The organism is Humibacter sp., assembly GCF_051954055.1.
Classification (GTDB): Bacteria; Actinomycetota; Actinomycetes; order Actinomycetales; family Microbacteriaceae; genus Humibacter.
The window spans coordinates 1-40,416 of record NZ_JBQCIE010000128.1; the positions used below are offsets into that span (position 1 = coordinate 1).

Annotated in this window: 39 protein-coding genes; 10 read left to right on the forward strand and 29 right to left on the reverse strand. The window is 67.9% G+C overall.

All coding sequences use genetic code 11. The annotated features are described in order from the left end of the window. From ACTHNC_RS17020 to ACTHNC_RS17040, 5 genes are all read left to right on the forward strand, one after another. A partial coding sequence (locus ACTHNC_RS17020; protein ID WP_440295812.1) for a TMEM175 family protein occupies positions 1–496 on the forward strand: 496 nt, incomplete at its 5' end. A 71-nt stretch (positions 497–567) separates the two neighbouring features. After that, positions 568–1,239, forward strand: a complete 672-nt coding sequence (locus ACTHNC_RS17025) for a UdgX family uracil-DNA binding protein (RefSeq protein ID WP_440295813.1) — start codon at positions 568–570, stop codon at positions 1,237–1,239. A 20-nt stretch (positions 1,240–1,259) separates the two neighbouring features. After that, a complete protein-coding gene (locus ACTHNC_RS17030) occupies positions 1,260–2,123 on the forward strand; it encodes a LysR substrate-binding domain-containing protein (RefSeq protein WP_440295814.1) in 864 nt (287 codons plus the stop codon). A 139-nt stretch (positions 2,124–2,262) separates the two neighbouring features. Continuing rightward, a complete protein-coding gene (locus ACTHNC_RS17035; protein WP_440295815.1) occupies positions 2,263–2,976 on the forward strand; it encodes an alkaline phosphatase family protein in 714 nt (237 codons plus the stop codon). A 158-nt stretch (positions 2,977–3,134) separates the two neighbouring features. Next, positions 3,135–3,980: an EamA family transporter gene (locus ACTHNC_RS17040; protein ID WP_440295816.1), complete on the forward strand. Its 846-nt coding sequence runs from the start codon at positions 3,135–3,137 to the stop codon at positions 3,978–3,980. Positions 3,981–3,995: 15 nt separating this feature from the next. On the opposite strand, the gene ACTHNC_RS17045 is transcribed toward ACTHNC_RS17040, so the two are convergent. Then, a complete protein-coding gene (locus tag ACTHNC_RS17045) occupies positions 3,996–4,265 on the reverse strand; it encodes a hypothetical protein (protein ID WP_440295817.1) in 270 nt (89 codons plus the stop codon). A gap of 267 nt (positions 4,266–4,532) precedes the next feature. Between ACTHNC_RS17045 and ACTHNC_RS17050 the strand changes: the two genes are divergently transcribed. Further along, positions 4,533–5,762, forward strand: coding sequence for an MFS transporter (locus ACTHNC_RS17050; RefSeq protein WP_440295818.1), 1,230 nt, complete (start codon positions 4,533–4,535; stop codon positions 5,760–5,762). Here ACTHNC_RS17050 and ACTHNC_RS17055 read toward each other — a convergent pair. The 10 genes from ACTHNC_RS17055 to ACTHNC_RS17100 all read right to left on the reverse strand — a co-directional run bounded on the left by ACTHNC_RS17055 (position 5,750) and on the right by ACTHNC_RS17100 (position 15,813). Then, positions 5,750–6,727 (reverse strand): NAD-dependent epimerase/dehydratase family protein, encoded by a 978-nt coding sequence (locus ACTHNC_RS17055; protein WP_440295819.1) that lies wholly within the window; start codon positions 6,725–6,727, stop codon positions 5,750–5,752. The two genes, ACTHNC_RS17050 and ACTHNC_RS17055, sit on opposite strands and share 13 nt — an antisense overlap. Continuing rightward, on the reverse strand, positions 6,727–7,623 hold the full coding sequence (locus tag ACTHNC_RS17060) for a sugar phosphate isomerase/epimerase family protein (protein WP_440295820.1): 897 nt from the start codon (positions 7,621–7,623) through the stop codon (positions 6,727–6,729). Before ACTHNC_RS17060 ends, ACTHNC_RS17055 begins: the two co-directional genes overlap by 1 nt. Next, positions 7,620–8,021 carry a C-glycoside deglycosidase beta subunit domain-containing protein gene (locus tag ACTHNC_RS17065; protein ID WP_440295821.1) on the reverse strand — a complete coding sequence of 134 codons (402 nt, stop codon included), beginning with the start codon at positions 8,019–8,021 and terminating at the stop codon, positions 7,620–7,622. Before ACTHNC_RS17065 ends, ACTHNC_RS17060 begins: the two co-directional genes overlap by 4 nt. Positions 8,022–8,049: 28 nt before the next feature. Further along, complete coding sequence (locus tag ACTHNC_RS17070) at positions 8,050–9,513, reverse strand: MDR family MFS transporter (protein WP_440295822.1); 1,464 nt, start codon at positions 9,511–9,513, stop codon at positions 8,050–8,052. 144 nt (positions 9,514–9,657) lie between these two features. Continuing rightward, positions 9,658–10,635: a fumarylacetoacetate hydrolase family protein gene (locus tag ACTHNC_RS17075; protein WP_440295823.1), complete on the reverse strand. Its 978-nt coding sequence runs from the start codon at positions 10,633–10,635 to the stop codon at positions 9,658–9,660. Beyond that, positions 10,632–11,666, reverse strand: a complete 1,035-nt coding sequence (locus tag ACTHNC_RS17080; protein ID WP_440295824.1) for an amidohydrolase family protein — start codon at positions 11,664–11,666, stop codon at positions 10,632–10,634. Before ACTHNC_RS17080 ends, ACTHNC_RS17075 begins: the two co-directional genes overlap by 4 nt. Then, positions 11,663–12,799: an FAD-dependent monooxygenase gene (locus ACTHNC_RS17085; RefSeq protein WP_440295825.1), complete on the reverse strand. Its 1,137-nt coding sequence runs from the start codon at positions 12,797–12,799 to the stop codon at positions 11,663–11,665. Before ACTHNC_RS17085 ends, ACTHNC_RS17080 begins: the two co-directional genes overlap by 4 nt. A 34-nt stretch (positions 12,800–12,833) precedes the next feature. Beyond that, positions 12,834–13,826, reverse strand: a complete 993-nt coding sequence (locus ACTHNC_RS17090) for a cyclase family protein (protein ID WP_440295826.1) — start codon at positions 13,824–13,826, stop codon at positions 12,834–12,836. Beyond that, positions 13,823–14,794: a fumarylacetoacetate hydrolase family protein gene (locus ACTHNC_RS17095; protein ID WP_440295827.1), complete on the reverse strand. Its 972-nt coding sequence runs from the start codon at positions 14,792–14,794 to the stop codon at positions 13,823–13,825. Before ACTHNC_RS17095 ends, ACTHNC_RS17090 begins: the two co-directional genes overlap by 4 nt. Further along, on the reverse strand, positions 14,794–15,813 hold the full coding sequence (locus ACTHNC_RS17100) for a VOC family protein (protein WP_440295828.1): 1,020 nt from the start codon (positions 15,811–15,813) through the stop codon (positions 14,794–14,796). The genes ACTHNC_RS17095 and ACTHNC_RS17100 overlap by 1 nt, the downstream gene beginning before the upstream one ends. A gap of 216 nt (positions 15,814–16,029) precedes the next feature. Between ACTHNC_RS17100 and ACTHNC_RS17105 the strand changes: the two genes are divergently transcribed. Further along, positions 16,030–17,295: an ROK family protein gene (locus tag ACTHNC_RS17105; protein WP_440295829.1), complete on the forward strand. Its 1,266-nt coding sequence runs from the start codon at positions 16,030–16,032 to the stop codon at positions 17,293–17,295. A gap of 30 nt (positions 17,296–17,325) precedes the next feature. On the opposite strand, the gene ACTHNC_RS17110 is transcribed toward ACTHNC_RS17105, so the two are convergent. The 15 genes from ACTHNC_RS17110 to ACTHNC_RS17180 all read right to left on the reverse strand — a co-directional run bounded on the left by ACTHNC_RS17110 (position 17,326) and on the right by ACTHNC_RS17180 (position 34,519). Further along, positions 17,326–17,742 carry a C-glycoside deglycosidase beta subunit domain-containing protein gene (locus ACTHNC_RS17110; protein WP_440295830.1) on the reverse strand — a complete coding sequence of 139 codons (417 nt, stop codon included), beginning with the start codon at positions 17,740–17,742 and terminating at the stop codon, positions 17,326–17,328. Positions 17,743–17,750: 8 nt separating this feature from the next. Beyond that, complete coding sequence (locus ACTHNC_RS17115) at positions 17,751–18,533, reverse strand: nuclear transport factor 2 family protein (RefSeq protein ID WP_440295831.1); 783 nt, start codon at positions 18,531–18,533, stop codon at positions 17,751–17,753. Further along, positions 18,526–19,581, reverse strand: a complete 1,056-nt coding sequence (locus ACTHNC_RS17120) for a sugar phosphate isomerase/epimerase family protein (RefSeq protein WP_440295832.1) — start codon at positions 19,579–19,581, stop codon at positions 18,526–18,528. Before ACTHNC_RS17120 ends, ACTHNC_RS17115 begins: the two co-directional genes overlap by 8 nt. A gap of 11 nt (positions 19,582–19,592) precedes the next feature. Then, on the reverse strand, positions 19,593–20,879 hold the full coding sequence (locus tag ACTHNC_RS17125) for an ABC transporter substrate-binding protein (protein ID WP_440295833.1): 1,287 nt from the start codon (positions 20,877–20,879) through the stop codon (positions 19,593–19,595). Positions 20,880–20,883: 4 nt separating this feature from the next. Next, entirely contained in the window at positions 20,884–22,008 is a 1,125-nt protein-coding gene (locus tag ACTHNC_RS17130; RefSeq protein WP_440295834.1) for a sugar phosphate isomerase/epimerase family protein, read from the reverse strand. After that, entirely contained in the window at positions 22,005–22,418 is a 414-nt protein-coding gene (locus ACTHNC_RS17135) for a C-glycoside deglycosidase beta subunit domain-containing protein (protein ID WP_440295835.1), read from the reverse strand. The genes ACTHNC_RS17130 and ACTHNC_RS17135 overlap by 4 nt, the downstream gene beginning before the upstream one ends. Further along, positions 22,415–24,010, reverse strand: a complete 1,596-nt coding sequence (locus ACTHNC_RS17140) for a GMC oxidoreductase (RefSeq protein ID WP_440295836.1) — start codon at positions 24,008–24,010, stop codon at positions 22,415–22,417. The genes ACTHNC_RS17135 and ACTHNC_RS17140 overlap by 4 nt, the downstream gene beginning before the upstream one ends. Continuing rightward, positions 24,007–24,834, reverse strand: coding sequence for a TIM barrel protein (locus ACTHNC_RS17145; RefSeq protein WP_440295837.1), 828 nt, complete (start codon positions 24,832–24,834; stop codon positions 24,007–24,009). Before ACTHNC_RS17145 ends, ACTHNC_RS17140 begins: the two co-directional genes overlap by 4 nt. Before the next feature lie 14 nt (positions 24,835–24,848). Continuing rightward, the gene (locus ACTHNC_RS17150; RefSeq protein ID WP_440295838.1) at positions 24,849–25,040 is read right to left on the reverse strand and encodes a nuclear transport factor 2 family protein; all 192 of its coding nucleotides are present in this window, start codon (positions 25,038–25,040) and stop codon (positions 24,849–24,851) included. Beyond that, the gene (locus ACTHNC_RS17155; RefSeq protein ID WP_440295839.1) at positions 25,037–27,661 is read right to left on the reverse strand and encodes a glycosylhydrolase-like jelly roll fold domain-containing protein; all 2,625 of its coding nucleotides are present in this window, start codon (positions 27,659–27,661) and stop codon (positions 25,037–25,039) included. Before ACTHNC_RS17155 ends, ACTHNC_RS17150 begins: the two co-directional genes overlap by 4 nt. After that, on the reverse strand, positions 27,658–29,835 hold the full coding sequence (locus ACTHNC_RS17160) for a glycoside hydrolase family 3 N-terminal domain-containing protein (protein WP_440295840.1): 2,178 nt from the start codon (positions 29,833–29,835) through the stop codon (positions 27,658–27,660). Before ACTHNC_RS17160 ends, ACTHNC_RS17155 begins: the two co-directional genes overlap by 4 nt. After that, on the reverse strand, positions 29,832–31,355 hold the full coding sequence (locus tag ACTHNC_RS17165) for a family 43 glycosylhydrolase (protein ID WP_440295841.1): 1,524 nt from the start codon (positions 31,353–31,355) through the stop codon (positions 29,832–29,834). The genes ACTHNC_RS17160 and ACTHNC_RS17165 overlap by 4 nt, the downstream gene beginning before the upstream one ends. A 6-nt stretch (positions 31,356–31,361) precedes the next feature. After that, positions 31,362–32,204 carry a carbohydrate ABC transporter permease gene (locus tag ACTHNC_RS17170; protein ID WP_440295842.1) on the reverse strand — a complete coding sequence of 281 codons (843 nt, stop codon included), beginning with the start codon at positions 32,202–32,204 and terminating at the stop codon, positions 31,362–31,364. Between the two features lie 4 nt (positions 32,205–32,208). Further along, complete coding sequence (locus tag ACTHNC_RS17175; RefSeq protein ID WP_440295843.1) at positions 32,209–33,156, reverse strand: carbohydrate ABC transporter permease; 948 nt, start codon at positions 33,154–33,156, stop codon at positions 32,209–32,211. Positions 33,157–33,220: 64 nt separating this feature from the next. Further along, complete coding sequence (locus ACTHNC_RS17180) at positions 33,221–34,519, reverse strand: ABC transporter substrate-binding protein (RefSeq protein WP_440295844.1); 1,299 nt, start codon at positions 34,517–34,519, stop codon at positions 33,221–33,223. Between the two features lie 262 nt (positions 34,520–34,781). On the opposite strand from ACTHNC_RS17180, the gene ACTHNC_RS17185 reads away from it, so the two are divergent. Further along, positions 34,782–35,714 (forward strand): LysR family transcriptional regulator, encoded by a 933-nt coding sequence (locus ACTHNC_RS17185; RefSeq protein WP_440295845.1) that lies wholly within the window; start codon positions 34,782–34,784, stop codon positions 35,712–35,714. On the opposite strand, the gene ACTHNC_RS17190 is transcribed toward ACTHNC_RS17185, so the two are convergent. Genes ACTHNC_RS17190 through ACTHNC_RS17200 form a run of 3 tightly spaced genes read right to left on the reverse strand, consistent with a single transcriptional unit; the run spans position 35,711 to position 38,655 of the window. Next, positions 35,711–37,231, reverse strand: a complete 1,521-nt coding sequence (locus ACTHNC_RS17190) for a GMC oxidoreductase (RefSeq protein WP_440295846.1) — start codon at positions 37,229–37,231, stop codon at positions 35,711–35,713. The genes ACTHNC_RS17185 and ACTHNC_RS17190 overlap by 4 nt on opposite strands. Then, on the reverse strand, positions 37,228–38,220 hold the full coding sequence (locus ACTHNC_RS17195; protein ID WP_440295847.1) for a sugar phosphate isomerase/epimerase family protein: 993 nt from the start codon (positions 38,218–38,220) through the stop codon (positions 37,228–37,230). Before ACTHNC_RS17195 ends, ACTHNC_RS17190 begins: the two co-directional genes overlap by 4 nt. Then, a complete protein-coding gene (locus tag ACTHNC_RS17200) occupies positions 38,221–38,655 on the reverse strand; it encodes a C-glycoside deglycosidase beta subunit domain-containing protein (protein ID WP_440295848.1) in 435 nt (144 codons plus the stop codon). 171 nt (positions 38,656–38,826) lie between these two features. On the opposite strand from ACTHNC_RS17200, the gene ACTHNC_RS17205 reads away from it, so the two are divergent. Together ACTHNC_RS17205 and ACTHNC_RS17210 are read left to right on the forward strand one after the other, a co-directional pair. Next, entirely contained in the window at positions 38,827–40,053 is a 1,227-nt protein-coding gene (locus ACTHNC_RS17205) for an FAD-dependent oxidoreductase (RefSeq protein WP_440295849.1), read from the forward strand. A 16-nt stretch (positions 40,054–40,069) separates the two neighbouring features. Then, on the forward strand, positions 40,070–40,416 hold a 347-nt coding region (locus ACTHNC_RS17210), incomplete at its 3' end, for a TetR/AcrR family transcriptional regulator (RefSeq protein WP_440295850.1).

Below are 40,416 nucleotides of genomic sequence, written 5' to 3' on the forward strand. Positions count from 1 at the left end.
GTCCCTGTTCGACACGTCCGGGCTCGGGCTGCTCACCTACCTGCTGAGCTTCATCTACATCGGGATCTACTGGAACAACCACCATCACCTGTTCCAGTTGCGTCCTCGGGTGGACGGCCGGGTGCTCTGGGCCAACCTGCACCTGCTGTTCTGGCTCTCGCTCTTCCCGTTCACGACGGGCTGGCTGACGAAGACGGAGGTCGCCACCGCACCGACCGTGATCTACGGTGTCAACCTGCTCGCCGCAGCCGTGGCGTACAGCATCCTTCAGTCGGCGATCGCGCGGCGGCCGGGCGGCGGCCGCGTTCGGGAGGCGATCGGGCGCGACGTGAAGGGCTGGATCTCCCCCGTGCTGTACGCGGTGGGCATCGGGCTGAGCTTCGTCGTCCCGTGGCTTGGGCTGGTGCCGTACGTGGGGGTGGCGGTGATCTGGCTCATCCCGGACCGCCGCATCGAGCGCTACCTCGCGGCGCATCCGGGCGACGACGAGGACTGAGGGCGCTAGCCTCCGGGGCCGGTCGGCGCAAGCACTCGCGGAAGCGGCTCGACGCGTGGTGGCGTTGCCGCATGCCCACCGACCCCGCACCACGTTCGCCGGCCGGCGATCCGGAGCGTCCGGGCGCCGAGCACTGGGTACCGGCGCGCCACACGCTAGCGGCGCTCCGTCGTGCAGCGCCGGACTGCCGCGGGTGCGAGCTGTGGCGGGACGCGCGGCACGTCGTGTTCTCACAGGGTCGGGCATCCGCCGCGATGATGCTGATCGGCGAGCAACCAGGTGATCACGAGGACACCACGGGCGAGCCGTTCGTCGGTCCGGCCGGAAGGCTGCTGGACGAGGCGCTGGATGCCGCGCACATCGATCGGGAGAGCACATACCTCACGAACGCGGTCAAGCACTTCAGGCATCACGTGTCGGGCAAGCGGCGCATCCACGACAAGCCTGAGGTGGGCAACATCGTCGCGTGCCACCCGTGGCTCGAGGCGGAGTTGGAAGTGGTGCACCCGCAGGTGGTGGTCTGTCTCGGCGCAACTGCCGTGCGCGCGGTGCTGGGGCGGTCGATCCCCATCACGCGTTCCCGCGGTCAGCGTTTCGACGGCCCGGATGCCGCGCCCGACGCCGCCGTGTTCGTCACGACGCATCCCTCGGCCGTGCTCCGACTGCGTGGGAAGGATGCCTTCGACGAGGCGTTCGACCGGTTCGTCGCCGATCTCGAGACGGCCGCGTCCGCTGTCGGCTGATGGATGCATAGGATCTGCCTATGCGCCTGAGTCAGCTGAGATCGTTCGACGCCGTGGCGGCGGCTGGAGGCTTCACGGCCGCCGCGCGGTCGCTGGGAGTGCGGCAGCCGACGGTGTCCGAGCAGGTCTCGGCGCTCGAAGCGGAGTACGGTGTCGCCCTCGTCGACCGCAGGGACGGCAAGGTGGCGATCACTCCGCTGGGAGAGTGCCTTCACGAGATCAGCGGTCCGCTCTTCGCGCTCGAGGCCGAGGCGCGCCGCCTGCTGCAGTCCGCGCACCGGCTCGACGGTGTCGAGCTGCGCCTTGCCGCGGATGCTCCGGTGCACGCCGTTCCGCTCATCGCTCGGCTGCGCGGACAAGTGCCAGAGGCGCACGTGCGGCTGGGTTCCGGCAACGCCGCCGAGCTGCTGCAGCGGCTCAGAACGGGTGCCGAGGACGTGATCATCGCCGCGGGCATCCCCGATGCGGACGACCTTGCCTCCGTCGTGGTAGACCGGCAGTCGCTCGTCGCCGTCGTGCACGTGGACAACCCTCTCGCGCAGCAGAAGTCGGTCGGACTGCGTCGGCTTCTGAACGAACAGCTCGTTCTCCGCGAGAAGGGCAGCGCCAGCCGTGCGGCACTCGAGGAGGCAGCGGCATCCGTTCGCGACGAGCCGCTGGATGCCACGCTCGTCGTTGACACCAGGGAGGGCGCGCTCGCCGCGGTCGCGGCAGGGCTCGGGGTAGCGGTCATCGCGGAGAACGAGCTGCTGGACGATCCGCGGCTCGTGATGGTGGACATCCGTGATCCCTCGATCCCGATCGAGGAGCGGATGATCTGCCGCGCCTCCGAGCGGGACACCGCGATCTGCGCGGCGTTGTTCGATCTCGTTCCGGGTCGCTGACGAGCGTCGGCCGTCGTCAAGCCATAGGCGATGCCGATGTGCTCATCGGCGCGTGATCGCATCCGGTGCACGACCGGAACGCGTAGCGTCGTCACCCGTCGGGCTCGATCGAGACGCCCGGACGCGGAAGGAGCGGCGGATGGTCGAGGTGCGACGGCGGCACGTGCTGGTGGTCGCATGGGACGGCGTGCGCGACGACGAGCTCCGTCTCGCGCAGACGCCCTGGCTCGACAGCATTGCCGCACGAGGCTTCTTGGCGACCGCGCCCGTGCACGAGAAGAACCCGACCATTTCGGGACCGGTCTGGTCGACCGTCGCGACCGGCGTCTACCGCGACCGGCACGGCGTCGACGACAACGATCTCAGCACGCACGGGTTCGAGCGGTACCCCGACTTCCTCGCCAGGGTTCGGGATGCCCACCCCTGGGCGACGACGTTCGCCGCAGCGGGCTGGGCGCCGCTGGTGACCGAGGCGAGCGGTGGCCCGGTGTTCCGGCCCTCCGGCTACCGGCCGAGCTTCCCGCCGGGCGCCGAGGACGGCGAGCCGGATGCCGTGGCGCTGATCGACGAGGCGGTCGCGGCCAGGACCGCCCGCGAGCTGCTCGCCCGAGACCACTCTGTCGTGTTCTCGTACTTCGTTCTGCCCGACATGGTCGGCCACCACGAGGGCGTGACGCCCAGGTACCGGAGGGCGATCGAGACGTGCGACGACCAGCTCGGCGTTCTCCTGGCGGCCATCGCCGGCCGTCCGGATCGAGATCAGGAGGACTGGACGGTGATCGTGCTGACGGACCACGGGCACCGGGACGCAGGACACCATGGCGGGGACAGCGTCGAGGAGCGCAATGCGTGAATCGCGGCGGCCGGCCCCGGCATCCTTCCCACCGATGACGCGGTCGCGGACCACGCGGATGTCGCACCGCACGTCCTGCAGGTGTTCGGCATCCCCGCGCCGCCCGAGTTCGAGGGGGTCCCCTTCGGTCGGCGCATCGCAGCGGGGGTGCCGGTGCTGTGAACGGCGTCGTCCTTGCCGCGGTGTTGGGCTCGGCCGTCATGCACGGCGCCTGGAACGCCATCGCGAAGGCCATCCCCGACCGGTTGGTGTCCTCGGCGCTGATCGGTCTCGTCTACCTGATCGGTGGCGCGATCGGATGCCTGTTCCTCCCGCTTCCCGCGGCGGACGCCTGGCCGTTCCTGCTCGCCTCGGCGTCGGTGCAGACGCTCTACCTGATCCTCCTCACCGCCGCGTACGCGAAGACGGAGTTCGGCCGCGCCTACCCGCTGACCAGAGGGATCGCCGTGCTGGGCGTCACCGTGATCGCCGTCGCGTTCCTCGGGGAGCGGCTGTCGGGCATCCAGCTGGCGGGCGTCGCGGTCGTGGCGGGAGCGCTGCTCACGCTCGCCGTCGTCGGGATCGGGCGCACGAGCATCCACGGAGTGCTGCTCGCCGTCGCCGTGGGTGCGACGATCACCGCGTACTCGATCCTCGACGGTGTCGGGGTTCGCGTCTCGGGCGACCCGCTCGGCTACGCGTCGTGGCTCTTCCTGTTGCAGGGCCTCGCGCTGCCCGTCACGTGTTTCGCGCTGTCGCGGGACAAGCGTTCGTTCCTGCCCGTCATCCGCCGCAACGCCGTGCGCGGCGGGATCGGAGGCGTGCTCTCGCTCGTGGCCTACACGATCGTGGTGTGGGCGCAATCGGTCGCACCGCTCGCCCTCGTCTCGGCGTTGCGCGAGACCAGCGTGCTGGCTGCCGGGCTCATCGGCCTGCTCTTCTTCGGCGAACGCTTCAGCCGATGGCGCACGGTGGCGACGGCATGCGCGGTGGTCGGCATCGTGGCGATCCGCGTCGGGACCTGAGCGTCGTCCTCGCGCTCAGAGGTCTTCCGGCGCCAGGTCCCCCTGCCCCTCGTCGCCGAGCTCTGCCTCGAACGGATCCTCCCCCTGCGACTCCGGTTGCGCCTCGTCGGGAATCCCGAATCCGGCCGCCTCCAGTTCCTCCTGCTCCTCGGCCTCGATGTCCTCCTCGGGCACCGGGTCGGGCTCCCCGATGTCCTCGGGCGGCCGCGGCTCGGTGTCGGCGGCGGGGATCGCCGCGCCCCCGACGTCGTCCGGTTCGATGTGGATGCCCTCGTCGCTGTCCATCGCAGACTCCTCGCGTCTCCTGCACCACGGCCGGTCGACCGCGGTCCGACACACGATAGGCCGAGGTACGGATGCACCGGAGCGGATTGACAGCGGTGCTCACGACGTTCGCTCGTCACCGGCAGATCACACATCAGGCAGACGGATGCGCCACATAACCAGCATCGTCTTCACTGATTGCTCGGCAACCGTTGTCATGGAGGAACGGCGCAGCACGCCGTCGCGACTCCGTGCGGCGCCGCGGTCATGGACTCGATGGAGAGACACATGTCGAATACGACAACTGCTGGAACCCGACGTGCCGGAGTCTGGCAAGCGATTCTGCTGCTCGCAGGCAGTTGCATGCCGGTGCTGGGTTCCGTGCTCATCACACCGGTGCTCCCCCAACTGTCCGAACACTTCGCCGAGGAGTCCGGAGCGGTGGTGCTCGTTCCGATGATCGTTGCGATACCGGCGCTCATGATCGCGTTGTTCGCACCGTTCGCAGGCCAGATCGTCGACCGGCTGGGCCGCAAGAAGCTACTGATCGGTTCTCTCGTCGTCTACGCCTTCGTCGGCACGGCACCCGTCTGGCTGACCGGCCTGACGGAGATCCTCGTCAGCCGCGTGCTGGTCGGATTGTGCGAGGGCGCGATCATGACCGTCTGCACCACGCTGATCGTCGACTACTTCCACGAGGAGAAGCGGCGTAACCGGTACCTCGGCCTGCAGACTGTGACCACGACGGTTGCGGCCACGGTCTTCATTGCGGTCGGCGGGGCATTGGGCGCCGGCGGTTGGCACGTGCCGTTCTGGGTATACCTCGCAGGCGTCGTCATCGCGGTACCGATGCTGTTCTCATTGTGGGAGCCCAGCGGTTCCGATCCCACTGACACCCACGTCGACGCGGGACAGCCTGCTCGCGTGCCATGGCGACGCATCCTCGTCCGACTGTTCGTGACACTGTTCGGCGGATTCACGTTCTACGTGCTCATCATAGAGGTCAGCTATCTCGTCGTGGATACCGGCATCTCCGCAGCGAACACGGGGGCTATCGGCGGCGTCGCGGCGGTGGCATCGCTCGCGACGGCGGCCGGAGGCCTGCTGTTCGCGCGACTGACGAAGGTGCGCCCGGCTCGGCTTCTTCCGGTCGCGTTCGGGCTGCAGTCCGTCGGGATGATGGTCATCGGTGTGCTTCCGGTGCTCCCGGCCGTCATCGTCGGTGCGATCATCTCGTCCCTCGGTTCCGGACTCCTGCTACCGTCACTGCTGACGTGGGTCGTCACGACGGCGAACTTCGAAGAGCGAGGCCGAGTGACCGGCTGGTGGACCGCGTCGTTCTACCTCGGCCAGTTCCTTACCCCGATTCTCATGGGGGCGATCGGTGCGGCTTTCGGTGGCCTCGCTGCCGCGGTCGGGATCGTGGGCGGCTGTGCAGCGGTTGTCGCGATCGCGGTGCTTCTCACCGGGCGCCGACAGACCGGTCTCAACCACCCGACGGCTGCTCAGGACGCGTGACCAGGAGTTGACTCCAGCGCGCGCTCGATGAGCCTCCCGATCGATCCGTCGTGCACGAACCCGAGTCCGTCGGCCAGCTCCGTCGACAGTTCCGGCTGGGCGGCGAACTGCGCCGTAAGGTCTGAATCGGGCTCGAACCTCACGCGGCCCCGGCTCTGCGGGAGCATCTCCGCAAGCGCACGAACGAGGTCACCGAGCTGCACCCGAAGGGCCGGGATCGTGAACGCCCGACGACGACCGAGAGCGCCCGCATCGAGAAGCACGCCGTGCACGATGGCGTCGATGCAGGCCGGTACCGAAAGCAGCCAGCTCGTTCCAGATTCCGGCGCGGGGACGACGAAGTCGTCGCCCGCCGCGCATGCCGTGAACAACGTGCTGAGAAAGGCGGAGCGCAGGCGGATGTCTGCATCGGGCCGGGCGACGATGCCCGGCAGCCGCAGCGCCAGACCGTCGATCCAGCCCCTTGCGCTGAACTGGCCGATCACCGCCTCGATCATGAGCTTCTGGGCGCCATACGTCATGACGGGCTCAGGCCGCGTGTCGTCGTCGATCCGTTCCGGCAGGGGCGGCCCGAACACGGCGATCGAACTCGCGTAGACGACCCGGGGCACGCCCGGCGCATCCCTCAGTGCCTCGAGCAGGTTCAGCGTGGCATCCACGTTCACGCGCCGCGCGAGCGCGTGGTCCCGTTCCGCCGCACCGCCGAGCACACCGGCCAGGTGCGCCACCGCATCCGGATGCTCCGCGATGGCCGCCGCCAGCACCTCAGGCTCGCAGAGGTCGCCCTCGACGACGTTCACGCGAGGATCGGCGGCGAGCGCGCCGTGCGGGTCGGCGACCGAGACGTCGGCGACGGTGAAGCGTGTGGTGGCGAACCGCTCGTCCGCGAGCATCCGTCGCACGAGGCGCTCGCCGACGAAGCCGGCGGCACCCGTGATCAGCACGCTGTGCGGAACACGGGCCATCACTCGGCGACGATCGACCGGATCAGCGCGTGCTGCCGGCGTAGCTGGTCCGCCGCCCGGTAGAGCTCGTGGTGGCCCTCGTACTCGCTGGAGAGCCAGCCGGAGTACCCGGCGTCGAGCACGACGTCGATGATCTCCCGCCACGGGATGTAGCGATCGACGAGGTCGTCGTCCACCTCGTAGAACTTGGCCTGGAAGTACACGGTGTGCTCCATCACCTCGGCCAGATCGGAGACCGGCACGAGCGGAACCTCCGGCGGTCGCCCGGCGCCGTCGCCCATGCGGAACGACGCGCTTCCACCGCGTCGCGGATACGGCTTGGTCTCGAACACCCCCGTGTCGATCAGGAGCCCGAAGTTCTCGCTGCCGGTGCGCTCCTTGAACTCGAGGTACTCCTCCACGACGGCGGAGCGGATGACGGTGGGCCAGTGGATCTCGGGGCAGATCACGATCCCGAGATCGGCGGCCAGCTGCAGATTCCGCTCCACGGCGCCCTGCCAGATCGGATCGACCCGGAGGTCCTCTGAGATCACGCCGATCTTCGGCCGCAGGAACGAGAAGCCCAGGAGTCCGGCCAGCCTCAGATCGAGCTCGAGCTGGGCGGCTCCCTCGTCCTCCGTCATGCCGCGGCCTGGGAACCGGCGTGTGTCGATCCACGAACCGTACAGCGTGGGCGTGAGGCCGAGGCGCTCGTTCCTCGCGCACCAGGCGTCGATCCACTCGGCGGACGGGTTCGGGTAGTCCTCGATGTGCCCCTCCCCGAGGATCTCGAGTCCGGTCGCGCCAAGGTCGGCGACGTCTTCGATGCAGTCCTCGACGGTCATCGTGACGCCGAGGTCCTCCGTGTAGCTGTACAGCGATACGCCGAGGCCGAAGGGCAGGTCGTTCGTGCTCACTTGACGATCACCGCCTTCCGTGTCGCGGTCCAGATGGATGGTTGCAGTTCTTCGGGGATGTACGACATGCGCACGCGCAGCACGAACGTGACGTCGTGGATGCCTCGCGCGAGGCCACCGGGACGAGGCACGGTCAGCACCGCGGCGCGGTCCTTCGGCCATCGGGCGTCGGTGGATGCCTGCAGTTCGGCGAACGAGTACTCCCCCGTCGGCAGGCTCCACCGGATGTCTTCCCCGTCGAACTCCTCACCGTCGACGATCACCGTCGGCTTGTCGAGCAGGTTCGCCCACATCCCCCGGTAGTACGGGCTGCGCACCCGGAGCTGGAATCCGGTGGGGTCATCGGACGGTCCGACATTGCGGAACCCCGCAGCTTGGATGAGTGGTTCTTCGAGCATGATGACGTTCCTTCTCTTTCAGGCTCTTTCACGCGGTGACGGACTCGGCGGCTGGCACGACGTCGGAGGAGTCCGAAAGCCGTCCCCGCGGCATCAGGACCGAGGCGACGACGCCGATGAGGTAGGTGACGGCGAGGAAACCGAAGACGGGCGCGAACACATCGCGGTAGATCTGGGCGATGCGTTCCTGGAGCGCGGGATCCGCCGCGTGCACGACCTGCGGAGTGAGCGTGGCCGCATTCAAACCTACGGGAAGCAATGCGGCGACGCCGGCCGCGATGACGCCGCCGATGACCGCGGTCGCCAGCGTCGACCCGATCTGCCTCACGAGGTTGACCGTCGAGGTGACCGCGCCCGTCTCCCCGGCGGGCGCTGCGCTCTGCACCACCGCCACGATGAGGCTCATGAAAGCCCCCGTTCCGAGACCAACGACGGCCATCACCGCCATCGGCACCCAGAGCGGGAGGCCGACCGGGAGCGCGGCCATCGTGGCGAGACCCGCGGCTCCCAGTGCCGTGCCCACGATGGGGAACGGCCGGTAGTGGCCGGTGCGACTGGCCAGCCAGCCCGTGCCGAGATTGCTGACCAGCATGCCGAAAACGGTGGCGATCGGGACGAGTCCCGACACCGTCGCGCTCGTTCGGTACGCCATCTGGAAGTAGGTCGGCAGGTACGCCGTGATCGAGAACAGGCCGACGCCGACGATCGCGGAGATGGCGATTCCGATTCCGATCGTGCGGTTCGCGAAGTGTCTGAGATCGACGAGAGGCTCCGCGACCCGCAGCTCGACGACGAAGAACGCCGCCAGCGCGAGCACCGCGAGAGCGAGCATCCAGAGGTCCATGACGCCCTGCCCTGGAGCTGCCGCCAGCAGAACGAGGGCGACGAGGCCCACGGTGAGCGTGATCGTGCCTGCGATGTCGAAACGCGCACGGCCGCCGCCGGCGATACGTGGCACGGCGAAGGATGCCAGTGCCAGTGCGACCAGTCCGACGGGCAGGTTCACCCAGAACACCCAGGGCCAGCCCCAGTAGTCCGTGATGAGCCCGCCGAGCAGCGGGCCGATCAGGATGGCGACAGGGAACGCGGCACCGATGACAGCGAGGTATTTCGGTCGCTGTCGCGGAGTCGTGGCGTGCGCGATGATCGTCTGCGACATGAGCTGCAGGCCGGCCGAGCTCATCCCCTGCACCACCCTGGACGCGATCAGCCACCAGATGCTGTTCGCGAACCCGCATGCCGCGGACGCCAGCATGAACACCACAAGCGACGACAGGAACACCGGCCTGGGGCCGATCATGTCGCCGAGCTTGCCGAGCACGGGCAGCAGCACGGTGCTGGCGAGGGTGTAGCCGACGACGATCCAGCTCATGTGCTCGAGCGCGCCCAGCTGGCCGGCGACGGTCGCGAGGGCGGTGGTCACCACGGTGTTGTCGAGCGCGCCGAGGAAGGAGACGGTCAGCAGCGCGATGACGAGAAGACGGAGTCTCACGGCAGAAAGCGGCATACGCGTAAGTGCCCGATCGATCGGGCCGTCGACGCGACGGTCTGTGTCCGCATTGCTACTTCGCGATACGGAACGGGCGAGCTGCCCCAACGTCATGTTGATTCTAGGCGTTCTTTAGGTGGAAAGCAACTAAAGTGCTCGCCTGACGCGGGTGCGGATACGTGCCCTCGGCACGTCGGGCGCTGTCACCGGCTGCCCGACGCGGGAGGTGAGTTCACCGATGCCCTGCACGCTCATGCTGACCACGTCGCCGGGTCGAAGCGGCGGCGGGGTCAGCTCACCGCGGCGGCCCCAGAGCTCGCCGAGGCATCCGCCGTTGCCCACCGTTCCGGAGCCCAGCACGTCGCCGGGGACGACCCGCGAGTTGCGGGAGGCGTAGGCGATGAGCTCGGCGAACGGCCATCCCATGTTCGAGACCAGGTCTTCCCCGATGAGCTCGTCGTTGACGCGCACCTCGGCGCGCACCGCCAGGAATCCGTCGTCGTCGAGAGAGGGCCCCAGCTCGTCCGCCGTGACGATCCAAGGACCGAGACTCGTGCCGAAGTCCTTGCCCTTCGCCGGTCCCAGCCGCACCTTCATCTCCCTGGACTGCAGGTCACGCGCCGACCAGTCGTTCATGATCGTGTAGCCGAAGATGTGGTCCGCAGCCGCGGCTGAGTCGAGGTTCACGCCGTCGGAGCCCTCCACCGCGCCGACCACGACGGCGACCTCGAGCTCGAAGTCGAGCCGCTCGGTGACCGGAGGGGCTACCGGCTCCCCCGGTCCCAGCACCGTGTGCGGGTTCGTGAAGTAGAACGTCGGCGCCTCGTACCACTCGGGAACGACCTCGCTCTTGCCGTCGACCGAGGCGCTGACGCCCTCGACGTGCTCCTCGAACGCGACGAAGTCGCGGATGGCCGCGGGCTTCAGGGGGGCCAGCAGCTGCACCGTATCGAGCTCTGCACCCCGGGCATCCTTCGCCGTCTCGTGCAGCCGGGACGCGAACCCCAGCCCGCGCTCGAGCACCTCGCGCACAGTGAGCTCGTCGGGGAATGGCACAACGCTCTCTCCGATCACGAACCCCTCGCCGATCGCTCCGGGCTTCTCACGCCACCGAGCGATCCTCATGCGCTCACCCGTTCGTTCAGGAGCTGTGCTGCGTTGCCCGCGAGGATGTCGTGCTCGACGGGCTCGGACAGCGCCGCGCCTCGCACGAAACCGACCGGATCCTCCGTTCCCATGTCGAACGGGAAGTCGCTGCCGAGCAGCACCTGGGATGCCCCGGCGACGGCGATGAGGTGACGCAGTACGTCGGCGTCGTGCACGACGGTGTCGAACCACAGCCGTCGCAGGTAGCTCGACGGCTCGTCAAGGCACACGTGGGCGTCCGGCCGTTTGCGCCACGCGTGATCGCTGCGCCCGATCGAGGTGGGCAGATAGCCGCCGCCGTGCGCGGCGACCACCTTGAGCCGGGGATGCCGGTCGAGCACGCCGGAGAAGATGAGGTGCGACAGCGCGACGGCGTTCTCCACCGGCTGGCCCACCGTGTTCGAGAGGTAGTAGCGGTCGAGCCGGGCGTCCAGACTGCAGCCGAACGGGTGCAGGAAGACGACGACCCCGAGCTCTTCGGCGCGCGACCAGAACGGCTCGAGTCGTTCGTCGGAGAGTTCGACGTCACCGGCGAACGACGAGATCTCCACTCCCGCGAGGCCTCGCCCTAGCACGGCGTCGTCAAGGCACTCGGCGATGCGGGATGGATGCTGCAACGGGACGAGCCCGAGCCCGATGAGGCGATCGGGAGCCTGCGAGACATGCTCGGCGACGAGCCGGTTCGCCTCGCACGCGATCCAGACGGCGAGCTGCTCGCCCGCCCACGGGTAGATGTGGCTAGGCGAGGGGCTCACCCACTGCCGGTCCACGCCCTGCTCGTCCATCGACGCCAGCCGCACGTTCACGTCGGTCAGCCGTGGAATGCGGGCGCCCACCATCGGTCCGGACACGGCAAGGCTCGCGGCGCCGTTCCTGGTCAGCTCCAACGCAGCCGCCTCGCGCGCCCCATCGGGGTCGCGGGATTCGACCTCTGCCTGCAGCGACGGCAGCAGCACGTGCGCGTGCACGTCGGTGACCGGCTGAGCCGCGCTCGTGTTCTGCGCGCTCATGCCGGTTCCGCCATCTTCTGCGCGATGCCGAAGATCAGACCACCGGCGTCGGCCTCCCGGTCCCCGTCGATCTGCCACTGACCCAGCTGCACGGATGCCTCGACCACGGCTTGCGCGCGTGGCAGGCGGCGGGCGTGGAAGTCGTCCCACAACCGCTGGTCGAGAACCGCTCGCTCCTCGAGCAGCTCGGTCAGCACGAGCGCATCCTCGAGGCCCTGCGCCGCCCCCTGGGCGATGGTCGGCGGGCAGGAGTGCGCGGCGTCGCCGATGATGACCGCTCGTCCCCGGTTCCACGGCGCGTCGACGAGGTGCTGCGTGAACCACGTGTAGTTGACGTGCGCTCCGTCGGCCAGGTCTCGGCGGATCGACTCCCACGGTCCCTGATAGGCGAGCGACTCCTCGAGCATGATGCGCACGGCGTCCTCGTCGTCCACCCCGAACCGGTCCTGCGCCTTCTCGACCAGGAACGCGTACATCGTGTCCTCCCCTGTCGGCGTGTAGCCGGCGATGTACACCGGACCGCCGTAGTAGAGCTCGCTGCGCTCGACCTCCGCCGGCCGCGAGACGAACGAGCGCCAGATGCCCATCCCCGTCGGCTGCGGAGCGGTGTCGATTCCGATGAGACCTCGCACGGACGAGTTCAGCCCGTCCGCACCGATCAGCAGATCGAACTCGCCGGCGGGCTCCCCGTTCACCTGCACCTCGACGGCATCCTCGTCCCGCGTGACGACGCCGGTGACCTCAGAGCCCCAGTGCACGACGGCGCCGGCGCTTTCGGCAGCGCGCAGCAGGATGCGTGCGAGGTCCGGCCGGTACATGCCCATACCGGCGGGATAGTCCGGCCCGCCCGTCTTCACGTCGGGCAGCTGCGCCACGATCGGAGCGCCGGGTCCGGGGGCACGCAGGTTGAGCCCCTCGAACGGATAGCCCGCCGAGCGCACCTCGTCCCAGACGCCCAGCGCGTCGAACACGCGCAGCGCGTTGCCCTGCAGCGTGATCCCGGAGCCGAGTGCGCTCAGCTCCGGCTTGGACTCGAAGACGTCGACCCGCACGCCCGCCTTCGCGAGTCGGATGGCGGCGGCCAGGCCGGAGATGCCGGCGCCGGCTATCGCGACCTTCTGCACTGCTGTCATGGACGGAACCTCTCTGTTCTTCGGTCTGCTTTTCTTACAGGATCGCCACCGGATTGACCGGCGAGCCGACCGCGCCCGTCACGGGCAATGGCGGCGCCGACAGCAGGAACTCGTAAACCCCCGACTCAGCGCAGGCTGACGCGAGCTCCTCGAGGTCCCACATCTCGCCGATGGTGAGCCCGATGTTCGGGATGCTCACCTGATGGAGCGGCTGGAAGGCGGGCACGTCGAACTCGTTCGGTCGCACCTCGAATCCCCATGTGTCGGTGGCGATCGCCGCCACCTCGGTGCGGTGGATCCACCCCGCCGTCGTCAGCGACAGTCCGGGCGCGGCGCCGCCCGCGTAGTCGCCCCAGCCGTCCCGCCTCGCCCTGGCGAGCTGCCCGGTGCGCACGAGCACGATGTCTCCGCGTTCGACGGTGACGCCCTGCGCGTCCGCCGCGCCCACCAGGTCGGCGGTGGTGATGGCGTAGCCGTCGGCCAACTCTCCGGTATCGGGCTGGAGGAAGCGGCCGACGTCGAGCAGCACTCCCCGGGCGACGACGGCGGATGCCGCGTGCTCGATGCCCGTGACCAGGTCGCCGTCGCTCGTGACGACGTCCCCGGCCCTGCGACCGTTCCACGCGTTGCCGTGGTCGAAGATGTGTCCGAGCCCGTCCCACTGCGTCGAGCACTGGAGCGGCATGGCGATCACGTCGTCGGCACCGCCGATGCCGTGCGGAAATCCCTGGGTTCCGCGCTCGGCGTCGGTTCCGGTGTCGAGCATGGTGTGCACGGGGTTCGTGCGACGGCGCCATCCCTTCTGCGGGCCGTTCATGTCGAACGACTGCGCCAGCGAGACCACCTGGCCGGTGCGCACGAGCTTTGCCGCCGCAACGCGCTTCCGCTCGTCGATGAAGTTCAGCGTGCCGAGCCTGTCGTCCTCGCCCCAGCGTCCCCAGTTGCGGTACGCCGCGGCACGTCTGGCGATCTCGCCCTCCGGGTCGCTGCGGTCCAGGCCGTGCGGGTCCTCGCTCGGCTCGCTCATCGTGTCCCCTCCGCGATACAACGCACCACCTGGGTGCCGAGGCCTTGGATGCTGCCGGTCATGACGTCACCGTCGCGCAGGAATCGCTTCCAGTGCTGGCCGTTCCCCGCCGGGCTGCCGGTGAGCAGCAGGTCTCCCGGCAGGAGCGGCATCGTCTGGGACGCACCCGAGATGAGCGCGGGGATGTCGAACAGCAGATCGCTGGTCGAAGCATCCTGCATCACCTGCCCGTTCAGCTCGAGCCGCACATTCGCGTCCGTGGCATCGACGAACGGCGCGGGAACGAGGAACGGCCCGGTGGGCAGGAAGCCCGGCGCGTTCTTGGCGCGGTACCAGTCCGTTCCGATCTCCTTCATGTCCTTGCGGAACACGAGGTCGCGCGTCGTGATGTCGTTGCAGATCGTGTAGCCGGCGACATGGTCGAGCGCACTCTCCCGCGACACCCGGAACGCCGGCGCGCCGATCACGACGGCCAGCTCCAGCTCCCAGTCGTGCACCTCGCTGTAGGAGGGCAGAACCAGCTCCTCGTCGTCGCCCACCACGCACGCGGGAAGGCCGATGAAGAAGTACGGCTCGCCGTGCGCGGCGCGTTCGTCCATCATCCTGGCCGCGAACTCGCGCGCCTCCTCGGGTGTTCGCTCGGTGTTCTGCGTCAGTCCGGCGGCCACCAGCTCGATCACGTGCTGCCGGTAGTTCGCGCCGGTCTGCAGCACCTGACGCGGCTCTACAGGGGCGGTCAGCGTCGCCTCCGACAGCGGTGACCATGGGCCGTCCTGGTTCGCGAGCGCTCCGAGGCGGTCCCAGTCCGGTTCAGCGAGGAACGCATTCAGGTCGGGGGCGCCGAGCTCGTCGGGGCCAAGTGGCCGGATGCGATCGCCCGCGACGAGTCCGAGGGTCACACGGTCGCCGTCCCGGTACCTGGCCAGCGCGAACGGTGCGTCGAAGCGTCGCGTGTAGCCGGATGTCATCAGCCGCGCCCCTGCTCCGCGTACGGGTTGAGCAGTGCGTCGCGGATCTCGTCCGGCACGCCTTCCTCGGTGGCACTGGGGCCGTCGGCGGGCGGGAAGGACTCGGTCATCGACATCGGCATGGCGCCGTTGCGGTAGAAGTTGTTCGAGCCCTGCGACGGACGCCAGGTGTTCGGCTCCCAGTCCGGGACGTAGTTGCGGTAGCCGCCGGTGTTGAGCTCGATGCGAAGCGAGGACGGCTCACGGTAGTAGAGGAAGTTCTGCTCGCCGATGCCGTGGATCGACGGCCCGTACTCGATCGGCACACCGTGCTCCATCAGGGTGTCCGCGGCGATCAGCAGCTCCTCGCGGGTGTCCACCCAGAACGCGTAGTGGTTCACGCGTCCCGCGCGGGTGGATCCGTCGAGCACGACGCCGAGGTCGTGCGACTTCTCGTTCGTGGTGAGCACGGAGAAGATCGAGATCGGCGCCTCGTCGAGCACGGTGCGGGCCATGATGCGGAAGCCGAGAACGTCGTTGTACCACTGCGCGAAGGCATCCACGTCGCTGCAGGCGATCGTCACGTGGTCGAGCTGCCGCGGCGCGCCGGCCACGGTGCTGCGCTTCTCCGGGCGGTCGGGGTAGATGGATGCCTCGGCCTGTGCCGCCTGGTGCCTGGTGACGTCCCAGTGCAGCGTCATGCTGTGGCCCCACGGTCCCGTGAAGGTGTAGGCCCGGCCGATCTTGTAGACGTCGTCTCGCCAGGAGCCCTGGATGCCGGCGGCCTCGATGCGAGCCACGGCCTCCTCGAGCGCCGCTGGACTCGACGTGCGCCACGCCATCGTCTTGAGCGACGGCTCGTTCCCGGGAACCACGACGACGGAGTAGGCGTAATAGTCGCCCCAGCAGCGCAGGTACGCGCGACCATCGACGCGGGCGACGACGGTCAGGCCGACCTGCTCTTCGTAGAACTTCACCGACGCGTCCACGTCGGGCGACGTGATGGCGACGTAGGAGAGGTGGGAGAGGAGGTTGGTCATCTTCGATCCTTTCAAGGGGAGCACTTCACTGCTCCGGAACCAGGATCGGTGGCGCAAAGGGCATCGGGGAAGCGCATATCTCCTATCCTCCGAATCAGGATCGTTTATGCCGGATGCGACGAGCATTCGCCCTAATGCTGCCTATCCCGCATCGGAATCGACAATAGTTGTGCGAGTTAACGCAGGAGACCTCCGACACTTGTGTCAGAATCGAGCATGGCCAGCGAATCGGTTCTGCGCTTCTCCGCGCAGACGGACGAAGTCACCAGCCTGCTGCGCATCGTGAACCTGGTCCGTACCGGCGAAGCCGTCACCAGGCCCGAGATCGGACGCCTGACCGGACTGGGGCGCGGTGTCGTGACCCAGCGAGTGGATGCGGCCATCGAGATGGGATTCATCGCCGACGGCGACTTCGGGCCGTCGTCGGGCGGCCGTGCACCACGCACCCTCCGGTTCCGGTCGGAGCGAGGCATCCTCGCGGTCTGCGCCCTCGGCGCCCTGCACATCCGGGTCGGGCTGGCGACGCTCGACGGCGAGATCCTGGCGGAGGCGCACCGCGAGTGGGACATCGCACGCGGCCCCGCGAAGACGCTCGACACGGCGCTCGGCATGCTCGACAAGCTGCTGTCCAAGCAGTCCGGCGCCGACGTCTGGGCGGTGTCGGTCGGCATCCCGGGGCCCGTCGACTTCGAGACCGGTTCCCCGGTCGCCCCGCCGATCATGCCCGGGTGGAACGGGTTCGACGTGCGGAACCGGTTCGAGCAGCACTTCGAGGCGCCGGTGTGGGTGGACAACGACGTGAATCTGCTCGCCCTCACGGAGCGCAGCCACCGCCGCGACGACGCCGTCGACCTCATCTACTGCAAGGTCGGCAGCGGGATCGGCGCGGGCCTTCTGTCGCGCGGCCGCATCCACCGCGGTGCCAACGGGGCTGCAGGCGACATCGGCCACGTGCGCGTTCACGACTCCGTCACCCCCTGCCGCTGCGGCAAGGTGGGGTGCCTCGAAGCGGAGGCATCCGGCTGGGCCCTGGTACGGGACGCGTACAAGGCCATCGACGACGGCACCGCCAGCACTCTGGGTGCGCACGTGGAGAAGGGCGATGCCATCACGCCCGATGCGATCTCGGTCGCAGCCATGGACGGCGACGCCCTGGCGATCGCGCTCGTGCAACGGTCCGCTCGGCTCATGGGCGAAGCCATCGCCGGGCTCGTGAACATGTTCAATCCCGGCGTGATCGTCGTCGGCGGCGCGATGGCGGGAGCGGGCGAGATCTTCCTCGCGGGCATCCGGCAGCGGGTCTACGAGCTGTCGCTTCCGCTGGCAACACGCGACCTGGCGATCGTGCAGTCCGTCGGTGACGAGAAAGAGCCCCTGCGCGGCGGCGCGGAGCTCGCGATCGAGCAGCTCTTCGACGTCACCTTCCCGCGCTGGTTCGCCGCCGGCCGACCGACCATCGACGGTGTGAAGGCGGCCGCCTGAGCGCAGTGGACGGCCGCCTTCACGCCAGCGTCAGCTCAGTACGAGCTCGCGTTCGACGGGCACGCGGTTGGTGACGTAACGGCCGGGTCCGCCGTCCGTCCCCGGCATGATCTGCATGTAGAGCAGTCGCATGGTGAGCACCACTTCGACCGTGATCTTCGCGCCGGGTTCGGGCACGTCGTCGAGCAGGATGACGACATCCGGCCGGTCAGCGACGAACCAGAGCGTGTCCCACTGCTCCGGCAGCTCGTCGACGCGATAGGAGCGGCCGTTCAGCTCGAACCGCAACCGCTCCCGTGGCACCTCCTCGCCGTTCAGCACGACGTCGACGCCGTCGACGGCCGAGAGCCAGAGGCTGCGGTACCAGGGGATCTGCACCGAGACGGCGAGGCCGTCCGGGCGGCGATGCACGTCCTTCTCGGAGAAGAGCGAGTTGTGAGTGGCCATGATGCTCCTTACGCGAATGTGTCGGTGAACGTGCCGTGCGGCGCCGGCGGAACGGGCTCGAGCTTCTGCACGGTCCTTGGACTGTATGGATGGCTCGTGCTCGGCACCGGCTCGTCGGCCGGCGGCATGAAGACGGGCTTGCCGTCGTCGCCGAAGTACATGAGGTCGAGGTCGAACGCACCCTGGTTCTTCAGACCGAAGCTGACCCAGTTCTCCTCGAAGGGTGCGCGGGCCAGTTCGTAGCAGCGGAACTTCCAGATCTTCCACTCGCCGTCCTGGCGCAGGAAGTCGATCGCGTACTTGCACCAGACCCAGTGCGCCCAGACCTTCTTGCCGAGGACTTCCTCAGGCGAATACATGTCGGGGAATGCCTCGGCCACCTGCGGGTCCGTCAGGCCCGACTCGGTACCGGCCATGATCCACACGCCCTTGGCGGTCTCGCCGTCGCCGGCGATCTCGATCACGGGCGTCGTCGTGGTGTGCAGGATGAGCTTGCCCACGGGAGACGGACGGCCCTGGTGGTATCGCACCACGCTCTCCCAGGTGGTGTACTGGCCGGCGTTCGTGTAGCGCGCCCGGATTCCGGGTGTCCCCGGCTTCACCCACAGCGGGATGATCTGCTCGTCCTGGAACGCATTGTGCAGGTACATGTAGCGGTTGAAAAGATTCTCGACCTCTCCCCTGTCCGCGGCACGGCGCGCCAGCGCGGTGGCTGCTGCGACTTCCTCCCGCAGCCGGACCACCTCGGCGACGAGGCCGGCCACGGACCGCTCTTCGACGGTGTCAGACACGAGCCGCCTCCTTCTCCGCAACGCTCTCCTCGATGGCGTGCCTCATCAGCGCGTGCTGCTTCTTCACCAGGTCGATCGGGTCGGCTTCGCCGAGGTCGGAGAACGCGTGCCCCTCCCACTCGCTCGAGAGGAACCCGCGGTATCCGCCCTGCACGAACTGGCGCACGATGCGAGGGATGTCCATCGCCGGCTCCTGCCCGTCGTCGTCGAGTCCAAAGAACTTCGCGTGCACGTGGAAGATCTGCGGCATGATGTCCAGCCACTCCTCCGGCGGCACCAGCCCGTGCATGTTGAACGCGAGCCGGGTGAACGGGCCGAACCGCACCGGGTCCACTCCCTCGCCGCGCAGATAGTCCTCGAACTTCTGGTTGCGCACGTGCATCGGAGTCGGCTCGTGCCAGATCTCGTCCATCACGGGGAAGTGCTTCTCGTCCAGACCCATCTTCGCCAGCTGCAACAGTAGGGTCGGCGAGAGGCTGTGCATCGTCGACGAGAAGTCAGCTGTGAACCCGAGACGGTCGCTGCCGAGCTCCTCGTACATCTCCCGGATGCCGAGCACCTTCTCATCGTTCGGGCCCTGCGGTGCGTGGATCTCATAGCCCAGCTTCTGGTCGTACTGCTCCGCCAGCGGCAACAGGCTGCGCAGCAGCTCCTTGCCCGCCGAGCGGATCACCACCCGCCTGAACCCGAGCGTGTGCGCGGTCTTCAACTGACGAGCGAGGAAGTCGTGCTCCTCCTCCGGTGTCATGTCCCGGTCCTTGCGGCGCCCCATGTCGAGGTTCGTTCCCACGGCGCTGGGCTCCAGCTCGTAGCGCTCGAGGGTGTCGAACCAGAGCTTCACGAACGCGTCATCCACATCCGGGTAGGTGCGCAGCAGCTGCGCGATGTTGAACTCGACGCCCGGACCGATCCCGTTCTCCGCCACCGACGCGATGAGCGTCTCCGGCGTGTACAGACCCGCCGCGAACTCGCTCGTCATCGAATACAGCGTCGTGCCCAGCCGGATGCCCGTGCCCGCGATGCCGTTCTCTTCTGCTGTCTCTTCCATCTCTTCCTCTCTCAACCCCAGTCGGAGTCCATCTGCTTGAGAACCTGCTCCACCGTCATCTGGCCGGTGAGGATGCCCTGCACGCCGCTGCCGAGATCGGCGTAGACCTTGGCGTTCGTCCAGTCGGTCGACGGCAGTCCGCGGACGGTTCCGGACGTGATGAGCTGCTTCACCGGATCGAACTGCGGCCGAAGCGTCGTCGACTCGTCGGCCGTCACGGGAATCGTGCCCACCGCCTGCGAATACGCCTCCTGCCCCTGCTTGGAGAGGATGTACGCCAGGAAGCTCTCGGCGAGTTTCGGGCTCTTCGTCTTCGCGCTCGCTGAGACGCTCTGATCCGCGCTGACCGACAGGTACGTCCTCGTCCCTGCCGGCGCCGCGATGGGCAGGATCACGAGCTTCACGTGCCCACCCGCGGCATCCATGATCTCCTTCGCCGCGTTGCTCGGCGCGAAGAAGCCGAGGATGCTGCCCTGGGCTGCGCCGTTGGTGAGTGCGTCGAAGCCGGCACTCTGGGCGCCGTCTTGGAAGCATCCGGCATCGAACATCTTCTTCACGTAGGTGAGCGCCTGGACCCACCCCTTGGTGCCGGCGAACGTGACCTTGCCTGCCGCGCGTTCTGCGTTCCAGTTCTTGTCCGGCCCGTAGACGGTCGATGCCGCGATCCCCGTCGTGAGGAAGGCGTTGTTCGCGGGAACCGATCCAGCGAGACCGTAGAGCGTCTTGCCGTGGGCGCGCGCCACGGCGCACTGCGCGATGACGTGGTCGAGGCTCGTCGAGGCGTCGATGTCGACCCCGATCGACTTCGCCAGTTGGTCGTTGTAGATGACGCCGTTCGCGTTGCTGCCGAGAGGAACCCCGTATGCCTTGCCGTTGTACACCCACAGTTCCTTCTGCGACGCGGGCAGGGCGGAGACGATCGCGGGATCGGTCAGTGGAAGCAACTGGCCGGCCTTCGCGAACGGGATGATCGAGTACGACTGGCCGGTCCCTCCCTCGGACTGGAACGTGTCAGGGGCGTTGCCGCCCTGCACGCGCGTCGCGATGGCGCCGGGATAGCTCTCCGCTGGAAGGTTCACCGGCGTGACGGTGACCCCCTTGTGCTTCTTCTCGAATCCCGTCGCGAGACTCGTGTAGGCCACCTTGTCCTGGTTGTTCGTCGCTCCGAACGCGAACGAGATGCTCTGCGGTTCTTTCCCGCTCGCGGGGGTGCTCGAGCAGCCGGCGAGAAGCAGGCCTCCTGCCGTGAGCGGCACAGCGAGCATGGCCGTCCGTCTCCAGAAGGTGCGATGACGCACGAGTTCACCTCCCGCTTTCGCTGTAGGAGACTGCGGGCAGCCACGCCGCCAGCTGTATGCGGGCATCCGCCCCGTCGGTCACCATGCGTGATCCGGCGTCCCGAGCCGCCGAGCGCTGCACCGCCTGCTCGCCTGCGATGATCTCGAACGGCGACTGCCAGTAGTTCCAGTGCCAGCCCTCGTACTCGCTGGAGATGGCACCGTTGTAGCCGTTGTCCACCAGCAGCCGGATGAGGTCGCGCACCGGAACGGAAGGCTCCTCGCCGGAGTCGTCGATGCCGAAGAACTTGCCGTGCACGTGCTTGATCCACGGCATGATCTCGAGCCAGTCATCCACTCGGGCCGGTCCGAAGAGCCCGGTGCCGTTGATGGCGAAGTCGACGCCGAGGTCGGGGCGTCCGTTCTCGGCGCCGAGGGCGATGAAACGGCCGAAGCGCTGCCCGTGGTCGGCCTGGTCGGCGGGTGGGCCTGCCTGGTAGAATTCGTTCCAGAGTGCGACCACCTTGGCGAGCAGGTCGTCGGACGCACCGCGCCTGCGATACGCCTCGATGAGCGAGGGTGCGAAGCCGACTGTCGTCGCGCCCCAGTCGGCGGTGAAGCCGAGGTAGGGCGATCCGACCTTCTCATAGCGGTCACGGAGCGCGAGGATGCGCGGATGCGACGCGTACTGGTCGGCGTGCACCTCCAGTGCGAGTGTCACGCCGTAGCGCTCGGCCACGGGCGCGAGAGCCTCCATCGAGTCGGGTTCGATCGAGATCTGCACGCGCGCGATCGGGAAGCCGAGCTTCGCCGCTGCCTCGATCTGGCGGCGCATGTACTCGATGAGCTCGTCCTGGTTCAACAGGCGATCACGGTGGATGCCGGTGTCGGCGTTGATCGCCAGCGACGTCTGCACCAGCCCGACCTCGTCGACGAGGTCGCGGAAGCGACCGGCGAAGGCGTCGTCGATCGACGGGAACCCGCGGAAGCTGGAGAAGCCGATGATCTCCAGTCCCGGCCCGTAGCCCTCCGCGGCGACCTTGCGGATCAGGCCCTCGAGGTCGTACTGGCGGCCGTGGAATGCCCTGGTGAAGCTGTACAGCGTGACGCCCTGGATCGGGCTGCCCTTCTTCGGGTTCTGCTCGGTCATGCCGCCACTTCCTTCGTCTCGCGTGCGGTCATCGTCTTGGTGTCGTGCTCCTCGATGCGCAGCACCTGGTCGTCGCCGATGATGATGTACGGGATGTAGAGCTTGAGCTCGACGTCGACCTTGTGCTCGGCACCGTCGGCTGTCACGGGGATATCGCCCGACACGACCGCGGAGTCCAGCGGGAACCACCACTCGTCCGTGGCATCCACCAGCTCCTGAAGCCGGAACGTCTTTCCGTTCATGCTCCAGCGCAGCGACGGTGCTGGCGCCAGAACACCGTCGACGGCGAACGACACCTCCGAGATGCACGAGCCCGGCAAGGCTCGGTACCAGGGAATCCGTACCTCGACAGAGCTGCGGGCGCCGTCGGCCGTGAGCGTGCCCTGTTCGATGATGCGATCGGGAATCATCGCGTCCTCCTTGAATCGTGTTCGAGTTTTCGTTCGTGAAATTCGGTGGCGTGCAATTCGTCGGCGATCCGTCGTGCACCTCGCGCGGCGAGCGCGACGCTGGTGAGCGTGGGGTTGCAGGCGGTGGCCGTGGGGATCACGCCGTTGCCTGCGACGAACACCCCTGGCGCCGACCACACCTCGCTGTACGGGCCGCAGACGCTGAGTCCGTCGTCGACCTCGCCCATGCGTACGGAACCCTGATAGTGCAGCGATGCCCCGAGCGGCATGGTGAACGGTCGTTCGTCGATCGGTTCGCCCACGGCGTTCCCGAGCCGCACGATCTCCTCGCGCGCCCGGTCGAGAACGGCGCGGTCGCGATCCGTGAGCCGGTAGTGGATGCGCATGGCCGGCATCCCATAGAAGTCCGTCACGTCGTCGGAGAATTCGACGCGGTCGTCCCACTGCAGGTCCTTCGCCGTGAAGAGGCCGAGGCCGACGATGGTGCCGGGCTCTGCCGGATCGTCCTCGGCCAGCGGCACCGGCGAGGCGTCGAGCTGCATGATCTGGCCGTGGAACGGCGCTGCGTCGGTGAACGGAACCCAGGTGACGCCGCTCTCCTCGCTGAGCGTGCCCGCCACCACGTCGTGTTCGTCGGACTGCCCCGCCGGTGCGTGTCGCGGGGCGGAGGCCGGAACGCCGTCCCGGATGCGAGCCGCGAACACCACCTGGGACTGATCGTTGAGCATGCGTCCGAGTGCTAGCGGGCGGATGCCCGAGGCCCACAGCACCTGCGGCGTGCGCAGGGCGTCGGCCGCGACGACCACGAACCGGGCCTTGACCACGTGCACCCGGTCGTTGCGCAGGTCGCGCACCGTGACGCCGGCCGCCCGGCCGTCCTCGAGCAGCACGCGTGTCACGAGCGACTCGTCGAACAGGGTGAAGTTCGGGTGCTGCCTGGTGGCGTCGCCGAACACGATGTCGGAACCCGACCACACGAGCCTGCCGTCGTCACGGCGGTGCACGGCCAGCGGCATCCGCTGCACGCGGCGGCCAGCAGGCCGGCCGTCATCGACCGCCGCGGCGAGGCGTTCGCGAACCAGCCGGGTGTAGGGGGCGCCGTCGAACGCATCCGTCGTCACACCCAGCAGCCGGTCGGCCTCGTCGAGCAGCTCGTCGAGGTCGGGGAGGAACGCGATGCGCTCACTGTCGCCCGGTCGTGGACACGCTCCGGTCCAGTGAGCGCCCATGCCGCCGACGTTGCTGGAGAAAGCCACGACCGGGAGGCCGTCTTCGCCGTCGAACGCGTAGCCGTCATCGAGCAGATACGTGCCGGGGCGAGCCATCCGGTCCCCGGCCTTCACGGCTCCGGGTGAGCTGACCGTGGCCGCGCCCGCACCGGGGCCCTCCGAACGTTCCTGTGCGCTCGCCCTGGCCGCGACGTCCTCGATGTTCTTCACGTGCGATCCGGGCGGGCTCGACACCGTCGGCCCCACCTCGAACATGGCGATGGTCGCGTTCGGGGCGCGTTCCGACAGGATACGTGCGTACGCGGCGCCGGTCGGCCCGCTGCCCACGATCGCGACGTCGACCGATTCCGGATACCGGCTCACTTCGACTTGCTCCGCTCGCTCAGTACATCGCATGCCGACACCGCCAGCTCGCGAATGAGTGCGACGGATGCCGTGGACTCCTGCGTCGGGTAGTACTCCAGCCCGATCGGACCGTCGTACCCGGAGGCGCGCAGGATGCCCAGCCGTTCCGCCCAGTCGAGCTCGCCGGAGCCCGGCTCACCGCGCCCTGGAGCGTCCGCGAGCTGCACATAGACGATCAGATCGCCCGCGTTCGCGAGTTCGGCCGCCATGTCCTCGCCCTCGACGGCCGAGTGATAGATGTCGTAGAGCACACCGAAGTACGGCGAGTCCACGCCGCGCGCCACGTACACGGCTTCTGACGTGCGGTCCAGCAGCGAGCCGGGGTGATCGACGCGGATGTTGACCGGCTCGAGCGCGAGCGTGACGCCCGATCCGTCGATCTGCGCGATCGCCTTCTGGTAGATCTCGATCAGCTTGTCGAGCTGCACCTGGCGCTTCCAGCCGCCGAAGCCCGTTCCGCTGCCGACGACGATGCGTCGGCAGCCGAGGTCGTGTGCGATGGCGACGCCTTCGTCGAGCTTGCGGTAGAACTCCGAGTGGTCCCACGGCGGGATCATGAACTGCGTGCGCGGCTCCGACAGCTGAGCGGTCAGCGTGGTCCCGGTCTCTTCCAGCGCTGCCTTGAGCGCCGGAAGGTCCTTGGGTGTGGCCGGGGCGTCCACACCGGTCGGTCCCCACATCTCCACAGCGTCGAATCCTGCGGCCGCCGCGGCGCGCACGCGATCGTGGTAGTCCCCTGCCTCGGTGAAGAGCAGTTCGATATTGGGAGCGAGCTGATACACGTTTTCTCCTTCGGTCAGAACACCGGATGGTCGTGGGCGGCATGCACGGGAACCTGCTGCAGCACGTCCCAGTGCTCGACGATCCGGCCGTCCTCGAATCGGTAGATGTCCGCGACAGCGGCGTCCGGCGCGCCGGGTCGGGAAGCCTTGACGTGTACCATCGCGAGGTCGCAGAAGCGCTCGAACGCGGCGCGGTTGTCGGTCATGAGGCCCCTCCCCCGTGCGTGACGGATGCGATCGTCACGGGGCCGAGCAGGCCGGTGGGCTCCTGCTGGGCGAACGCGGAGAAGAAGTCGGGCTGCGCCTTCACCAGGGTGTTGGTCACGTCGACCTCAAGGGTGTTCTGCCCGACGAGCACGGCGTGCGGAACATCGAACCGGTAGGGCGGCGCGATGCGCGTGCCGACGTTGACGCCGTTGATGCGCACCTCGGCGATCTCGTGCACCTCACCGAGATCGAGCCGGTAGCAGCCGTCCGGATGCTCGAGCGTGAACGACGCCGTGTATCGCGCCGTGCCGCTGAAACTCGGCAGCAGGCCGGGCGCGTCGAGGGGCGTCAACTCCTGGACGGTGCGCCAGTGCGTGAAGTGCGGGTGCTCCTCGGCGGTCGCCGTCGCGATCTCCCACTCCGCCGCGATGGAGACCGGCTCACCGACGGTGACGGCGGGGGCGGTGGGAAGGTCGCGCCAGGCGTCCGGGTCGCCGACGATCAGCACGCTCGCCTCTCCCGGCGCCAGCTCCACGTCGATGCGGGTCGAGTCGCCCACGGTTCTTGCCGCGGCGTCCCGGCAGGCCCCCGTCGCGGCATCGAAGACGATCGCGCTTCCGGCACGCGGCAGGGTCAGGGTGGTGCTGATGTCGGAGCGCGTCGACTCGTTGACGAGCATGACGGCATCCACCGGTCCCAGGTCGCGGCGGTAGACGCGTAGTGATGGCGCGCGTGTCGAGCTCTTCACGCCGCGGACCGTCAGCGAGGAGGCGACGTCGGCGAGCTCGTGGAAGGGCACGGCGCGGAACCGGTCGCGCAGCGCGCCGGGGTCGTCCGGTACCTCCGGCACGTCGTCGACGAAGACGACGGGCACTCCCGCGTCGTCGAGCCTGAGCAGTTCGTCGGCGACCGTGCCGGGCAAGTAGGAGCTGCCCGGCACGATCAGGGCGTCGTACGTCTCGTCGCCGAGCGTGAATGCGGCACCGGCGACGCGTGCCCTGGCCAGCGCGTCGGCGGGGACGACGTCGGCGTCCAGCTGCGCCTCCATCAGCGGCCGCAGCGGATGCTCGAACGGTTGCGCTTCACCGAGCCACTCGGCGTCGGCGTGGTAGAGGACGGCGAACGGCGCGACGTGCACTCCCCCGCTGAGCAGGTGACTGAGCCGGTTCGTGTACGCGCTCAGCAGGTGCTGGTAGCGGTACTGCGGGTTCTGTCCGTGGCCGTAGAAGTGCGGTGGGCAGTCGAGGTCGGGGAACGGTGCAGGCGAGAACGCGTGCGGCACGATGTGCGTCACACCGCGGACCAGCAGATGGTTCGTGAGCCAGGCGAACAGGCGGAGTCCGGCGTACCAGCCGTATGCACCGATCGTCTCGCACATCGAGCGCCCGCGCTTGAGCGGATCCAGGTGCGCGGCTGACGACGCGAGCTTCGCCAGCCCGAAGTGGAAGAACTCGCCGTCCGCCGCGCCGGACAGGTTGGCGAACGGCCCGCGCGAGAACCCGGGCACCACCTGACCGCCGATGATGTCCACGCCGGCCATGTCCTGTCCGGCCATGGCGCGGAAGTAGTGACCGGCGCCGGGCCCGAGCCTGGCGTGGGCGCCGTTGTCCTCGATCACGTGCCCGATGTACTCGACGCCGTGTGCGCGACACCAGTCGCCGAGCTGGCGGCCGAAGGACTCGGAGTAGAGCCGGCTGACGGCATCCATGAACGCGTACCGCACGCGTCGCTCGGCTCCCCCGGCGGTCGCCCAGAGCAACGGGAGTCGTTCGACGGCGTCGTCGCCGAGCGTTTCACACAGCCGCTCGGCGACGGCATCGTTCCACGGCAGCGGCACGGCCTTGCCCAGCACTGAGCCGAAGTCGAATGTCTCCGGGTCGTTGTAGAGGCCTGGTTCATCGCTGAAGAAGCCGGCGATCGTGGCCCCGAACTCCTCCGCGTACCTGGCGTGGATGCGCTCGTGCACGTTCTCGATGAGCAGCCGGGTGGATGCCGCGTTCAGGTAGTCGATGTGGTCGGCGTGCCTGGCGCTGCCGCCGTCGCGCGTGACGGAGAGGAAGAACACCCGCCACCAGCCGTCCGGCACGTCCCAGCGCACAACCCCGTCGACGATCCGGTCGGTGAGGTCGACCGGATCGCCGTTCAGGTCGTCGGAGTCCTCGGCTCTCCGGTACGCGACAACACGGAGCAGTCGTCCAGGATCGAGGGCGGCTTCGGGGCCGAAGAACTTCCGCCGTTCGACGAGCAGAGACGCTCCGCGTGCCGGACCGACGACATCCGTGTGCCTCTCGACGAGGAACCGCCGTCGCAGCTCGTCCGGAGCCGACTCGACGGCGCCACCGGCGTGGCCCGTCGGGAACGTGTCGTCGTCGAAGAACCACACCTTCATGCCTCGACGGCGCGCGATCTCGAGCCCGGCATCGACGTCGCGCCACCAGCCGGACTCGAGGAACTCCGGATGCGGACGCGCTTCGAGGATCACGGCACCGATGCCGGCGTCGCCGATGCGCTCCATCTCCTCGCGCACGACCTCGACCGGTCCGCCCTTCTGCCAGAAGAGCGGCATGATCGCGTTCGGCACGTCGCCGGTCACGGCCTCACGGAGTCGCTGCAGTGTCATGCCGGCTCCACCGTCAGCCGCGTGCTCAGCCGCGAGGTGCCGTCGTCGAGGGTGATCGTGAAATCCCCGGGTTCGAGCGTACGGGCCTCGCCGTCGGCCCAGAAGCTCAGGTCATCACGACCGATCGTGAACTCGATGAGCACGGATGCGCCGGTGGCCACTTGCACACGCCGGAAGCCACGCAGTCGCCGCACCGGCTGCGTCACCGTCGCGACCTCGTCGGTCACGAACAGCATGACGACGTCGTCGCCGTCGCGCTCCCCCGTGTTGCGCACCGTGACGGACACCAGGATGACCTCGTCCGCGAGTCGGTTCGTCGTGGTCGCCTCTGCAGACACCGCGAGGTCCTCGAGTTCGAACGATGTGTAGCTGAGGCCATGGCCGAAGTCGAAGCGCGGGCCGAGTGGCAGGTCGAGGTACTTGGACGTGTAACGGTCGTCGGTGTTGTTGGGACCGGTGAACTCCGCGACCACGTCAGTTGCGAGGGCATCCGGAGCGTTCAACAGCGACCCGCCGATGCGAGGAGGCCGCCCGGTCCGCTCATGGTCGTAGTGGATCGGCACCTGCCCGATCGCACGAGGGAAGGTCATGGGCACGCGGCCGCCGGGGTTGACGCGTCCCGAAAGGATTGCAGCGATGGCGGCCGGCGCCTCCGTGCCGAGATGCCAGACGCACAGCAGCGAGCCGACACGATCCACCCAGTCTTCGACGACGAGGGGACGGCCGGTGACCAGCACCACCACGATTCGCGCCCCGGCATCCGCGAGTGCATGGATGAGCCGGCGCTGGGCCTCGGGCAACGTGATGTCGGCCCGTGAGGCGGCCTCTCCGGAGAGACCGCTCGGTTCACCGAGTGCCAGCACGACGACATCCGCGGCGGCGGATCGCTCGACCGCGTCGGCGATCGCATCATCATCGGCCGTGAAGAAGCCTGCGCCGTCTACGACGTCCCATTCGACGCCGGGCAGCTCACGTGCGAGCGCGTCGGCAAGCGTCTCGCGCACGGGCTCGGCGAAGTGCTGCACCCAGGCGCCGAGATGGTCGCGACTGCGCACGAACGGCCCGGCGAGGAGCACCCGGCCGGTCGCGTTCAGAGGCAGCGCTCCGTCGTTGGTCAGCAGCACGGCACATCGTTCGGCGGCGCGTCGCGAGAGGTCGCGGTGCTCGGCCGCCGCGCCGGATACCGCAGCCGACTCGTCGGTGTACGGCCGTTCGAACAGTCCCAGCCGTTGTTTGAGCGTCAGCACACGGCGCACCGCATCGTCGATGCGACGGGATGAGACCTCTTCCGGTGAGAGCAGGGCGACGCCCTGAGAGTCGACCAGAAGTGTTCCGCCCATCACCATGTCGATGCCGGACTCGAACGCCAGCGCGATCGCCGCCTTCTCGTCTGCGACCACCCCGTGATCGACCAGCTGGGCCACACCGTCGGCGTCGCCCACGACGACACCGTCGAACCCCCACTCCTCTTTCAGCACTCCCGTGAGGAGGTCGCGATGAGCGTGCATCGGATGCCCGTTCAGCGAGTTGAACGCTGCCATCACCGACATAGCGCCGCATTCGACACCGGTGCGGAACGTCTCGAGGTATGTCTCGCGCAGGCGGCGTGGCGAGACCTCCGTCGAGTTGTAATCGCGGCCGGCCTCGGCCGCGCCGTAGGCGACGAAGTGCTTGAGACAGGACGCCACCCCGCCCGAGTCGGACCGCTGGTACGCATCCACCTTCGCGACGGTGAGCTCCGACGCCAGGTAGACGTCTTCGCCGAAGCTCTCCACCACGCGGCCCCATCGCGGGTCGCGAACCACGTCGACCATCGGCGAAAAGGTCCAGTTGACGCCGTTCGTCCCGGCCTCGATGGCCGAGACTCGAGCGTCGTCGGCGGCGACCGACGGGTCGAAGCTTGCGGCCTGCGCGAGTGGCGTGGGAAAGATCGTGAACTGGCCGTGCACGACATCAAGCGCGATGAGGAGAGGGATGCCGTGCTCGGTCTCTTCGACCGCGATGCGCTGCAGCGCGTTCACCTCTGTCACGCTCGGCGGCCAGAACGCAGCACCGAGACCGCGACGGGCGAGTTCCGCGCGTTCGGCGCCATCCGGTCGCCACACGATCTGCAACTGCAGGAGCTTCTGCTCCCACGTCATGCATTCGAGCAGCCGCTCGATGTCCACGCTCATACCAGGTCACCGTTCGTGAGCGGACGGTAGCGGAAGCGACGGAAGACGATCTCGCCGTCGCCCGCCGCGAAGAGCGCCGGCCGCAGACTCTTCAGGTCGTTCATGGTGGCCGAGTGCGCTCCGGAGGTGTCGTAGCGAACCCCATGCCGCTGCCACTGGCCGCCGGGCACGCGATGCCAGCCGGTGACGATGTGTCGGTCGTTGCGCAGGCGCAGCTGGATGCTCGTTCCCGGCTCAGCGGGCTCTCGCCAGTGGGTGCGGATGCCGCCGGCATAGCTCTGCATCTCCTTGCCATCCCAGCCCAGGCCGAAGAACAGCCTGTCGTCGAAGTACAGCAGGAGCCCGCCGATGGCATCACGGATGATGTGGAGTTCGACTTCCACCTCGTATGCGGAGTCCATCGACCACGTCGTGAGGGGAGACGAGTCGGCGGGTCCGGTACCTTTGCCCGAAAGCACAAGACCCTTGCCGAAGCGGGCACGAGCCGCTTCGTTGCTACCCGGGTTGTCGAACACCCAGCGCTCGCCCCAGCCCGGCGCCGCGAAGTCGTCGCACGGCGCCGGCACGGCGACCGGCTCGACCGCTCCGCCACGTGCCGCGGGCATCCGCTGCGGTACGCCGAGGTCGCGGGCCGGAGCCGTCGGCCATCCGTCGTCGGTCCACTCGATCGGTTCGAGGAGTGCCTGCCTGCCGAGAGTGCGGTACCCGTTCCGGTAGCCGTGGGAGAGCATCCACCAGGTGCCGTCCACCGCCTCGAGGATCGTCGCGTGCCCCCGCGACCACCACGACTCCCTGTCGGACCAGGTGCGTGCGATCGGGTTGCCCGGCGCGTTCTCCCATGGCCCGTGCACCGAGCGGGAGCGGGCGGCGATCACCATGTGACCCGTCGCGGGACCGCCCGTGCCGCCGACGGCGCTCACCAGATAGAACCACTCCCCGCGGCGGAAGAGCTTCGGTCCCTCGAGCGCGTACGCCTCGGTGACCCATTCGTCGGGGTACCGCCATCCGTCGTACACCTGCTCGAGCGGGCTCACGGCGCGCAGCCCGTCGTCGCTGAGACGGCACCGACGGATGCCGTTCACGAACAGGTACCGCGCGCCGTCCTCGCCGGCGACATGGCCGGGGTCGATCGCACCCGAAATGCCGGTGTACACGGGTTCGCTCCACGGCCCTTCGGGGCTGTCGGCGTGGATCACCCACACCTGCGGCTCCTGGACGGCGTCCGACCAGGGACTCGGGATGAACGGAAAGTAGATGTAGAAGCGGCCGTCGTGCTCGACGAGGTCGGGAGCGAAGACGGTGCTGAGAGGTTGCCGGAGCGCGCAGGTGACGAACGCCCAGTTCACGAGGTCCGGCGAACGCCAGACCGTCAGCCCCGGCGAGGCGTCGAACGACGAGTACGTGAGGTAGTACTCGTCACCGACGCGAAGCACGCTGGGGTCGGGGCGGTCGCCGGGCAGGACGGGATTGAGGAACGTTCCGTCCCCGAGATCCGGAGAGGAACGCAAAGCAGTGCTCATCTCGGGTCAGCCTTTGAGTCCGCCTGCGTAGCCCTGGATGAACTTCTTCTGGGCGAAGGCGTAGAAAGCGAGGATCGGGATCATCGAGACGATGACGACGGCGAAGATCAGGTTCCATTGCGAGACGAGGGAGCCGACGTAGCTGTACATCACGACGGGCAGGGTCTGATAGGGGGTGCCGTTGAGGAAGATCAGGGCGGTGAAGAAGTCGTTCCAAACGATCAGTCCGGCCAGGATCGCGACGGTTCCCGTGGCCGGGGACATCAGCGGGAACACGATGCGCCAGAACACCTGGTATCTGTTGGCGCCGTCGATCACGGCGGCCTCCTCGTACTCTGGCCCGAGGTTGCGGAAGAAGTTGGCGTACAGGAACACGGACAGCGGCAGCAGCATGCCGGTGTAGATCAGGATCATGCCCCACGGGTTTCCCACCAGGCCGACGTTTCGGGCACCGATGTAGAGCGGCAGGGTGCCCAGCTGGGTGGGCAGGATGATCGCGACCAAGAACAGGTAGTACGAGCGACGACTCCACCTGCTGGTGGACCGGGAGATGCCGTACGCCGCCAGCGATCCCAGTACCACCAGCAGGATGATGCTGCCAGCGGTGATCACCGCACTGGAGGCCAGTCCGGCCCAGATGTTCCCCGAGGAGGAGGACGCCGGGGACAGCAATTGCACGAAGTTCTCGATCGTCGGCTGCGTGGGCGGTGCGACCGCCGGGGTCGTCATGATCGCCGGCAGGGTCTTCAGCGACCCCATCAGCAGGATCCAGAACGGCAGCAGCAGGATCGCCGTCGCCACGATGGTGACGATCTCGATCGTCAACGTCTTCTTGGAGTACCGGAACATGGGTTCACGCCTCCTTCAGGGAGCGGTCCCGAGTCGCCCATTGCTGCGCGATCGAGAAGATCAGGATGAGGAGGAACAGCACCAGCGCCAGCGCCGCACCGAACCCGAATTGCTGGTAGGTGAACGCCTGCTGGTAGACCTCCAGCGCCAGCGTTTGCGTCGCTCCCGCCGGACCACCGTTGGTCAGAGCGACCACCTGATCGAAGACCCGCAGACCCTGGATCAGCGTCAACGTCGTCGCGATCGCCACCGATGGCTGGATCAGCGGCAGCACCACCGACCGGAACCGGCGCCATGGCCCGGCTCCGTCGATCGCGGCGGCCTCCTCCATCTCGACCGGCACCGTCGCCAGCCCGGCGAGATAGGTCACCATGATGAACCCGGTGTTCTGCCACACCATCACGATCAGCACGCACCAGATCGCCAGCGACGGACTCGCCAACCAGTTCACCTTCGCCAGCCCCATCGCGGCCAGCACCTGGTTCAGCGGACCGTTGAAGTCGAAGATGAACTTCCAGATGTACGACACCGCGATCGGGCTCACCACCACCGGCATGAACACCAGCGTGCGCAGCAGGTAACGCGTCTTCAGGCCACGGTTCAGAGCGAGAGCGAACAACAACCCGAAGATGTTGGTGAAGATCAGGAACCCGAAGGCGAGGAACAGCGTGTTCAGCAGCGAACCGACCAGTTCGGGCGTCTGGAAGATCTTCACGAAGTTCTGGATGCCGGTGAAGTCGAACGTGCCGACACCGGACCAGTTGGTGAACGCGAAGAACCCGCCGGCGACGGTCGTGGCGTAGATCACGACGACCATCAGCACCAGCGCGGGCAACGCCCACCACCACGCGCCGAGCCGGACGTAGTACGCGCCCCGCCGAGACCGGCCGCGGGCGCTTCGGCCCCGGCCGCCGGTGGTGATCGCCTCGGTCGGTGTCATCGTCTGAGTCATCGTCGGTTTCCTTTTCGCCTGCGATCGGTGGCCGGCCCTGTACCGGCCGGCCACCGCATTCACGTCAGCCCCAGTCGGAGTCCATCTGCTGCAGCACCTGCTTCACCGTCATCTGACCCGTCAGGATGCCCTGCACCCCACTGCCCAGATCGTTGTAGATCTTCGCGTTCGGCCAGTCCAGCGACGGGTATCCGCGCACGTTGTTCGAGGCGATGAATCCCTTGACCGGTTGATACTGCGGCAGGAGGTTGTCGGCCGCGCCCTTCTCGATCGGGATGCTTCCCGTCGACGCCGCGTAGTTCTCCTGCCCCTTCGGCGACAGGATGTACTTCAGGAAGTTGGTCGCCACCGTCGGGCTCTTCGTCTTCGCGCTGATCGCGACGCTCTGATCCGCGCTCACGGCCAGATACGTCTTCGTGCCGCTCGGCGCGGGAACGGGTAGGATGACGAGCTTCACGTGGCCGCCTGCCGCGTCCATGATCTCCTTCGCCGCGCCACTGGGCGCGAAGAAGCCGAGCACCTTGCCCGACGACGCACCGTTCGTGATGGCGTCGAAGCCGGCGCTCGTGGCGCCGTCCTGGAAGCATCCGGCGTCGTACATCTTCTTGATGGACTCGAGCACCGTCGTCCAGCCCTTGGTGCCCGCGAACGTGACCTTGTTCTTCGCGCGCTGGGCGTCCCAATTCTGGTCAGGTCCGTAGACGGTGGATGCCGCCAGCGCGAGCGCCAGGAACGAGGTGTTAGCGGGCACGCTTCCTGCGAGTGCGTAGACCGTCTTGCCGTGCGCGCGAGCGACGGAGCAGGCCGAAAGCACGTCGTCGAGCGTCGACGATGCAGTGAGATTCACGCCGATGGACTTCGCCAGGTCGTCGTTGAAGATGCTGCCGTAGGCCTGGGTGCCCAGCGGCACACCATAGGCCTTGCCGTTGTACATCCACAGATCCTTCTGCGACGAGGGAAGGGCGTCGATCACCGACTTATCGCTGATGCCCAGCACCAGGCCCGACTTGGCCCAGGGGATGATCGAGTGCGCCTGTCCCGTGCCGCCCTCTGCGTAGAACGTGTCGGGGGCGTTGCCGCCCTGCACCCTGGTTGCCAACGTGCTCGGGTAGCTCTCGGTGGGAAGGTTGATGGTCTTGACGGTGACGCCCTTGTCCGCCTTCTCGAATCCGGTGGCGAGTGCGGTGTACGCGGCCTTGTCCTGATCGTTGGTGGCGCCGAAGGCGAACGAGATGGTCTGCGGCTCCTTGGCGCCGGAGGATCCTCCTGTGCTGGAGCATCCGGAGAGGATGAGCGCTCCGGCGACGAGCGGGGCGGCGAACAGGCCGATCCGCGACGCCCGTGAGCGACGATGCTGTGTCATGTCCAGCCCTTCTGACTTCGTTGTCGGCACTCGCTCGTCGAGTGACCGGTGTGCTGTGGCACCAGTATCACAACGATGGGCTAGAAACACACATAAGTATTTTCGATATTCGACATAACCCGTGGAGCAGTGGTCGCCCGCCGCCGTGAGGGGCGGGAATACCCGCCGGGCGGCATCCGGCAAAGCTATGAAAATCGCCTAGCGAATCGATGCCGCTGATACATTTGGTTCACCGCCGCCCGAACCCGAAGGACACGACGAAGTGGCCGATCACCTGCTGCTTTCCCGACTCGATCTGAACCTGCTGGTGTCACTCGACGCACTGCTGACCGAGCGCAGCGTCACCCGTGCCGCAGAGCGTCTGCACCTCAGCCAGCCCGCGCTCAGCGCTTCCCTTGCACGCCTGCGCACCCACTTCGGCGATCCGATCCTCGCCCGCCGCGGCAACACCTACGAGCTCACTCCCCTGGCTCTGCGCCTCGCCGATCACACGACGACGGCACTGGATGCCGCACGACGCGTGTTCGAGAGCCAGGCATCCTGGGACCCTTCGGAGTCCATCCGGGAGTTCTCGATCTACGGCTCGGACTACGGCTTCACCACGATCGGGCGGGTCGTCTCCGAGCTCGCCGCGGAGCGTGCACCTGGCGTGCACTTCCGCTTCCTGCTGCACAATCCGCTCGTGGTCGAAGACGCGTCGAACCGGCTGCGCTCCACCGACGGCATGATCATCCCGCACGGGTTCCTCACCGAGCTTCCGTTCGTCGACCTGTGGAAGGACGAGTGGGTCGCCATCGTGGCGGAGTCCAACGACGAGGTCGACGATGTTCTGACGACCGAGCAACTGTCGCAGCTGCCGTGGGTGATGAACTACCAGACCCGGTCCGCCTTCACCTCGGCGGAGCGGCAGGTGCAGCAGCTCGGCATCGAGCCGGACATCGAGGTGGTCGTCGAGAGCTTCCTCGCCGTTCCGCACTTCATCGCGGGAACCCGGCGGGTCGCGATCATCCAGTCAGCACTCGCACCGCTGGCGAGGGGTGCCGGCGTGCGCATCGTGGGGCTCCCGTTCGCGCCGACGCCGCTGACGAACGCACTGTGGTGGCATCCCCTGCACACGCACGATCCCGAGCACTCGTGGATGCGCGCGCTGTTCGCCGAGGCCGGCACGATCGTCGGCTCCGGCGCCCACGTCTAGCCGGCGCTCTGCGGCTCCGCGACGCGCGCCGCATCCAGCTCCTCGAGCACAGCGGCGGATGCCAGCACCGCGAGGGCGACGCTGGTGAGCGTCGGATTCGACACCGTCGCGGTGGGAATGAGTCCGTTGCCGCCGAGGAACAGGTTGCGGAAGCCCCACACCCGGGAGCGGTCGTCGACGACCGACTCCGCTCCCCCGTCGTCTCCCATCCGCACGGTGCCCTTGTAGTGCAACGAGGTCCCGGCGGGCATCAGTCGTGGCTCTCCTCCCGGCACGAACTCCCCGATGCTCTCCGCGACCGCCCTCAGATCTGCGGATGCCCGTTCCACTTCGGCGAGTTCACGCTCGGTGACCTCGTACTCGATGGTGAGCTGCGGCATCCCCCATCCATCGACGGCGTCGTCCGAGAACACGAGCCGGTCCTCAGCGCGCGGGAACTTGCGCACGCCGTTGCCCATCGCGACGAAGCGTGCAGCACCGACGTGCACCGAGCTCTCGTCGACCGGGAACGGCGGATCGGCCATGTGCATCACCTGCGTGCGGTAGGGATGCACGCCCGCCGTGTACGGGATGCCGAACGTGGACGCCGTCGGATCCTTCACGAGCTGGGCGACCGGCGTGTCGATGCCCGCACGTTCCACGACCTCGTCGCGCAGGGCGACCACGCTGTACACCAGCACGTGTTCGGTCAGGTAGCGGCCGAGCGCGTCGGGGCGGATGCCGGATGCCCACAGCAGCTGCGGCGTCTGGAACGCGTTCGCCGCGACGATGATCACTCGGGCGGAGATGGTCTCCCGGGCGCGCGTGGGGAGGTGCTCGACTTCGACGGCGATGACCCGGTCACCCTCGATGACCAGTCGCCGGGCGATGGTCTCGGTGCGGAGGTCGAGCCGCGTGTCTCCGAGGATGGTGTCGGCGCCACCCCACCTGATCGAGCCGTCGGGTTGCGGTATCGCCGACATGGGCAGGCCGTCCGGCAGGCGATCCTCGGGGAGCGTGCCGGCGAAGTGTTCGCGCAGCAGCTCTTTGATCGCACGGCCGTACGGGTTCTCCGGCAGGGTCGTCACGTGCATGAGTCGCTCGGCCTCATCGAACGCGGCATCCAGCTCCGCCTCGGGGATGAACGGGATGCGCTCGTCGTCGTTCGGGCGCGGCGTCGCACAGGTCCAGTGAACGCCCATGCCACCGACGCAGCTGGAGAGCGCCGCCGCAGGCATCCCGTCCTGATGCCCGGGTGAGGCCAGGTAGGTGCCGCCGGGCGAGATGACGGTGCCTTCCACATGAAGGGTGCGCTCACGATCGCCGGAGAGCGCACCCTGCGGGCCCTGCGACCGTTCGCGCGCGGCGTCCCGCTCAGCCGGCGGCAGGTTGCGCACGTTCGAGCCCGGTGGCGTCGAGACCTGGGGGCCGAGCTCCACCATCGTGATGGATGCCTCGGGTCGGGCATCCGCGATCAGCCGGGCGAACGCTGAGCCCACCGGGCCGCTCCCCACGATGAGCACGTCTGTGTCTGTCATCGAGCACTCCTTGATTCCAGAATTCGTTGTTCGAGGCGAAGGTGTCGCTCGAGCTGTCCGTGTGCATCCCCGTCGTGGAAGGCATGCCCCTCGTACTCGCTCATGAGCACGCCCTGGAAGCCGGAGTCGAGGATGCGCTGGAGCAGGTCATCGAGCGGGATCGTGGGATCCTGCAGGTCGGCGGTCACGTGGTAGAACTTCGAGTGGAAGTACTGTGTCCAGGGCAGCAGCGTCGTGAAGCCGTCGAGGTCGGCCGGCCCGAACGACAGGAAGCCGAAGAAGTCGGCGATGGCCATCCGCTCGGCCTCGCCGCCGCCCTGTTCCCTCACCCGAGCCCACACCTCGTCCTCGGTCAAGCCCGAGTGACGGTGGGCGATCACGAACTCGAGGCGTTCGCGATCGGCGCCTGCCGCGAGATAGCGCGCCAAAGCGGGTTCGGCCGGCCGCTCGATGAAGCACCCGAAGTCGGGAACGAAGCCGAGCCTGCGACTGCCGATCCGCTCGAACTCGCCCAGCAGCTGCTGGATGTCCGGATCGCTCGGTTTCGACGGCGCGTGCACCTCGATGCCGATGTTCACGTCGTACTGCTCGGCGAACATGGCGGCCAGCGGCAGCAGGCGCCCGGGGATCGCACCTGCGCGGAGGTGGCTGCACCCGAGTTCTCGCGCCGTCATCAGGTCGGCTGTGAGGTCGAGGATGTAGTCCTCGTCGACCGGTTCGTGCCCCGTGATGCGGCCGACATCGGCATAGCCCCCGTAGCTGAACGGCACGAGGCCGCGATCCTCGGCCGCGGTGCGGATCCGCTCGATCTCTGCAAGAGATGGGCGCGGGTACCGATCGAAGAACACGGCGCCGACGAGCTCGAAGCTCTGAACACCGAGGCTCTGCACCTCGTCGAGGACGTCTTCGATCGTGTACTGCGGGTCTTCGACCCAACGTTGGTCGAAGCCGTAGAGCGAGACGCCCTGCTCGATTCCGCCGATGTTCATTCACGCCTCCTGCAGCATGAGAGTGCGTGAGGCCGAGCCGTCGATCATGCCCCACAGGCCGGGCCCCAAGTGCATATACGGCGAACGGAGGACGAGTTTCAGCTCGACCTCGTGCTCGCCCGGAGCGAGTCCGCCCTGGTAGACGCGCACGCGGAGCGGTTTCTTGACCGACCAGAAATCGGAGAACCCTCCGGCGAGTGCGCCGAGCGGGTAGAGCTTGCGGTCGTATTCGAACAGGAGCAGGTTGTCCGCGATGCGCTCGCCGTCCACCGACAGCTCGAACGTCTCGATCGTCGACAGCGGCAGTCCCCGGTAGTAGTTGAGACCGACGTCCAGGCTGAACCCGACGGGGCCGCGACCCAGTTCGAGCGCACGCAACGAGCGCTCACGCAGCACGCTGTCGACGTAGGGCAGCTTGAGGTAGGTCGTCGTCATTGTTTCCGTCCTCGTTCACGGCGGATGGCCGTGGCTTCATCCTCGCACGACTTATGCCAGAAATGATCATTAGTAAGACGGAAACCTACTATCAGCATTTGTGATGCCGCGAAGGCCGCCGGGGCCGCAAACTGTAATGGCGTTACATTTTCTGCACTCGAGGAGGAGCGCATGAACACGAGCCAGCATCCGATCGCGGTCCTGGGCGCCGGTCCGGCAGGAATGGCCGCCGCCCTCGGTCTCATCAAGGCCGGGCATCCCGTCGTCGTCTACGAGCGCTACCCGCAGGCTCGGGCCGCCGGCAACATCCTGAACCTGTGGCCACCGCCCATCAAGGCGCTGCAGGAGATGGGCGTCGACATCGTCGATCTCGGAGCGCCCTGCCACACCACGTTCCGCAACGCCAAAGGTCGGGTGCGTGCCGATGTGCGGATCCCGAACGATGTGGTGGAACGATACGGAGGCGGCTTCATCGGGATGTTCCGGCCCGACCTCTACCGGCGCATGCTGGCCGCCCTGCCCGACGGCGTGCTGCGCACCGGCCGTGCGGTGACCGGCATGCAGGACCACGGCGACGGTGTGACGCTGAGGTTCGCCGATGGCGAGGCCGTGGAGACGCCCGTGCTGATCGGCGCGGACGGCATCGACTCCATGGTGCGCAGGCATCTCTTCGGCCCCACGCCGAAGCGCCCGCACAACCTGCACATCATCGGCGGCTTCACGTTAGACGACACGGTGAAGACTGAACGCAACGTGGTGGTGCTCACGCACAACCGCACCACGCAGGGGACCTATACGTCGATCCGCAGCCAGGGTCGCGCCGGGCACCAGTGGTGGGTGCTGGAGGCCTGGCCGGACGACAGGGCCGCGCCCGCCGACCTGCTCGAGCACGCCGAGCGGCTCGCCGCCGGCTTCCCCGCCCCGCTCCCACAGCTGGTCGCGGCCACGTCTGCCGAGAACGTGCAGCGCTGGCCGATCCGCGACATCGCTCCGCTGCCGCATTGGTCGAAGGGCCGGATCACGTTGGCCGGCGACGCCGCCCACGCGACCTCTCCCTATGCCGCCTACGGTGCAGGCATGTCGATCTGCGATGGATTTTTCCTGGCGCAGCGGCTGGCCGGTGTCGACCTCGCCGACACGGATGCGGTGACGAAGGCTCTCGTGGACTACGAGACGCCGCGTATCCCGCACACCCGTGAGCAAGTACAGTCGGCGTACGTGTTGGGGAAGGTCTTCCATCACGCTCCGGCGCCCCTGCGGCCGTTGCGCGACTTCGTGCTCGACCACACACCGCTACTGCAGAAGCAGGTCGGAGAGCGCAATCCTCGCGAGATCGTGGCGCAGCTCGACGAGATGGGTGAGGGCATCCTTTCCCCACGGGCGGCGGGTCGAAGATGATGAGCGAAGGAAGGGTATGAGTCAGGCTCCGGTTCGCGAGCCCCTGCAGGCGCGCAGCCGCGCGAGCTGGGAACGCGTCATCTCGGTCGGACGCGAGCTGCTGGAGACGGGCGGATTCGAGGCGCTCACCATCAGCGAGGTGTGCCGGCGGGCGGAGGTGACGGCTCCGTCGATCTACGCGCGGGTCGACGGCCGGGCGGGACTCTTCCGTGCCGTGTACGAAGACGGGATGCGCGAGGTGCAGGCTACGGAGGACGCCCTCTTCGCAGGCACCGTCGGGTCCGTGGGCGGCCCCGGGGAAACCGCCCCCCCCGGGATAGAACCGGCCCCCCCCCATTTACCGTGGGGGTTTACTCAAGTGGG

What these genes read in the sequence shown, in the direction of transcription:
- ACTHNC_RS17095 (WP_440295827.1), bottom strand. Translation starts at nt 14,794, where the DNA reads ATGACATCCGGCTACACGCGACGCTTCGACGCACCGTTCGCGCTGGCC.
- ACTHNC_RS17120 (WP_440295832.1), bottom strand. Translation starts at nt 19,581, where the DNA reads ATGGAAGAGACAGCAGAAGAGAACGGCATCGCGGGCACGGGCATCCGG.
- ACTHNC_RS17085 (WP_440295825.1), bottom strand. Translation starts at nt 12,799, where the DNA reads ATGACAGCAGTGCAGAAGGTCGCGATAGCCGGCGCCGGCATCTCCGGC.
- ACTHNC_RS17175 (WP_440295843.1), bottom strand. Translation starts at nt 33,156, where the DNA reads ATGACTCAGACGATGACACCGACCGAGGCGATCACCACCGGCGGCCGG.
- ACTHNC_RS17160 (WP_440295840.1), bottom strand. Translation starts at nt 29,835, where the DNA reads ATGAGCGTGGACATCGAGCGGCTGCTCGAATGCATGACGTGGGAGCAG.
- ACTHNC_RS17050 (WP_440295818.1), top strand. Translation starts at nt 4,533, where the DNA reads ATGTCGAATACGACAACTGCTGGAACCCGACGTGCCGGAGTCTGGCAA.
- ACTHNC_RS17205 (WP_440295849.1), top strand. Translation starts at nt 38,827, where the DNA reads ATGAACACGAGCCAGCATCCGATCGCGGTCCTGGGCGCCGGTCCGGCA.
- ACTHNC_RS17155 (WP_440295839.1), bottom strand. Translation starts at nt 27,661, where the DNA reads ATGACACTGCAGCGACTCCGTGAGGCCGTGACCGGCGACGTGCCGAAC.
- ACTHNC_RS17090 (WP_440295826.1), bottom strand. Translation starts at nt 13,826, where the DNA reads ATGAGCGAGCCGAGCGAGGACCCGCACGGCCTGGACCGCAGCGACCCG.
- ACTHNC_RS17180 (WP_440295844.1), bottom strand. Translation starts at nt 34,519, where the DNA reads ATGACACAGCATCGTCGCTCACGGGCGTCGCGGATCGGCCTGTTCGCC.
- ACTHNC_RS17045 (WP_440295817.1), bottom strand. Translation starts at nt 4,265, where the DNA reads ATGGACAGCGACGAGGGCATCCACATCGAACCGGACGACGTCGGGGGC.
- ACTHNC_RS17130 (WP_440295834.1), bottom strand. Translation starts at nt 22,008, where the DNA reads ATGACCGAGCAGAACCCGAAGAAGGGCAGCCCGATCCAGGGCGTCACG.
- ACTHNC_RS17165 (WP_440295841.1), bottom strand. Translation starts at nt 31,355, where the DNA reads ATGAGCACTGCTTTGCGTTCCTCTCCGGATCTCGGGGACGGAACGTTC.
- ACTHNC_RS17150 (WP_440295838.1), bottom strand. Translation starts at nt 25,040, where the DNA reads ATGACCGACAACCGCGCCGCGTTCGAGCGCTTCTGCGACCTCGCGATG.
- ACTHNC_RS17100 (WP_440295828.1), bottom strand. Translation starts at nt 15,813, where the DNA reads ATGACCAACCTCCTCTCCCACCTCTCCTACGTCGCCATCACGTCGCCC.
- ACTHNC_RS17035 (WP_440295815.1), top strand. Translation starts at nt 2,263, where the DNA reads ATGGTCGAGGTGCGACGGCGGCACGTGCTGGTGGTCGCATGGGACGGC.
- ACTHNC_RS17170 (WP_440295842.1), bottom strand. Translation starts at nt 32,204, where the DNA reads ATGTTCCGGTACTCCAAGAAGACGTTGACGATCGAGATCGTCACCATC.
- ACTHNC_RS17195 (WP_440295847.1), bottom strand. Translation starts at nt 38,220, where the DNA reads ATGAACATCGGCGGAATCGAGCAGGGCGTCTCGCTCTACGGCTTCGAC.
- ACTHNC_RS17080 (WP_440295824.1), bottom strand. Translation starts at nt 11,666, where the DNA reads ATGAGCGCGCAGAACACGAGCGCGGCTCAGCCGGTCACCGACGTGCAC.
- ACTHNC_RS17075 (WP_440295823.1), bottom strand. Translation starts at nt 10,635, where the DNA reads ATGAGGATCGCTCGGTGGCGTGAGAAGCCCGGAGCGATCGGCGAGGGG.
- ACTHNC_RS17200 (WP_440295848.1), bottom strand. Translation starts at nt 38,655, where the DNA reads ATGACGACGACCTACCTCAAGCTGCCCTACGTCGACAGCGTGCTGCGT.
- ACTHNC_RS17135 (WP_440295835.1), bottom strand. Translation starts at nt 22,418, where the DNA reads ATGATTCCCGATCGCATCATCGAACAGGGCACGCTCACGGCCGACGGC.
- ACTHNC_RS17190 (WP_440295846.1), bottom strand. Translation starts at nt 37,231, where the DNA reads ATGACAGACACAGACGTGCTCATCGTGGGGAGCGGCCCGGTGGGCTCA.
- ACTHNC_RS17055 (WP_440295819.1), bottom strand. Translation starts at nt 6,727, where the DNA reads ATGGCCCGTGTTCCGCACAGCGTGCTGATCACGGGTGCCGCCGGCTTC.
- ACTHNC_RS17025 (WP_440295813.1), top strand. Translation starts at nt 568, where the DNA reads ATGCCCACCGACCCCGCACCACGTTCGCCGGCCGGCGATCCGGAGCGT.
- ACTHNC_RS17110 (WP_440295830.1), bottom strand. Translation starts at nt 17,742, where the DNA reads ATGGCCACTCACAACTCGCTCTTCTCCGAGAAGGACGTGCATCGCCGC.
- ACTHNC_RS17105 (WP_440295829.1), top strand. Translation starts at nt 16,030, where the DNA reads ATGGCCAGCGAATCGGTTCTGCGCTTCTCCGCGCAGACGGACGAAGTC.
- ACTHNC_RS17030 (WP_440295814.1), top strand. Translation starts at nt 1,260, where the DNA reads ATGCGCCTGAGTCAGCTGAGATCGTTCGACGCCGTGGCGGCGGCTGGA.
- ACTHNC_RS17065 (WP_440295821.1), bottom strand. Translation starts at nt 8,021, where the DNA reads ATGCTCGAAGAACCACTCATCCAAGCTGCGGGGTTCCGCAATGTCGGA.